Genomic DNA, 56,186 nt, shown 5'->3' with positions numbered 1-56,186 from the left:
ACCGCCGCAGGCGCGACCGTCTCGGCCCTTGCGGTGAGCCTCTTCTTCCTCTCCCACGTGGTGTCCGGCCTACGCCACCGCCGTACGCGCCTCGCCCCTGTTCCCGCACTTGAAGTCAACTGAAAGAAGCTTGAGGCGAACGTCATGACCGTCCGCAGAAACGTCACTCCGTGGGCTTCGGCCGCACTGGTACTCACCGCGTTGCTCGCCACGAGCTGCTCGGGGAAGAAGGACAGCGACGCACGACCCGAGGCGAGTTCCTCGTCCGCCACTCCGCACGGGTACGTCGAGGGAGCAAAGGAGGCCGCCGAGCAGCAGTCCCGCCTGCTCCTCAACGACCCTGGCAGCGGAAGCAGCCGCGTTCTCGACCTCATCACCGGCAAGGTGCACAAGACGGCCCGGGTGAAAGACGCCGTCCGCATCGGCACGGACGGAAGGTTCGGCTACCTCCACGCATCCGGCGGCACGCACGTGCTCGACAGCGGCGCCTGGATGGTGGACCACGGGGACCACGTCCACTACTACAGCGCGGCGATACGTGACGTCGGCGAGCTCCCCGTGGGCCGTCGGGCGCAGGTACGAAGCGACGTCGTCGTGACCGCGGTGACCGACCAGGACGGGAAGACCGTCCTGTACGACCGGGGCGAGCTGGAGAAGGGCAAGATCGCCTCTTCCCGGACAGTACGGACACTGGAGGGCACCCACACCAGTGCCGTCGTGCCGTACGAGGAGCACCTCCTGGCCTTCGCCGACGAAGGCGGTACGACGAAGCTCGTCGTACTCGACCGCAAGGGCAAGCGCGTCGGCTCCCCGGACGTGGAGTGCGAGGAGCCCCGGGGCGACGCCGTCACCCGACGCGGCGTGATCCTGGGCTGTGCCGACGGCGCGCTGCTCGTCCGTGAGGAGGACGGAGCCTTCACCGCCGAGGAGATCCCCTACGGCGAGGACGTACTGGAGAAGGAACGGGCCGCCTCCTTCCGCCAGCGACCCGGCAGCGACACCCTCACCGCACCGGCCGGTAAGGACGCCGTATGGGTCCTTGACGTCGCCGAACGGACCTGGACCCGGGTGGACACCGGGCCCGTCGTCGCGGCCAACACCGCCGGGGAGGGATCCCCGCTGCTCGTCCTGGAGACCGACGGCTCGCTGCACGGCTACGACATCGCCACCGGCAAGCAGACCGCGCGGACCAAGTCGCTCCTCACCGGAGACAAGCGGGCCGACACCGACGGCAGCGCCCCCGTGATCGAGGTCGACCGCAGCCGCGCCTACGTCAACGATCCCCAGGGCAAGAAGGTCTTCGAGATCGACTACAACGACGACCTGCGCGTGGCACGCTCCTTCGATCTGGACATCGAGCCGATCCTCATGGCGGAGACCGGCCGATGAGCCGGGCCGCGGCCAAGCAACGCGTTCGGGTGAGCGCCGCACGGCTGCGCAGCCTGGTCATGGGCCTGCTCGCCCTGGTGACGGCCGTCACCGCCGCCGCCTGCACCACCGGTCAGGATCAGCCGAGGATCGTCGTCACGACCAACATCCTCGGTGACATCACCCGGGAGATCGTCGGCGACGAAGCCGACGTCACCGTGCTGATGAAGCCCAACGCCGACCCGCACTCCTTCGGCCTGTCGGCCGTGCAGGCCGCCGAGCTGGAACGGGCCGACCTGGTCGTCTACAACGGTATGGGACTCGAGGAGAACGTCCTGCGGCACGTGACCGCCGCTCGCGAGTCCGGTGTCGCCACCTTCGCGGCCGGGGAAGCGGTCGACCCGCTCACCTTCCACACGGCCGACGACGGCGGCCCCGCGGACGAGGAAGGGCAGCCCGACCCTCACTTCTGGACCGACCCGGACCGGGTGCGCAAGGCCACCGGCCTGATAGCCGACCAGGTGATCGAGCACGTCGACGGTGTGGACGGCAGCGCGATACGCGCCAACGCGGACCGCTACGGCCAACGACTCACGGACCTGACCGCTTCGATGGAAGAGTCTTTCGACCGCGTTCCTGAGGACAAGCGCGCCCTGGTGACCAACCACCACGTCTTCGGCTACCTCGCCGACCGCTTCGGCTTCCGCGTGATCGGCGCGGTCATCCCCAGCGGCACCACGCTGGCCTCACCCAGCTCATCCGACCTGCGCTCGCTCACCGTGGCGATGGAAAAGGTCGGCGTACGCACCGTGTTCGCCGACTCCTCCCAGCCCACACGGCTCGCCGAGGTCCTGCGCACGGAACTGGGCGGCCGGGTCCAGGTCGTCGAGCTGTACTCCGAGTCGCTGACCGCGAAGGGCGAGGGCGCCGACACCTACCTGCGGATGATGCGCGCCAACACCACCGCCATGACCGAAGGACTGACCGCCGCCACCGGCGACTGAACTCCGAACGGCGACGCACACCGCCCGATCGGGCCGAGAACGTCGCACATCACAGCCGCCACCGCGCGGCGAGGAAAGGAACACCGATGAACAAGTCCATACGCGGCAGAGCCCTCACCGGGACGGCACTCACCCTGGCGGTGGCCACGGTTCTGACCGCCTGCGGAGGGGAGAACTCCTCCTCCGGCACCAAGGCGGGGAACAAGGCGAACGAGACGCCCGCCACGGTCAAGAACCCGCTGGTCGCCAGCTTCGACGGCGGCCTGTACATCCTGGACGGCAAGAGCCTGGAGGTGACCAGGACCATCAAGCTCCCCGGCTTCAACCGGGTCAACCCGGCCGGGGACAAGGACCACGTCGTCGTCTCCACCGACACCGGCTTCCGCGTGCTCGACGCCACCGGCCAGGCACTCACCGACATCGAGTACAAGGGCTCGAAGCCGGGCCACGTCGTACGTCATGCGGGCAAGACGGTGCTCTTCACCGACGGCACCGGAGAGGTCAACGTCTTCGACCCCGCCGACCTGAGCAGTGGCGAGAAGCCGGAAGGCCGCGCCTACGCCTCCGCCGAGGCACATCACGGCGTCGCCATCGAACTGGCCGACGGTGAACTCCTCAGCACCCTGGGCACCGAGGAGAAGCGGACCGGCGCCCTTGTCCTCGACGAGAAGAACAAGGAAATCACGCGCAACGAGAAGTGCCCCGGCGTCCACGGTGAGGCGGCCGCCCGGAACGAGGCCATCGCCGTCGGCTGCGAGGACGGCGTACTGATCTACCAGGACGGCAAGTTCACCAAGGTCGACGCACCCGACGACTACGGCCGCATCGGCAACCAGGCAGGCAGCGACGCCTCCCCGGTCCTTCTGGGCGACTACAAGACCGACGCGGAGGCAGAGCTCGAGCGGCCCACCCGCGTCTCCCTCATCGACACCGAGAAGAAGAAGCTCAGCCTGGTCGACCTTGGCACCAGCTACTCCTTCCGCTCGCTGGCCCGCGGCCCGGAGGGTGAGGCACTCGTCCTCGGCACCGACGGCGCGATCCACGTGATCGACCCGGCGAGCGGCAAGATCGAGAAGAAGATCCCGGCTGTGGGCAAGTGGCAGGAGCCCCTGGACTGGCAGCAGGCCAGGCCCACCCTCTTCGTCCGTGACCACACCGCCTACGTGTCCGACCCCAGCAAGAAGGCCCTGCACGCCATCGACCTGGCGACCGGCAAGAAGGTCACCTCCGTCACCCTGCCCGAGAGCACCAACGAGCTGTCGGGAGTCGTCGCGGGCCACTGACCGCGCGTACTGCCGTGCCCGCTCCCCGAGTGGGCACGGCACCACGGGACCCGAGTGCCGCGTGGTGTTCAGGGGTAGAGCGAGGTAGACCAGCGAACCGGCCGTAGAAAGAGCCACGGGACATGCGCGCACGCTCGTGGTGCGCAAGGAGAAGGGCGACGACTCCATGAACAGATCCGTCTCGAAGGGCTCGGCCCGTGTGAGCCTCGCACTGGGCGCAGCCCTGGTGTCGACCGTGCTCTGCGCCACGTCGAGTGCGGCCGTACCCGCAGACGCGAGCGGCGCGAAGGGAACGGCCACCCTCGCGCGCGCGGGTACCGAACGCGCCTGCCCCATCGTGTACTTCGACCTGGGCGAGACCCTCGTGCACACCGACGACGAGGGAAGCACCGCCTATCAGCCCGGCGCTGCCTCCTACCTGCGGGCCCTGCGTGAACGGCACATCAGAGTCGGTCTGATCACCAATGTTCCGGCCTCCTGGGGCACGACCGACGCCGAGCGTGCCGCCAGGCTGAAGAAGGAGGTCGACGCCACGTGGCAGGGTGCCGTGCCCTTCGCCTGGAAGGACTTCGGCGACCGGATCCGCACTCCGCGGACCGAGGCCGAACGCAAACCGGCTCCCACTCTCTGGCAGCGGGCGAAGGGCGACTCGGGCCGCTGCCGGGTCGTCTACCAGGCGGAGACGGCCGAGGAGATCAACGTGGCCTCCTCGCTGGGCTTCGTGTCGTACCAGGTCGGCCAGGTCCACCGGCCCGCGTTCCTCCCGGTCCAGTTGGTCGAACTTCTCGGCCGTCGTTCCGGCTGACCGAAGTCCGCACGCGCCGGGCCCGCTGCCGTACGAGGAGTTGGAAGGCCCCGAGGAGTACCGCCGTCGCGAGCGCACTGTGCCACAGCAGGGCGTCCAGATTCCCTGCGGAGAGATACGCGCCGGCGGCGACCGCCGCCAGTGCGCACACTCCGCGGTCCACGATGCTCTCGATCGAGAGGAGCGTGGCGCGCGGGGCGTCGGCGGGCACCGCGTCGTTCACCAGCTTGCGCTGGACGGGGTACGCGAAGCCCGTCGCGGCGGCGAACAGGCAGAGAAGCGCGACGACGACCCACGGCCCGCCGACCGTCATGGCCGCCAAGGTGCCCGCGAGCGCCAGGCTGAGGACCGAGACCCAGGCGACGGGTGACAGACGACGGCTCAGCCACTGGGGGCGGGCCGATGCCACCGCCTCCGCCACCGTCATCGCGGCAAGGACCCCGCCGTGCGAGGCCTCCGCGATGCCGTGGTCGATGAGGATCGGCTGGAAGAGGTTGACCTGGCAGATCCGGGACAGCGTGAAGAGCGCCACGCCCTGCACCATCACCAGGGCCAGCCACCGCGAGGAGGCGACAAGGCGCAGTGCCGAGCCCGCGTCCCGCAGGAACGCGCCGCGCCTGCGCCTTCCCTCCACCCGGTCCGCCGCCTTCCCCTTACTGCCGCCCGGCCCCGCGAGCCGGGGCAGCGCGACGGCGCAGGCGAGCGAGCCCGCCGCGCTCGCGGCACTGAGCACGTACGGAGCCGAGTGGGCGACGGCCATCAAGGGCCCGACAAGCGGCCAGCACACGACCTTCGCCGCGAGGCCCAGGGCCCGCGCGGTGCCCTCCGCCTTCAGGTAGTGCTCGTCGCACTTCTCTGCCCGCAGACCGTCGTACAGATAGGCGCTCGCCGCTCCAGACGTGAGGGAACGGCCCGCGGCGATGGCGAGGAAGTGGACGAGGAAACCGGTGTAGGAGGCGCTGACCACCGGAGCCAGGTTCGCCGCCGTCATGACCACGGCTCCGGCCCGCAGGCAGTTGCGGGTGCCGATCCGGTCGGCGATGAGGCCGGTCGGGATCTCGAACAGGCAGAAGGCCACGTAGTAGATGCTCTGGATGCCGAAGATCTGCCCGTCCGAGAGACCGGCAGCCTTCTGGTAGGCGTAGAACACCGGCATCCACCACAGCAGGTTGAACAGCAGCTGGAAGCCGTAGTTGAGGTGGATGACGCGGCGGGCGGTGGCTGTCAGGCCGGTATCCGCCGCCGGTCGCCTTGAGCGCGGCCTCACAGCGCGTACGGGCGGATCTGGACCAGGCGGAAGTCGCCCCGCTCGGTCATCAGCCACTCGATGTCCAGCGGTTTGTCCACATCGGATTCGCTGAAGTGGGACTGGAGGAGCCGCCCGGTCAGGGACAGATCGGCGAGGCGGGCGCGGGTGGCGGCGGGAAGTCCGTCGCTCCAGGAGCCCAGGGCGACGGTGCGCCCGCCGCCCTCCACGGTGTTGTACAGGTACTGCTGCGGCAGGACCGAACCGTCGACCACCTGCTCCGGGGAGCCGGGGGAGCAGTTGAGGTAGACGTTGCGGAAGTCCTCGCGGCGGGTCGGGTTACAGGTCACCAGGACGCCGCCGAGTGAGGCGGGCACGTACTCCTGGATGATCACGCCCATGTAGGTGTCGTCGAGGGAGATGCCGACCTGGTGGCGCAGGCGCACGCTGCGGGGCGACACCAAGGACGCCCACACCTGGCGTACGGCGTCCAGGAGTTGACCGGTGCCGCGGACGGTGGTGACGGAGTCGTAGACACCGGCCGCGGAGAATCCGGGAAGGTCCTCGGCGTTGGACGAGGAGCGCACCACCAGGCGTCCGCGCGAGTCCGCGGCGGCGGGAAAGGCCTGGCTGATCTGCCGGGTGACCGAATCGGGGACGGGCGTGCTCCGGATCAGGTGCTGGAGCTGCAGGCAGAGCGAGTCAAGGACGTCGGTGGCGTCGAGTTCGAGTGCCATCTTGAGCTTGCCGATGCCCTGCTGGAGTGCGGGGGACGAGGCGAGGAAGCGCTGCTGGAGCGCGAAGGGGAGGGCGACACCCTCCGGGGCTCCTACTGCTTCGGCCACGAACTCGGCTGCTCTGGTGCGGAGTTCACCGGCGGTGGGCGCACTCAGGCCGAGGCGGGCCGCCAGGTGCCCGAAGAGGTCGTCGCGCGGCGGCCGTGGCCGCCCGTAGAAGGCGGTCAGGTCGGCCGTACGGCTGTCGAGTACGTGGTGCAGCTCGCCGAGGTTGGCCGCCTTGGTGCCGTACCGGTCGCGGTCGGCGCCGCGCAGCCGGTGCAGGGCCAGTACGGGAGCGTCTTCGAGCAGGGGCGGTTCGAGGCGGATGCGCTGCTGGTGCCAGGCCGGAGCGTGCAGAGACGGCTCGTGGTCGAGGCGTTCCAGGGATATCTCGTCCTCGCGCACCCGGTAGCGGACCCACGCGCCGTCCAGGCCGTCCTTCTCGACGAGCTGTTCCAGGTCGCGCACGATCGCGTTGGGTATGCCCCAGCCGGAGGCGAGGACGTTGGTGTGCGAAAGCGGCGTGATCGGCGCGGTGTTGAGGAATCCGGCCACCCGGGGCACGTCGTCAGGCAGGCACGGCATGGCCACGATGTCCGCCCAGCCGAGCCCGGCCTCGGCCGCCGCGTACTCCTCGTGCGTCGGGAAGAACCGCAGACGCCCGGTGGCCTCGCCCGCGTTGAGCGGTGTCCGGGTCCTTGAGCCGAAGAGTTCATGGCTCAGGATGCGCGGCACGCGCAGTTCGCTGATGGCGGCAAGCGCCTCCTCCTGACCGTGGTTGGCGGGCTTGAGCAGCAGCGGAAGCCTGCCGTCGACCCGGGCGCGTACGAACTCGTAGAAGAAATCGAGGAGTTCACCGTGCATCGTGTCGGCCTCGGTCGTCTCCAGGACGAGGAACGTACGCTCGCGGCCCTCCGCTTCCTGTTCCGTGTGCAGGGACAGGACGCCGAGCAGGAAGCGGCGCCCGGGGTCCATGTAGACGGAGGCGTTGAACGCGTCCAGATCCGCGTCGAGGGCGGCGAGTTCCATGCCGAGGACGCGGGTGGCGATGTAGTTGACGTGGAAGGGGTGCGCGGCGGTGTCGAGCAGGTGCCAGGTGTTCTCGGCACGGTCGACGACGACCTTGAGGTAGGGGTGCCCTGCCAGGACTCCGGAGAGCGTGCGGAAGAGCGGCAGGGAGAGGTTCTCGCCGACGACCGTGCGGTCGGTGGCCGGTTCGGCGGCGCCGGCGAGCAACTGGGCGCTCATGCGGAGACCTTCTCGGGTCGCGCGGCGGGCAGTACCCGGGGCAGGGCGTCCACCAGGGTCTCGAAGTCGCGGAGGACCGTACGCGGATCGGCGGCGGACAGCAGACACAGGGCCGCCATGGTGTTGGCGCCCGCGGCAGGGTCGTAGACCGGCACGGTGCTGCCGTCGGCGAGCGAACTCTCCTCGACCACCGACAGTTCGCTGCCCCGGCTGAGGGGCACACGCGCCGAGACCGCGGGGAAGTCCCAGACCCTGCGGTCCTGCCAGGCCTCGCCCCTGCCGTCGACCGCGAGGACGACGAGGGAGCCTGCCGCGCCGCGTGCCTGCGCCGGGGTCAGAGCCTGTCCGGGCCACTGGACCGGGCGCCCGATGAGGTGGTCGACGAGCATGCCGACGAGGTCGAGTCCGAAGACCTCCTCGATCTGGGGCACCGTCATCGCGCCGCCGAACCGGGCGGCCGTCTCGATCAGCCACATGCTGCCGTCCGCGCCGAGCTTGATCTCGGTGTGGGTCCCGCAGTCGCGCAGGCCGAGGGCGTCGACGGCACGGCGCGCGAGATCCACGATCCGGTCCTGGGCGTCCTGGGGGAGCAGGGCGGGGGTGATGCCCGCGCGCTCGGTGAACGGCTCGATGGTCGGCATCCGGCCGCTGAGGCAGACCGGGTGAAAGGTGCCGTCCACCACGACGCCCTCGACGCTGACGTAGTCGCCCCAGCCGGGCTCGTCGAACCAGGCCGACGCGGTGCCGGTCACGATCTGTTCGACCACGAAGTCCGCTTCGGCCTCGGCCACATGAAGCTCCGCGTACCCCAACTGCGCCGACTCGACCATCACTTCACGGGACCGGTCCCAGGCGGCGGACGCCTCTTGCGGGGAGAGGATGATCTGATGCGCGGTGGACCCGGCACTCCAGGCCGCCTTGAGGAGCAGCGGGCAGGGCAGCGACTGAGCCGCCGCGTGCAGCTCCGCCTCCGTGGCGACGGGACGGAACTCCGGCTGCGGCAGGCCGTGTTCCTGCCAGGTGCGCCGCATCAGCCGCTTGTCGCGGGCGAGCGCGGCGGCGCTGCCCGCCCCGGCGAGGCCGAGTGCCTCGCACGCCTCGGCGACGGCCACGACCGCGTACTCGGAGAAGGTGAGAACCGCGTCCGCGCCCGCAGCCTTGGCCTTCGAGACGATCAGGGACACCAGGTCGGAGCGCTGCGCGTCGGAAGGCGTCACGACCGAGGCGCACAGTCTCCGGGCGGGGCCTTCCACGGCAGGAGGAAGAGCGCTGAGCGCCAGCAGGTGTACTTCCGCCTTCGCGGCCGTCCTGGACAGGACGTGGCCGAGCGGCGGACCACCCTTGGCATGCACTAACAGCACCTTGCTCACTGAAGTTCGTCTCCATTCATCCGGGGGGGGGGCTGGGCTTCTGGGGGTCTGGCTTCTGGGATGTGGCGGGGCGTGTTCACCCGCTCACTCAAGGGGACCAGGTGTCAGGGGGTCCGCAGCGCCACTCCGGGCCCCCGCGACTCAGGCAAATGCCTGAGTCGCACGCCGTTACGCGTCCCCCGGGCCTACCTCCAATTCGGGACATCGGCCGAGAACCGGGCATGCGCGGGGCCGGGCTGGATATCCAATGCGCTGTGACTGCGCGTCAGCCAGTCGCATACGGACGGAGACCGCTGTGGACGATTCCAGCCTCAAGGCACTGCTCGAGCACCTTCCCGTGTTCTGGTGGGAAGTCGACGAGCCGTGGCAGGTCCTTGAGCGGGGAGGCGGCGCCTTCGCCGACACGGGCACCGCGCAGCGTTTCCTGGACCGGATGCGCCAGGAACTCTCGGCACCGGGGCACCCGCCGGATGAGGGCCGCTGGCAGGCGCGGTTCGACGGCCGTACCTTCGACGTCAGTTGGCCCCTGGACGAGGACGGTGTCCACAGCCGTACACGCGGCCTCGCGGTGGAGGTCGACGCCCGAGCGGCGGCCCCGCGCCGGTACGCGGCCTTCGCGGAACTCGTGGACCTCGCCCCGGCCGCTGCCTTCATCCGGGACTGTGACGGACGCTACCTGTGGGCCAACCACGCCTACGCACACCTTTACGGCACCGTTCCGGAGCACGTCGTCGGCAAGCACATCGAGGACTTCGACGCGCCCGCCGACGCCGACCAGTTCCGCGCCCTCGACCAGGAGATCCTCACGCGGGGGACGGCGGTGCGCCACACCCTCGGCTACCGGCGCCAGGACGGCAGCGCGGGCCGGGCGGTGGGCCACCGTTTCCCCGTACGGGAGAACGCGCAGACCTGCGTCGCGGGGATCTACGTGGATGTCACCGACCATCTGCGCGCCACGGTCCAGCGCCAGGAGGCCGAGGAGAACCTGCGGGCCCTGCGCGACCACAGCGGCCTGCCCTGTGCGCTGCTCTCGGCGAACGGACGCGTGGTCGAGGCGAGCGCGGCGGCCGCCGAACTGTTCCGCCTCAGCCTGCCCGACCTGGTCGGCCGCCGCGCACACACCCTGCTCGCCCCCGAGCCCGACCTCGACCGGCTGCACCGCAGGTGGAAGGGCCTGATAGCGCGCCGCGTCAGAAGAGTGGAGACATCCGCGGTGCTCGTCGACGCCCAGGGGCTGCATCGCCGGACGCAGCTCCATCTGACGACGATCGGCCATTCCGCCGCCCGTGCCCGGCACGTCTGGGCCGTCGTCACCCACCAGAGCCTCGCCCACGAGGCCCATCCGTCGCTGACCGCCGCGCAGATCCGCATCCTCTCCCTCCTGGCGGAAGGCAGCAGCAACGGCGAGATCGCCACCTCGCTGCAACTGTCCCGGCAGACGGTCGACTACCACCTCAGCCGCCTGCGGCAACTCCTGGGCGCCGCGACCCGCCCCGCGCTCGTCGCCCGCGCCTATGTCCTCGGCATCCTCGCTCCCCGCGCCTGGCCCCCGCGTTCAGCGACGGCGGCTCATCCGCTCAGCACCGTCTGACGAGCACGGAATCAGCCCCGTCCGAGGCCTCGCCGGATCGCGATCTCCACGGGTGAGTACGCGCCGTCGGCCCGGTCCAGTTCGTACGGCGCGGCCGGCATCAGCGGCGGCTGGGCCATGAAGCGCGGCCGTGTCCCGTGGTGCGGCTGCGCCGCGTGCACCAGGAACGGGTGGCACAGGAAGACGTCGCCCGGGGAGCCGGTGGCGAGGGCGAGCGGCCGGTGGTCGGACGCCGCCACCAGACCGGGAGCAAGAGTCAGCCCGTCGGCCCCGTCCTCCTCGTACTTCTCAAGGACCTTCGGTACGTCGAGGTGCGAGCCGACACGGATCCGGGTCGGGGCGTCCTGTTCACCGACCTCGCTGAACAGGAACAGCATGAGCAGCGCCCGGCCCCGGGAGCGCAGATTGGTGAAGTACCAGCTCTCGCCCTCGGGCAGATAGCTCCCCTCGATGTGCCAGCCCGCGTCGTCCGGCTCCTCCTCGTGCGGGAAACGCAGCGGGAACGTACCGAGCGAGTAGCGCGGCTCCCAGCGTTCCGCGCCCACGAGGATGTCGTACGCGCGGTGCAGGGCAGGGGAGTTGGGTGCGGCGGCGAACGGGCCCTGCGCCAGGCCGGCCACCCAGTGCACGGGCTGCGTCCACGTCGCCGGATCGTCTGGGGACGCGCCCGTCTCGCGCCACAGCAGCCGCGCGCAGTCGGCGGCCACGCGCGGCGCGACGGCGCCCTCCAGCTTGACGAAGCCGTCGCGGAGGAAGCGGGATACCAAGGTCGTGTCGTCCATGCGCCCATCGTGCGGCGACACGGCTCCCCGTCACCCGACACTTTCCGCACCGCCTTTGTCGGGTGTGCCGAGCCCTCCGGATCATCGACCTGACGGTCGCCTCGCGAGAGGGGCGACCCCGAGGAGGGCCGCGGTTCTGGTGTAGACGGCGTGGGCGAGAGCGTCGTTCAGGGCCGGACGCGAAGGGGTGTCCGGCCGGGACTCGCTGAAGAAGCCGCCGCTGGGGCGCGGTGCGGGCGAGGCGCCGGCGAGCCAGACCGGTGTCCGCACGCCTTCGTCCGGGGTGATGGAGAACGGACGGAACAGTGGGGCGGTCAGCCGCATCAGGCCGCCGGCGTTGCTGTTCATCGCGGTGCCCTTGACCATGCCGGGATTGGCGTTGTACAGGCTCATGCCCTCGGGCAGGCGGTGCGCGAGTTCTCGTGCGGCCAGGAGGCTTACGAGCTTGCTCGTCGCGTAGACGTTGATCTGGTGGTAGAAGCGCTTGTTGCTCCACGACGTTCCCGCGACATCCGGATCGGCGGCGTCCAGCTTGCCGCGCTTCTCCACGAACGAGGACATGTTGATGATCCGGGCTTCGGGCGTGAGCGCCCCTTCGGCAAGGAGGGCGTGGGTGAGCAGGAACGGGGCGTGGTGATTGAGTGCGTAGGTGCGTTCCACGCCGTCCGGTGTCTGCTCGTACCGGGGGAACGCAGCCCCCGCGTTGTTGATGAGGACGTCCACCGGGCGGCCGTCGGCGGCCAGTTCCGCTGCCAGCGCCCGTACCTGCGACCACTGTTCGAGGTCTGCGGTGTACGTCATCGGCGGTGCCGCGGCACTGCCCGCGGGGGCCAGGACGCGCAGGCTGTCGGCGGCGGCCCGGGTGCGCTTCGTGTCCCGGCCGATCAGTACGACGCTCCGACCGGCCTCGACCAGGTGACGCGCCGTCACCAGGCCGAGGCCGGAGGATCCTCCCGTGACGACCGCGGTCCCGCTGCCGCTCATCGCTGTTCCCCCTTCACGGTGTCCTTGTCCTCGACGCCGACGGCGGGCGGGGGGCCGTCGATCACTTCGCGGAGAAGCGTGTGCAGGCGCAGCCTGTTCTCGTGGTCGAGGCGGGCGAAGGGGGAGTGCTCGGTGGTGTGCCCGATGACGCGATCGCGCAGCGCGCACCCCTCGGGGGTGAGCTGGATGACTTTCGCGCGGCGGTCGACGGGGTGGGGCACACGGCGGACCAGGCCGCGCTTCTCCAGCCGGTCGATCATCGCCGTGGCGGTCGAGGCGTCGCACTGCAAGAGGTCGGCCAGGCGGCGAGCGGTCATCTCGTGCCCGCGACTCAACCTCCACAGCGCATCGGTCTGCGTGTCGGTAAGGCCCGCTTCCCGGGCCAGCTCCTTGAGCTCGGTGTGCACCTGGGTGCGGATCGCGAACAGGTAGTCGTGCAGCTCTTCGGTCAGTTGCCGATCGTCCATGCCCCCAAACTACATGGAGAATCCAATCATGGGAAAATCCATGCAGTTTGGGGGTGTGGGTCACTTGAGCTGGTTCTTCCGTGCCTCCGTGTTCGAGGAGGCCGTCGCGTGGCAGGTCACGTCCTTCGCCGGGAGCTTGCCGGTGAGGAGGTAGTCGTTGACCGCGCCGTCCGTGCACGCGTTGCCGTTCGGGTAGACGCCGTGGCCCTCGCCGCCGAGGACGGTGACCATTCTCGATCCCGTCAGGTCGGCGTGCAGGGCCTGACCGCTGGGCAACGGGGTCTGCGGGTCCCATTCGTTCTGGACGATCAGGGAGCCGGCCTTGTTGTTCACCTCGGTCGCCGGTTCCACTGACTTGTCCCAGAACGCACAGGGCTTGACGCTGGACACGAAGTCACCGAAGAGCGGGTAACGGGCCTTGTCCTCGATGGCGTCCTTGCGGTAGCTCTCGGGATCGCGCGACCACGCGGCCGAGTTGTCGCCGCACACCACGGCCCAGAGGCTCGCCATCGTGTTGTCGGACGGCACTGCGGCAGCGTCGACGGCGGCGCCTTCCGCCCCGGCCCCGGTTCCGGTCTCCTCGGACCCGTCGAACGCCGTGAGCTTCTTCGCGGAGGCGGGCTTGCCGGCCGCGGCCTTCTTCAGCTCCACGACCCCCTCGGTGGCGGCCTCAGGGGTGTACACCGCCTCGCGCATTCCGCTGCGGATGTCATCACCGGTGGTCGGCTTCCCGTCCACCTCGATGGGTTTCTCGTCGGCCTGCGCGACCAGGTCCCACACGGTCCGTTCGACCTTCTTCGGGGTGTCGCCGAGGCCGTACTTCCGTGAACGCTCGGCGGCCCACTCCGTCCACCGGTCGAACGCGGGCTCGGCGCCCGCCGCCCACCACCGCATCATCCCTCGCCAGGCGTGCGCCGGATCGACCGCGCTGTCCAGTACGAACCGGTCGGCCCGGCGCGGGAAGAGCTGGGTGTAGACGGAGCCCAGGTAGGTGCCGTACGAAGTGCCCACGTACGAGATCTTCTTCTCGCCGAGGATCGCCCGGAGCAGGTCCATGTCGCGCGCGGTGTTGCGCGTGGTGATGTGCCGGAGTGTGCTGCCCGCCTTCTCCTCGCACTTGTTCGCTACGCCGCGCGCCCAGGCGACGTCCTTGTCGAACGTCTCCTTCTTGTACGGCCGCAGCCAGTTCTCCTCCTCCGGCTTCAGATCGCAGGAGACCGGGCTGCTCTCTCCCACCCCGCGAGGGTCGAAGCCGATGAGGTCGTACTTCAGCCGCGCGGACTCGGGAAGCCTGTCGCCCATGCTCATCGGCATGTAGCGCCCTTGCATTCCCGGGCCGCCGGGGTTGGAGAACAGGACACCGTGCCGCTTGTCGGGCGCGGTGCTCCTGATCCGGGATATGGCCAGGTCGATGCGCTTGCCCCCGGGATTCCGGTAGTCCAGCGGGACTTTGACCGTGGCGCACTTGAACTCCGCCGGAGAGTCGGCGTCGCACCGCTTCCACTGCGGCTTCTGCTTCGCATATCGGTCCAGCGCGCCCTTGGCGGCAGTGGACCGGGAGGCGGCCGACGGATCGGCGGCCGGAGCCGCAGTGGCCGTCGAGGTGGCGAGCGCGGGAGCCAGCGTCGCCGTGACGCTGATGGCCAACAGGGGCCCCAGACATCGTCTACGCACGTGATCGTTCCTTTGAGTCGCGTGTTCAAAGTCGCGTGTTCGGACAGGAACGATCATTCAGGTGGCGTGCGTCGGGAACATCCGCCGAGCGGACCCACGTCCCCTCCGTCCTGGGAGGTACGGGGCGGCCGCACATGATCCTCTGGTCGTAGGCGGGGGTTTAACGATCTACGGCCTCGGATTCACGTCAACCTCCGCCATGTATACGGCGTTTGCAGGAATGAAGCCTCCGAGGGTGGATAGCGATGGCCTCAACACCTCGACCCACGTCGCCCGGACACAACCGGGCGAACCAGTCATATCCTGAATGAGAGCGACGCAAGAGCGCCATGTAAGAGAAGAATCCCCACAATTGAAGGGTTCTCCATCATCGTGCAACCGGCCCAAGAGTTCGGCGACAACCCTGTCGAAGTACGAGAAACCGGGCACTACACGGAGGAATACGTACCCAGCTTCGTCGAGAAGTGGGACTCACTCATAGATTGGGAGAAACGGTCGGAGAGCGAGGGGACGTTCTTCGTCGACCTGCTGCGCAAGCGGGGTGTGCGGAGTGTCCTCGACGTCGCGACCGGCACCGGATTCCACTCGGTGCGCCTGCTCGCCTCGGGATTCGAGACCGTCAGCGCCGACGGCAGTGCCGAGATGCTGTCCATGGCCTTCGCGAACGGTATGCAGCGGGGCGGCCACATCATGCGGGTCGTCCAGGCCGACTGGCGCTGGCTCAACCGCGATGTGCACGGTGAATACGACGCCATCGTCTGTCTCGGCAACTCCTTCACGCATCTGTTCTCGGAGCGCGACCGCCGCAAAGCGCTCGCCGAGTTCTACGCGATGCTCAAGCACGACGGCATTCTGGTCCTCGACCAGCGCAATTACGACGCGATGCTGGACGACGGCTACACCAGCAAGCACATGTACTACTACTGCGGCGAGGACGTCGCCGTAGAGCCGGAATACGTCGACGAGGGGCTGTGCCGCATGCGGTACCGGTTCCCGGACGACTCCGTGTACCACCTCAACATGTTCCCCCTGCGCAAGGACTACACCAGGAAGCTCATGACGGACGTGGGTTTCCAGCGGGTGGAGACGTACGGAGACTTCCAGCACACGTACCGGGGCGAGCAGCCGGACTTCTTCATCCATGTCGCGGAGAAGGAGTACCGCACGGAGGACGAGCAGAGCGGCCGCTACACCGGCGCGGTCGGCACCGCCCGCAGCTACTACAACTCGCCCGACGCGGACACCTTCTACGCCAAGGTGTGGGGCGGCGAGGACATCCACATCGGCCTCTACGAAGCCCCGGGCGAACCGATCGCGGACGCCAGCCGCCGTACGGTCCAGCGGATGGCGGGCAAACTGCCGCTGACCGCGGAGTCGGTCGTCCTCGACCTCGGCTCGGGCTTCGGCGGTTCCGCCCGCCAACTGGCCGGGGGACAAGGCTGCCGGGTGATCGCGCTCAACCTGAGCGAGGTCGAGAACCAGCGCCACAAGGAGCTGAACGCGGGCCGCGGTCTGACCGACCGCATCGACGTCGTGGACGGCTCCTTCGAGGACATCCCGTACGGCGACGGCCTGGTCGACGTCGTCTGGTCCCAGGACGCCTTCCTGCACAGCGGGAACCGCGTCAAGGTCCTGGAGGAGATAGCCCGGGTGCTCCGGCCGGGCGGCCATCTGATCTTCACCGACCCGATGGCCGCGGACGACTGCCCGGCGGGTGTGCTCCAGCCGATCCTCGACCGCATCCACCTGGACGACATGGGCTCACCCGGTTTCTACCGGCGGGAGTTGACCAGGCTCGGCTTCACCCCTGCCGACGGCACGGACCGAGGCTTCGAGGAGCACGCCGATCAGTTGACCACGCACTACGCACGCGTGCTCGAGGAGACGGCGCGACAGGAGGCGGACGGTCTGGCCCGGCAGATCAGCCACGACTATCTGACGCAGATGAAGAAGGGCCTCGGCCACTGGATCGACGGGGGCCGCAGCGGACACCTGACGTGGGGCATCTTCCACTTCGTGCGCGAGTGAGCGGCTGAGCGGCGCTTTCGCGCGGCGGCCGACACAGCTCTGCGTCGGGCCGCCGCGCGCGGGCGGGGGCGGCCATTGTTCCTCGGCTCTATGCTCGGATCCTCTGTTCGCTCCGTGCCACCGAAGTCTGAGGCCCATGTCTGAGAACCCATCCCCTGCGGCACCGACCGTGGTGCGGCTGGCTCGCTACACGAAGACGGAGCAGGGCGAGATCCTCGGCGACGGTGACGACCCCTTCGGCGTTGCCGCGGCGGGCTTGGCCTGGCTGCCCAAAGAAGAGCACTTCGGGATCAGACACGGCGACCGGCTCGTGGCACACGTCGGTCTGCTGCGGCTGCCTGTCGCGATCGGCGACGCCGAGACAGAGGTGATCGGCGTCGGCGGTGTGGCCGTCGCCCCCGACATGCAGGGCAAGGGGCTGGCTCGGCTCGTCCTCGCAGGGGCACTTGAGCACGCGCGCACGATGGGGCCGCAGCACGCGCTCCTGTTCTGCCGACCTCACCTCGTGCCGCTGTACCAGCGCCTCGGATGGCACCTGCTCGACCAGGACGTACTCGTCGAACAACCCGAGAGCCGCCTGGTGAGCATGCCGCTGCGGACCATGGTGACGCCCCTGCGCGACAACTCGTACTGGCCTCCGGAGCCGGTCCGACTGTTCTCCCTCCCGATGTGACAGGGAGACTGTCGCGGAGCCCGGTCTCGCGGGCAGGAACTACGGGGGAGCGAACAGCACATGAGCAGGACTGCGACCGTCGTGCGCCGACCGGCGCGCATCATGATCGTCACCGTGGCCTTGAGCGCACTGACGGCGTGCGGCGGCAACGATTCGGACGGCGGCGCCCCGGAACCGAGCACCAGCGCTCCGGCCAGGACATTGACCGCGGGGGAGATCGAGACCGCCGCGGTCGACGGCAGCGACGTACCGGATCACCAGACGGGCGCCAGGGAAGCGGCCGACCGGTACGAGGACTCCGAGGTGAGCGCGAGCCGGCCGGAGTGCGTGGTGCAGGTCAAGGCGGCGCTCGGCATGAGCCCGGGTGACCCCGCGTCCACGGCGCAGCGCACCGCGATGGGCAACCTGAAGGGAGCGAAGCCCGCTGCGGGGGGCCTCGTCAAGACGACGGTGACCTTGGCGTCGTACAAGGGCAAAGGCAAGGGCAAGGGTGAGGAGAAGGTCCTGTACGACGTGGGCCTTGCCAGTACGGCGTGCCGCTCCGGCTTCACCTCCACGGTCCGCGGTGAGCAGACCCCGGTGCAGTCCCGCCCTCAGGGGGATGACCCACAGCATCTCGATTTCGCCGACGAATTCGCGTGGTTCACGCTCACCGGCAAGGAGGGCGCTGACGCCCCCGTCCGCAAGGTGCTGATCGTGCGCTCCGGGCACACGCTCGGCTTCTTCAGCCGAACGTATCCCGTCGCGGACACCTCACCGGCGGCGATGCCCTTCCCTGTCGATGTCGCGCGGGCGCAGTGGAAGAAGCTCGCCGCAGGGTGACTGAACTACGTGTTCACCGTGGCGTGCCGGACCCGGCCGTCGGCAGGTAGCGCGGTGCTCGCCAGGCCTTCAGCCGGTGCTCCACCGCGGCGCCCAAGGAAAGGAGTTCGGGGTCCTGGTGGTCACCGGCCATCAGGAGCAGGCCGACCGGCAGTTCGTCCACGGACCCGGCGGGCACCGAGAGGGACGGATATCCGGCGACGGCCGCCGGGGTGGACGAGGGGATGACGTCGTTGTCGCCGCGCGCGCAGTCGGTCGTCCAGGCGGGCGGGTTCGTGGGCGCGGCGATGGCGTCCAGGTGATGGGTGGCCATGGTCTCGTCGATGGAGCGCCGGGAGAGGTCCTTCAACTCGGCTCGCATGGCGCGGTACTCGGGGTCGGTGGTGGGCGGCGCTGCGAGGGCCTGCTCGAACAGCTCCTGCCCGGCGAAACAGGTCTGTTCCTCGGCGTGGCCGCGGTTGAACTCGATCAGCTCGGCAAGGTTTCGGGGTCCTTTACGTGTGCCGAGGTAGGCGTCGATGTCCCGGTGGAACTCGCTGAGCAGCGCCGGGAATTCGAGTTCGGCGAGCCGCGCCTGGTACGGGGGTGTCACCTCGACGACCTCGGCTCCGGCCTTGCGCAGCTTCTTGGCCGTACGGGTCATCACCGCGTCCACGTCGGACCCGAGCGAGGGCAGGCGCCACAGGCCGATCCGCTTGCCGCGGAGGCCGCCGGGACCGTCACCCCGTGCGCTCTCACCTCGTGTGCCCTTGCCGCGCGCGTCCTTGTCACCGCTCAGCACCGAAAGCGTGAGGGCGGTGTCGATCACGTTGCGCGCCATCGGCCCTGCCGTGTCCTGCTCGGCGGAGATCGGCACCACACCCGACTGGCTGACCAGGCCGAGGCTTGGCTTGTGGCCGACGATGCCGTTCATCCCGGCAGGGCACACGATGGAGCCGTCCGTCTCGGTGCCGATCGCCACCTGCGACAACGACGCGGCGAGCGCGGCGGCCGAACCGGCGGAGGAACCGCACGGATTCCGGTCGAGGACGTACGGGTTGTTGGTCTGGCCGCCCACCGCCGACCACCCCGAAGTCGGCTTTGCGGCACGGAAGTTGGCCCACTCGGACAGGTTGGTCTTGCCGAGGATCACCGCCCCCGCCTTCCGCAGCCGGGTCACCAGCGCCGCATCGGTGTCGGGCGGGCTCCCGGCGAGGGCGAGCGACCCGGCCGTCGTCGGCATGTCACGGGTGTTCACGTTGTCCTTGAGCAGAACGGGGATGCCGTCCAGCGGCCCGAGTGTCTTGCCGCGCCGGTGCCTCGCGTCGCTGGCGGCCGCCTGGCGCAGGGCCGTCGGGCTGGTACGCAGCACCGAGTGAATCTTGGGATCGACGTCCTCGATCCGCCGCAGGTAGGCCCGGGTCAGCTTCGACGAGGTCAGCGAACCGCCGGCCATACGCGCCTGCAACTCCGGAATCGTCACGGTGTCCAGGTCGATCCCGGGGGCGAGAGGCGACCCGGTCGGCGGTGCTGAGCTGTCGGCGCCATGCCCGGTGGCTCGCGCGCCAGTTGCGGCTTGCGCACCGGGACTCGGTACGCCTGTGAGAAGGGACCCCGCGACAAGGGCGGCGGTCATTGCGGCAATGCTCTTCTTCCCCATGCGGATCAGCGGACTACACGGGCAGCGTCCGGCGCAAGGGGATGGAGAGACGTCGTCACCCGGGGTCGGTCGGTTGCCCGGCGCCGGTCACCCGTGCCGCCGGTACTTCAGCTCTGGACCAGACGGCGCAACGCGCGCTGTGCCAGCGGCGCATACGCCACCACGACCAGCGCGGGGCCGTCGATGTGCAGGTCGGTCTCCGTGCCGGACGGAGTGCGGGCTCGGACGGCGTGCCACAGGCGCATGCGTACCGGGCCCGCCTGGACCCGCCACCGCCAGGTATGGGCCTGATGGTCGACGGCCTCGATGACGAAGGCGACGCCGGGTCCCACCACGGGCACCACCCGGCCGCGCATGCCCGCCCGCAGCTCGGCCTCCGCCTCCACGGCCCGGATCTGCGGAGCCCACGTGGGCCAGGCCGCCGTCCGTACATATCGCTGCCAGACCGTATCCACGCTTGCCGCGCCCACAGCGCGCACTGTTCTTCTCACCTTCCCACCATGCTCGCGGAAGGGCGGTTCGTGCCTGCTGAGCAGTTGCTCGCTGAGCAGTCCCGTCCGGTCTGCGCGGTGGCCTCAGGTCGGTAGGACAGGTCGGCAGGACCGGCCCGTGACCAGGTTGTCGGTGGCGGCGGAGACTACGGAATCGAGCCGGTTCCTGGCGTGTGTCAGGTCGGCGATGCGCTGGTCGATGCGGTCGCGCTCGGTGGCAAGTCGCTCGAGCAGCCCCGGAGTGGCGTTGCCGTCGACGACGCACGGCATCAGCTCCACGATCGTCTTGCTGGAGAGCCCGGCGGCGTAGAGCTCCTGGACCAGTTCGACCTGGTCGACCGCGCTCTGCGGATAGTGGCGCTGACCGCTGGGACTGCGCTCGGACGTCAGCAGGTGCTGTTCCTCGTAGTAACGCAGGGCCCTGACGCTGACGCCGGTCCGGGTGGCGAGTTCCCCGATGCGCATTTTCCCTCCTTCGTGACGTACGTGACGTACGTGACGCACATGGCGAGGCCTGTGGCTTGCCTCTGACGTCGACGTCAGGTTTTAGCGTAGCTCGCGTGCGGGGCCGCTCACCCCGTCCCGCCGCTCGCACCATCCGTAGCCCGTACGACGTGAAAGAAGCGCACTCCCATGATCAATTCGGCACATGCGAGGACCGGTGCGACAGGCGCCTCCGTCCCCACCCCCGCCCCGATCGTCGCGGTGAAGCCGATCGTGCTGTCCGCCCCCGAACGAGGCGAGGACCTGCACGTACGCGTATCCGCCCCGGCCACCGGGCACGACCTGCCGATCGTTCTCTTCGCGCACGGGTTCGGCTCGAACCTGGACGGTTACGCACCGCTGGTGGATCACTGGGCTGCTCACGGCTTCGTGGTGATTCAGGCGACCCATCTCGACTCCAAGAGGCTGCACCTCGCCGCGGACGACCCCCGCAAGCCTCAGTCGTGGCGCCACCGCGTCCAGGACATGAAGCGCGTCCTCGACGAGCTCGACACACTGGAGGCCGCTGTACCCGGCCTGGCCGGGCGAGTGGACCGCCGCCGGGTCGTCGCGGCCGGGCATTCCTTCGGCGGGCAGACGGCAGGCCTCCTGGTGGGTCTGCGCGTCGTCGACCCGCGGACCGGGATCGCGGAAGACATGTCCGATCCCCGGGTCCGGGCGAGCATCCTGCTGGCCACGGCAGGCAGCGGCGGAGACGGCCTGACCCCTTCGCCCACGACAACCTGCCCTGGCTGCGGGACCAGGACTTCTCCCACATCGCCGCGCCGACCCTGGTGGTCGCCGGGGACAAGGACGAACTCCCGCTCTCCACCCGGGGAGCGGCCTGGACGACCGACCCGTACACCCTGAGCTCCGGCGACAAGCATCTGCTCACCCTCTTCGGCGGCCAGCACTTCCTCGGCGGCATCTCCGGCTACGAGGCGGCGGAGACCACCGACGAGAGCCCCGAGCGCGTGGCCCTGATCCAGCAGGTCACCCTCGCGTACCTGCGCCACGTCACCGACACCGCCGACGCCGACTGGACGGCAGCCCGAACCGCCCTGGCGGAGGGTGCCCACCCACTGGGGCGGCTGGAGTCGAAGTAGCAGAGCGCACTCGGTTGGCAGGAGTGATCCGTCTTCTAGCCTGGCGACCGAATCCCGTTCACCCGTGACCTGTTGATGCGGCCGTACGCCCCGTCGCCCCGCAACAACTGCGGTGGCTTGGGTTCGGGTTTCCCACAAGTTGGCGAAGGTCTCCGCGCGTGACTTGGCCTCGTCGAAGACTCCGCCCCCGTAGCACTCGACGAGTTCCTTGTAGGGCCAGTGGCAGTTCGCGTTCGCCGGGTTGCTCGCGTGCCGGGGTGCCGCCGAGGCCCCGTGTCAGGCGCGGCCCAGGACGCAGAACTCGTGGTGCTCCGGGTCTGTCAGGCACTTCCACGGGACGTCGCCCTGGCCGAGGTCGAGATCAGTGGCGCCCAGGGCCCGCAGCCGGGTCACCTCCGCCTCTTGGTCGTCGCCGGGGTACGGAAGGAGGTCGATGTGAACGCGGTCCGGCACGGTCTTCTCGCCGGGTGTGCGGAGGAACTCGAGATACGGGCCGACACCCTTGGCAGAGCGCAGCACCGCACGATCGTCGGTCACCTCGTGCAGGGTCCAGTCCATCGCCTCGTCCCAGAACCGCGCCATCGCCCGCGGATCCACGCAGTCGATCACCACCGCGGCGATCGGCCCGGTGTCCCGGTAGATCTCGCGAGGCTCAAGGACGCAGAACTCGTTGCCCTCCGGGTCGGCGAGGACCGTCCACGGCACGTCGCCCTGGCCCACGTCGACGGGCGTCGCACCAAGAGTCTGGAGGCGTGTGACCAACTCCGCCTGATGGGCCGCGGAGGTGGTCGCGAGGTCGAGGTGCGTACGGTTCTTCGTCGCCGTCTTGGGCTCCGGGACGGTGACGACGTCGACGCAGACGGCGACCGCGTCCGGCCAGACGAAGCCGCCTCCGGGTTCCACGTTGGTCACGCCGGGGGCCTCGCTGGAAACACCCCAGCCGAGCGCCTCCGCCCAGAACTGGCCGACCAGCGAGTCGTCAAGAGCCTTCATGTTCACATTTACGGGTCGCAGTGCCATGCGGGCGACCCTATGCACTCTGCGATGGCTTTCGCGGGTGCCGTCGCCAAACAGAGATCAACCCGCTCACCGGCCGCAATGCTCAGGTGCGGGAACCGGGTTCGGTGTGACGCCGCGTGGCGTGGAGGGAGCCGAGGAGGCCGAGGGCCTGGGCGCTGGGGCCGCCGGGTTCGGCGTGATAGATGACGAGTTGCTGGCCGGGGGCTTCGCGGACGTCGAAGGACTGGTAGGTGAGAGCGAGGGGGCCGACGTCCGGGTGGAGGAGGTGCTTGGCGTCCTGCGTCTTGCCGCGCACGGTGTGCGCCTGCCACAGCTGCGTAAAGGCCGTGCTGTGTTTCTTGAGGGTGTCCACGAGCTCCCGTAGCCGGGGGGCGTCGGGATCGAAGCCCGCTGCCTGGCGCAGATTGGCGACAGTGGCCTGGGCCGCCCGCTCCCAGTCCGCGTAGAAGTGCTGGCAGGCCGGGTCCAGGAAGGTCATGCGGGCGAGGTTGTCCGCCGGGGTGAACGGGGCGTACAGCGCGTCGGTCAGGGCGTTGGTGGCGAGGAGGTCCAGGTTCCGGTTCATGACGAACGCCGGAGTGTGGGCGTAGCCGTCCATCAACTGGCGCAGTGAGGAGCTGACTTGCTCGGTGATGTGGGCGGGGGACCGGTCCTGGGGTGGGGCCCCGGCCAGCCGGTACAGGTGGGCCCGTGCCTCGGCGTCGAGGTGCAGTGCGCGGCTGAGGGCGTCGAGCACCTGGGGTGAGGGGTGGCGTTCGCGGCCCTGTTCCAGGCGGGTGTAGTAGTCGGCGTTCATGCCGGCCAGGACGGCTACCTCCTCGCGGCGCAGCCCGGCGACTCTGCGGATGCCGTAGCTCGCCATGCCGACGTCCTCCGGCCGCAGGCCGGCGCGGCGCGCGCGCAGGAACTCTCCCAGGTGATTGTCGTCCATGACTTCAGGCTAGGCGGCGGCCTCGCGCCGTGCCTGGGTGTGCCGCACCCAGGCAGCACACATCCTGGTCGACCGCTTCCGACCTGCGCAGACTCGATGGAGTACGACATCACAGCACCCCGAGGAAGGAAGATCACCATGAGTGGAGACGGAGACACCGAGGCAGTCCGCGGCGGCCGCGCGCCCGAGAACGCCGACGTGGTCGGCATGTGGGTGACCGCGGACGGCCACATCCGCCAGGAACTGCTGCCGGACGGCCGCTACGACGAGGCCCGGGGCACCCGGCGCAGCGCGTACACCGGCCGGTACACGGTGTCCGGCAGCCACCTGGACTACGTGGACGACACCGGGTTCACGGCCACGGGCGACATCCGGGGCGGAGTGCTCCACCACGAGCACCTCGTGCTGTACCGCGAGTCGGAGTCCTCGTGACGGAGCAGGCCGACTAACCCGCCGCGGTCGAACTCCCTGCCCGAGACGCCCGAGAAGTAGGCGCGGCGCACGGGCGCAGGACCATGAGCGAGTCCTCCAACGCCGCCACCATGGCGAAGGGAAACCGGTCGAGCTCAAGACAGAGCGCGACGTCATCAGGATGAACCCCTTGACGCACGCCCTCCGTCAGCTCGGTGGCGGCGCGCGACTCGGCGGCGCGGCGAAGGAACCCGGCAGCGTCCGTCTCATCCCCGGTGGCTCTCCGGGCGACGTACTGAGCGCACGCCAGATCCTCATCGGCCTGTCCGTCTTCGCCGGTGACGACGAACGTGACACCGTCGCTCCTACGTGTCCTCAGGAGCCGAGCCGTCGCCTCTGCCACCACGAAGCTTGCGCACAGCACCAGCGACGCGTCCTTGACCGCGAGGGCGCCGACCGTACCCGCCGTGGTCTTCTGCACAACGGTTCGTCCGCCGAGGTCGGCAGACCGCAGCAGGCCCGGCGAGTTGACCAGGTCGAACCCGGGCGCGGGCGGCCCGTCCTTGAGGGCCACCCGATCCGGGTGGCGAGCCTTGAGCGCCAGAGCGTCTTCCAGCGACTCAGCGAGAACGATCTTCTCCGCCCCCTGGGCAAAAGCCCAGGCGGCCACGGTGAAAGCACGCATGACGTCGACCACGACCGCCACGGACGGGGCCTCGACCAGGTCGGTGATGCCAACGAAACGAGTGTCCATGCCGGTCATGATCGTGCACGCCCGCCCCGAAGCAGCCGGAGAGTCGTCGACGTCACATCGACCTGATCGATGACATCAACCTGATCGATCTATTCGGTGCGCAGAGCCGTGGCGGTTCGGGCCCTGGCGGCCCAGCCCGCGGGCAGGAGCGCCCCCAGGGTGGCGATGAGCAGGCCGCCCAGTGCGAGCGGGAGCAATTGGGGCCCGTGATAGACGGCCATGACCGAGTCGGGGAAGCGGAGCCCCACGCTGTCGCCCATCGCGGGCATGACCAAGCCGTGCAGGGCCACGCCGAGTGGCACGCCCACGGCGCCCGCGACAAGACCGGTCACGAAGACCGAGGTGAGGACCATCGCGACGGTCTGCCGCGGCGTCATGCCGAGCGCCTTGTGCACACCGATCTCCCGGACCCGCTCGCGGGTGTCGAGCAGTACGCCGTTGAGTACGCCGAGTGCGGCGACGGCGACCAGCATCAGTGTGAGGATCGCCGACAGCGCGTTGAGCGTGACGACCATGTCGCCACCGGCGTTGAGCCCGCCGACCCGAGCGGTGACCCCCAGCGGTGACAAGTCCTTGTTCAGCGTCGCGACGTAGGCGGAGGCGTCGGTGCCCGGCGTGACCGCGATGTGATGGCTCGTCTCCGTCAGGTCGGGGCGGGCTGCCGTGAGGGTCGAGGAGTCGGTGAAGACCTGCATGCCGTCGTTGCGCGGATCGAGAACCTCTCCGACGATCCGCACCGTGACCGGCTCGGACATGCCGTCGAGAGTGACGGTGTCACCGATGCGGGTGCCCGTGGCGGTCAGGAAGGGGGATGGGACAACTGCCTCGCCGGGCCTGTCGATCCAGCGGCCCGCGACCATCGTGTAGCCGCCCCAGGAAGCGTCGCCGGTGAAGGCGACCGCGTCGACGGTGCCGGGCAGGCCGGACACCGTCGTGCGTACGGTCGTGGCGCTGTAGTACTTCCCGGTTCCGGCGTCGGCCTTGATGGCCGCGGCGACCGCGGCGGGATCCGGCTTGGGCCGCTGCTTCTTGGGATCGGCATCGGCATCGGGAGCTGGATCGGGATCGGGGGCCTGGGGGCCTTGGGGGCCGAAGTCCGGCATGGGCGCGGGCACCACGACATCGGCCACGTCGTGGGACTTGGCCTTCATCACCTGGCCGAGCGTGGCGCTCATCCCCACGGTGAAGGTGACGGCGACGGCCCCGAACAGGATCGCGGTGCCCATGGCCAGCGCGCGGGCGGGCCGCGCGAACGGCCGGGCAAGGCCCAGGGCGACCGGCCTTGGCAACGGCAGCCGCCCGGCCAGGCGAGCCGCCCACCGTCCCCGCCCCGCCGAAGCGCTGCGCCCGACGGCGAGCGCGTCTACCGTACGGAGCCGACCGGCCCGCCAGGCACTCGCCCACGCGGTCGCCGCCACCAGGCCGAGCACCCCGGCGATCACCGCCAGGTCGACACCGGGCGCGATGGCCAGGGACGAGGTGCCGTAGACCTCCTCCGTCTCGGCCAGTACGGGGACGGCGAGCAGGTGGCCCGCGAGGACACCGAGGGCCGTGCCGACGGCGGCCGGGATCAGCGCCTGGCCCACGTAGGCCCGTACGACCTGGGCCGGGGTGAAGCCGACGGCCTTGAGGATGCCGATGCGGCGCGTTCCCGTACCGACCGCCGACGCGACGACGTTGCCGACGATGAGCACCGACATGACAAGGCCCAGGGCGCCGAACGCGACGAGGAAGGGGACGTAGAGAGCGGTGTCCTGCTCGGCGGTCTTCTTGACGGTGAGCCAGGACTGTTCGCCGACGGCCGCTCCGGGCGGCAGGGGTGCCGTCACTGCTCTGCCGCCCGCGGTGATCTGTGCGGCGGTGCCTGCCGCGGTGAAGCGGTAGAGCATTTGGTAGCCGCCGTCGCCGGGCGAGGTGAGCGCCGGCATCTGGGACGGAACCACCCAGGCGTCGGCGGTCCGTGTGACCGAGCGGGCGACGCCGACCACCGTCAGTGTCGGCCCGTCGGGCAGATGGGAGAAGGCGATCTTCCTGCCCAGGGTCGGGATGAGCGAGGCGTCGGCCGACAGGACGATCTCGCCGGAACGGGTGGGCCACCGTCCGTCGAGGAGCGTCACCTCGTCCACGCCTTGGCCGGGATCACCCCGGCCGGCCACGGTCATCGGCCACCCGAGGCCCGCCTCGTCCGCCCGCGGGGTGACCGTGGCCGTACGGAACGGCCCGGCTGCGCCGCTGACCCCCTCGGCGTCCTTGGACTTCGTCAGCTGTCCGGTACTCACCTCGCCCGCGTCGAACTGGACGGACAGGTGCGCCCCTTGATGCTCGGCGAACGCGTCGTCGAAGGGCGCGCTGGAGATCGCGAGGAGCGATCCGCCGAGTACGGATGCGGCCACTGCCATCATCGTGGCGAGGGCGATCACCAGTGTCTGCACCCGGCGTCGTCCCACGCCCGAGCGCACCACCTTGCCGAGCGCGCTCATCGCACGGCCTTCGGAGCGAGGTCCACGAGGTTCTGCGTCCCGGTGTCCTCGGTGATCCGGCCGTCGCCGATCCGCAGCGTGCGCGTGGTGCAGGAGCGGGCAAGGGCCAGGTCGTGGGTGACGACGACGATGGTCTGGCCCTCGGCGTTGAGCTCGGTGAGCAGTCTGCTGACGTCCTGTCCGGCTGCCGTGTCCAGGGCTCCGGTCGGCTCGTCGGCCAGGAGCAGCGGCGGCCGGTTCATCAACGCCCTTGCCACCGCGACGCGTTGCCGCTCGCCGCCCGAAAGACGGCCCGGATAGGCGCCGGCGTGCCGGTCGATGCCGAGGTTCTCAAGGAGCTCGGCCGCCCGGCGGTCCGCCTCCCCGCGTGCCATGCCCGCGAGCCGCGCGGGCAGTACGACATTGTCGGCGACGGTCAGATCGTCGAGCAGATTGAAGAACTGGAAGACCATGCCGATCTTCGACCGCCGGTAGAGCGCCGATCCGGCTTCGCCCAGCTGATCCACCCGCACCCCGTCCACGGTCACGGTTCCCGTGTCCGGCCGGTCCAGGCCCGCGATCAGGTTGAGCAGGGTGGACTTACCGCTGCCGGAAGGGCCGAGGACGGCGACGGCCTCGCCGCTGCGCACAGTCAGCGACGCCTCGTGCAGAGCGGGCGGACCGCTGTCGTAGCGGCGGCTCACCTCGCGCAGTTCGATCACCGGCACGGTCATGAAGGGCTCCTCGCGTAAGGGCAGTTGGCTGCGTGAACGCTAGGAGCGGACCCGGCTCGCGCGCGTCGCCCGCCCGGACCCCTTGCGGTACCGCGCCGGGATGATCCCCCCGAACGTCATCCCTGCGATGTAGGCGAGTGATGTATCCGGTGCGAGCGGAATGACCACCACGGCGGACTCCGTGAGCCCGCGCGGCGGCGACAATGACCCGGTGATGAACGCACGTACGACGCTGGAGGGGCTGGCGGAAGCCGTCCGCAGGACGGCCGACGACGCCAGGCGCCCGAGCGGGACACCGCTGCGGCTGACCCGGCGCGCCTGGCAGTTCGACGTGCTGGTGGCGCTGGCACTCGCCGTCACCACCGTCTACTACGGCATCGACAACACCGACAACGTGGTGGTGCGGGAGATCGCGCCCGGCGTGGAGTACGTCGTACCGCGCCCGTCGGGGCCCGACGGCATGGCCTACATGGTGGCCCTCGCGGCCATCGCCTCCGGCGCCCTCGCGCTGCGCCGCCGCTACCCGCTCACCGTGCTGTGTCTCGTGACCGCCGCGACACTGGCGACACCGCAGAGCGTCCTGCGCCTGACCTTCTACGCGTTCGTCATCGCCGTCTACAGCGCCGCCGTGTACAGCCCCTACCGGACGGCGACCCTGGCGGCGCTCCCGGTGTCGGTCCTCCTTGTCGGCACCTCGGGGAACTCGGTGACACCGATCGTCCCCAACGAGTACATCGCCCTGCTGATCCTGGTCCCGATGGCCGGAGCCGCCCTCGGGCTCCGCACCTGGAAACTCCGCACCGACGAAGGACGAACCAGGCTCACCACCCTGGAACGCGAACAGGCCGAGGCGCTGCACCGGGCCGTCGAGCACGAACGCGCGAGGATCGCCCGCGAGTTGCACGACGTCGTCACGCACAACGTCAGCGTGATGGTCATTCAGGCGGGCGCCGCCCGGAAGATCATGAAGACTTCTCCCGAGCAGGCAGGCGAGGCGCTGCTCGCCGTCGAGGCCGGTGGCCGGGCCGCCATGACCGAACTGCGGCACGTCATGGGCCTGCTCACCATGGACGGCGAGGGCGAGCCGGTGGGCGCAGCCGACGACCCGGAGGGCACAGCCGATGACTTGGCCCCGCAGCCCGGCCTCGACCAGCTGGACAAACTCGTCGGACGCGTACGGGACGCGGGTCTGCCGGTCGACCTGACCGTGACCGGTCCACCCCGCGAGATCCCGCCCGGCATCGAGCTCGCCGTCTATCGCGTGGTCCAGGAAGCCCTGACCAACACCGTGAAGCACGCGTACGGTGCCACCGCCTCCGTGACTCTCGAACGCCGACCGGAATCGCTGCGGGTGGAGATCGCCGACACCGGTGGACGCCCGGGCGCGGGCGCGGCGACCGGGAACGGCCGGGGTCTTATCGGCCTGCGCGAGCGCCTCGCCGTCTACGACGGAACCCTGGACACCGGCCGACGCCTGACCGGTGGCTACCGCGTGGAGGCCCTCATCCCCTTGGAGACACCGTGACCGAGCCGCTGCGTGTACTCCTCGCCGACGACCAGACCCTGGTCCGCACCGGATTCCGGTTGATCCTCGGTGCCGACGGCATCGACGTCGTCGCCGAGGCGACCAACGGAGCCGAAGCGGTCGAAGCCGCCCGCCGCACACGTCCCGACGTGATCCTGATGGACATCCGGATGCCGGAGATGGACGGCCTCGAGGCAACCCGCCGCATTCTCACCGGCGCCCCCGGCGAACCCCGCGTCATCATCCTGACCACCTTCGACCTCGACCGGTACGTCTACGCGGCCCTGTCCGCCGGGGCCAGCGGCTTCCTCCTCAAGGACGTCACTCCCGAACACCTGGCCTCGGCCGTCCGCACGGTCCGCACCGGCGACGCTCTCCTCGCGCCCGCCATCACCCGCCGTCTCGTCCAGCGGTTCGCCCAGCACGGCAGCGACACCGCCGCCCTCCACCGCGACCTCGCCTCGCTCACCCCGCGCGAACTGGAAGTCCTCGGCCTGCTGGCCCGCGGGCTGAGCAACGCGGAACTCGCCACCCGCCTCCACCTCGCCGAGGCCACCGTCAAAACCCACGTCGCCCGCATCCTCGCCAAACTCGGACTCCGTGACCGTGTCCAGGCCGTCATCGTCGCCTACGAGACCGGGCTGATCAGTGCCGGTACACATGAGGCCGCCCAACTGCCCACCGAGCTGACGTAGGACGTGGACCGCCGACAGTACGACCAGACCGTGAGGGCGCAGGGGAGTCGGACGGGCACGGTCCGCAACTCGCCTCATGGGATCTGCCAGTTGTCTCCACGACATCTTCATGTCGGTGGGTCCTGTTACCCGGCTATGACAAAGCGATCTTGAAATGGCTGTCAAGGCCTAAGTAGGTTCGATATGCACTGATCTTTTCGTTACAAGCCGGCGTCCCCGCGCCGGGAGAAAGGGATGCCTCATGGGTTCCCACGCCCGCCCCAACCGGATCCACCGGACGGGGGCCCGGATCGCGACGGTCGCACTGTTCGGCGCCGCCCTGCCGATCACCGCCGGCGGCCTCGCGCAGGCCGCCACCCCTGCCACGCACTCCGCCGCGGTGAACGACGAACAGAGCGGCGAGGCCGCCGCTCCCGCCGGCCAGAGTCAGGGCGCGCCGGACACGAGAAGTGCGGACGTCCCCAACACCAAGGCTGACCACGCCTTCCTCCTCGACGCCCGCGACGGCAGTCAGGAGCGGGAGATGTGGGCCGGGGCCAAGGCCGACGAGAGCGTGTCGATGGCCAGCACCACCAAGATCATGACCGCCCTGGTCGTGCTCAAGCACCCGGAGTGGCTCGACCGGCAGATCACGGTGAAGCAGGAATACCGGGACTACGTGGCGGAGAACGGTTCCAGTACGGCTGACCTCCAGGTCGGCGACAAGCTGACCGTCAAGCAGTTGCTGCACGCCATGCTGCTCCCCTCGGGGGCGGACGCGGCGATGGCCCTGGCTGACAACTACGGCGTCGGAGACACCGTGGACGCACGGATCGCCGACTTCGAGAACCAGATGAACACCGAAGCGCAGCAGCTGAACCTGACCGGCACGCACTTCGACTCCTTCGACGGCATCTCGCACGGCGACAACCGCAGCACCGCCCGCGATCTGGCCAAGCTCGGCCAGCGCGCGATGCTGAAGCCGGTGTTCGCCGAGGTCGTGAAGCAGAAGCAGTACAAGGCCGATGCTCCGGCGGCCAATGGCAAGACCCGGTACTACACCTGGGAGAACACCAACACTCTGCTGAGCACCTACGACGGCGCTCTGGGCATCAAGACCGGCAGCGGCACGGAAGCCGGCTACGCCGTCGTCTTCGCCGCCGAGCGGGACAACCGCACCCTCGTCGGCGCGATCCTCGGGACCGACAAGACCCGCTTCGAGGACGCCGCCAAGATGCTCGACTGGGGCTTCGCCCACTGACCTGACGGCCCCCGGATAGCTCATGTGCCGAACCGTAGGCCCCCGCTCGCCCTGACCACGGGCGAGCGGGGGCCTACCGCACGAGGTGGTCGGCGACGGATCAGAGGACGGCGTCGAGGAGCATGAACGCCGCCACCGCCAGCAGCACGTACGCGAAGGACCGCTGCAGCAGGGGCCCCGACATCTTGAGGGCCAGGCGTTTGCCGTCCCACGCGCCCAGGATCGCGGCGGCTGCGAACGGGCCGATGACCGGCCAGTCGAGGCCCGTGACGGTAGCCCCTCGGGTGGCCAGGGAAGCCAACGAGTTGGCCGAGATGACCAGCAGACTGGTACCGATCGCGGCCTGCATCTCGAATGCGAGCACGGTGACAAGTGCCGGGACCGCGAGGAAGCCTCCCCCCACTCCCAGCAGACCGGTCAGCGCGCCCAGACCGGCCCCGGTGCCCGCCGCCTTCGCCGGCCGCACCGGGCCGCTCCCGGCGCCGGCCGCCGGTGCGGGACGCAGCATCCTGAGCGCGGCGAGACCGGCGACGGCGCTGAAGGCGATGGTCAGGGTGGCCTCGGGTAGGCGGCCCGCGACAGCTCCGGCGAGCGCGGCGGGCAGGAGGCCGGCGGCGGCGAACACGGCTCCGGCTCTCCACCGTACGTGTCCGCAACGGGCATGGCCGGACAGGGCGGTCAGCGAGGTGGCGGTGACGATGACCAGGCTCGCGGTGGTGGCCGCCGCGGGGGTGAAGCCGAGCAGGTAGATCAACGCGGGCACGGCGAGGACGCTGCCCCCGCCGCCGAGCGCGCCGAGCGCCAGGCCGACCACGGCACCCGCGATCAAGGCCAGGACGAGGGTACTCACGCTGCCCGGCCGCCCTGCCCGGGTTTTCGTTCCGCGCGGGCGAGGGGCAGACCAGCGTCGCGCGCCGCGTCGAAACCGTCGTCGACCGCTACGACTTGCCGCCCGCTCGCGTCCAGGAGGGAGGCGGCGATCGCGGCGCGCATCCCCCCGGCGCAGTGGACCCACACCGTGCCGTCCGGTATCTCGTCGCTCCGCAGGCGCAGTTCATGGACCGGGATGTGCACCGAGCCCGCGATGTGCCCGGCGGCGCGTTCGGAAGCGCGGCGCACGTCGAGCACCAGCGCTCCTTCGCCGCGCCGACGGGCCTCGGCGAGGTCGGCGAAGGTGGCGCGCGGGAACGACGCCGGGTGTACCCCCTCGCGGAGCCAGCTCGCCGGGCCACCGGTGGCGGCGGAGGCCGGACGGTCGATGCCCACCCGGACCAGTTCGCGCTGCGCGTCGGCTATCTGTCCGGCCGTCTCGGCGAGCAGGGTGACGGGCTTGCCCCACGGGATCAGCCAGGCGAGATACGTGGCGAGCTTGCCCTCGCCCTCGAAGTTGAACGACCCGGCCACGTGGCCCTCGGCGAAGGCGACGCGGTGACGCAGGTCCACCACCCACTCGCCGGCGGCCAGCCGCTCGGCGATCTGCGCGGCGTCGGCGGGCGCGGGCGGGGTGAGATCGACAGGGGCGGGCCCCGCTGCGTTGGCCGGGCCCATGTGCGTGTAGTAGGCGGGCACTTCCTCCAGGCTCGCGAGCGTCCGGGCGACGAACGTGTCCACATCGAGGGTGAGCGCGTCGTTGGCCCTGCGCTCGTCGCCGATCGTGGAAGCGTCCCCCTCGGCCTGGGAGGACGAGCAGAAACTGCCGAAGCCGTGGGTGGGAAGCACCGGCACGGAGTCGTCAAGATCGTCGGCGAGGCGGTGCGCGGAGGCGTGCTGGGCCCGGGCGAGTTGCTCGGTCAGCCGCGGCTCCACCAGGTCCGGGCGTCCCACCGTGCCGATCAGCAGGGAGCCACCGGTGAACGCCGCCGCACCGCGGCCGTTCTCCTCCAGGACGTAGGAGGTGTGGTGGGGCGTGTGCCCGGGGGTGGCGATGGCACGCAGCTCCAGTCCCTCGTCCACCACGACCGTGTCACCATCGGCGACCGGGGTGTGGGCGAAGGACACCTGGGCCTCCGACGGCACCAGGTAGACGGCGCCGGTGACGCGAGCCAACTCGAGGCCCCCGGTGACGTAGTCGTTGTGCACGTGGGTCTCCGCCACGTACGCGATACGCACTCCGCGCCTCGTGGCGGCCGCGATCACCTGGTCGATGTCGCGCGGCGGATCGACGACGATCGCGGCACGTGCGGCGCCGGAGAGATAACTGCGGTTTCCCAGGCCCTCGAACACCAGAGTGTCGACGAAGAACATGGCTTTGATTCCCTTCATGAGGGGTGGGGGAAGAACGGTCGGCTCGGCGCCGAGCAGGCGCTGGACGCGGGTGCCGGACGCAGGAACGAGTGGCCTCGGCCAATGCCTGACGTCTGACTACTTCCCCGTAGGACCGGAGAGGACCGGCAGTCCGGCCGCTTCCCAGGCTTCGAGCCCGCCGGTGACGCTGAAGACCGCGGAACGGCCTGCGCTCACCGCCTGCGCCGCGGCGCGCGTGCTGCGGCGACCGGTACGGCAGATGAACGCCACTGGTCCGTCGGGCAGTTCGGAAAGGGAGGCCGGTGCCGTGTCGAGCGCGGCATGCACGGCCCCTGCGGGGCGGACGGCCGCCCACTCCTCGTCCTGCCGGACATCGACCAGGGCGAGTTCGCCGTCGGCCAGACGGCGCCGCGTCTCCGTCGGCGACAGTTCGGCGACCTCATCGCCGTGGCCACCACCCTGCCCGGGGCCCGCGGCCGGGAGGACGGTCCTGATCGCCTCGTACCCCGAGGCGTGTACGACGGCCAGCTGTTGGCCCAGCATCGGGCACACGTTCATCGCCTCTTCCCAGTGGGTGAACGACTCCCACTCGGCGACGTTCACGAGACGGAACCTGCTCCCGGGTATGATCGAGCGGAACACGTCGTCGTTGTCCTCGTCGATCTCGATCGGGATGATCACGAAATAGTGGTTCTCCATCAGAGCTCTCCCTGTGCGGCGTTCGCGTCGCTGCACAGGTCGCAGTGCTCTGAAGGGCGCTCAGCTCCTGTCGCGGGCGGGTGACCGGTGCAGCCGGTACGCACACTGTGGGCGAAGTCCACGAGAGCGGCAAAGGTACTTGCTGATACCGCAACTAGGTGCGTCCGGGCACCGATAGAGCTACTCCACTACTACTCCGCTACTCCACGTTCCGCGCCAGAATTCCGAGTGTCGCGCGCAGGCCTGCCTCAGGGATGACCGGGAAGATGCCCGCGTCCCGGTACCGTTCCTCGATCTCGCTCCAGTCGTAGTACGAGGTGACCAGGGTGCCGCCCTCGCCCGTGCCCTCGTCCTCGCCCGGCTTGAGCCGGTAGCCGTAGAGGTGCCGGATGGGAGGCTGTACCTGGCCGGAGATCGTCCATTCGATCAGGGCGTCCTGCTCGAACTTCGTGATGATCACGGTGACGTCGTACTTGCCCATCGGGTAGTCGTTCAACGACTCACGGTCCATATGGACGACGAATTCATGGCCGGCCTCACGCGCGGGTTCTCCCTCGGCGGACTGCAGCATTCCTGAACTGTCGATCGCCACATGTCCGGCGGGGTCGCACAACAACGCGAAGATCTTCTCCGGGGACGCCGCAATCTGACGCTGCACTTCGAATCGCTCTGTCGTCATACGGGCCACCCTCGCACGATCAAGGAATCCGGGACATCGAAGACGCCGGAAGTGCTGGAGACGCCGGAGGCGTGAACGAAACACCGAGCGCACCCCGCCCGCTGCCCACGAGGGACCTCACCGTGCCGGAGTTGCGCGTGATCATCGACGGTCCGTGGCTGCGCGTCCACCGACCGGCGTCAGCTTCGCTCCGCCGACACTCCGCTAACGGGCGAATAGGGCCATGTCTGGTGCATAGACGGATGTACTGGCCTTTCTGGTAAATGACGTTCAGCTCTGGAGTGACATGCGTACCCGTAATCTCCCCCTCGCCCTGAGTCTTGCCGCCGTAGCACTGGCCGGCAGTGCCGGGAGCGCGGCTGCCACCGGCGACGACAACGGCACCACCTCGCTGAGCGGCAACGGTGCCGAGACGGCGTTCGGCAACAGCAGCACCGACGGGAACATGAGCCCGCAGGGGAGCCTGGTCCAGGGCTCCTTGAACAAGCTCTGCCTCGGTGTGCCCGTCAAGGCGAACGTGGGATCCCTCGTCGGCGTCGTGCCGATCGCCGTCCAGGACATCCCGGTCCTCTCGGCGCCGCAGAACCAGCAGTGCGCGGAGAACTCCACGCAGGACAAGGGCGACGAGCCGCTGTCGCACATCCTCAGCGACATCCCGGCGCTCTCGGGCAACGGCTCGAACAACAGCTGAGCCCACGCTGCTTCCGCGGGCCGGTATCAGTCGGCCCGCAGAAGCAGCGGCCCACGCGGGGAACGGTCGTCGCGGTCCCGTCAGTCGACCACCAGCACGAGCTTCCCGCGTACATGGCCCTTCTCGCCGACACGGTGTGCCTGCGCGACCTCGGCGAGCGGGAAGGTCCGAGCGACCGGAAGCGAGAAGCGCCCGGCCTCGACAAGACCGCCGATCTCGGCGAGCGCGTGGACCGCGCGGCCTGAGTCCCCGCGGCTGAACGTCACCCCGTGCTCCTGCGCGCCGCTGAAGTCGGCGACCGTCACGACGTGCTCCGGCCCGCCCGCGAGGCCGATGAGTTCCGGCAGTACGCCGCTGCCGGCGACGTCGAGTGCCAGGTCGACGCCATCGGGCGCAAGCGCCCGAACCCGCCCGACGAGACCCTCTCCGTAGGCGACGGGGTCGGCCCCCAGCGAGCGCAGATACGCGTGGTTGGCGGGACTGGCCGTGCCGATGACGTACGCGCCGCGTGCCACGGCGAGTTGGACGGCGGCGCTGCCGACGCTTCCGGAGGCGCCGTTGACGAGCAGCTTGCTGCCGCTCACGACGCCGAGTTGGTCGAGCGCGCGCGTGGCCGTCTCGATGGCGGCAGGCAGCGCGGCAGCGCCGGGGAAGTCCAGCGACGGCGGGATCGGCGCGTAGTAGGAAAGGACCGCAAGCTCGGCCTGGGCCGCCCCCTCGACGGAGAAGCCGAACACCCGATCGCCGATGGCCACGTCCGCGACGCCCTCGCCGACCTGGTCGACGACGCCCGCCGCTTCGTATCCCATGGTCTGCGGAAGCTCCTCGTCCATCAGGCCCTGGCGCTTCTTCCAGTCGCTGGGGTTGACGCCGGCCGCGCGCACCGCGATCCGCACCTGGCCGGGCCCCGGACGCGGATCGGGGAGATCCACGATCTCGAGGACTTCCGGGCCCCCGAACTGATGGAAACGGACTGCCTTCATGATTTGCTCCGGTATCGGTTCAGGGCGGGGCAGGGCAGTACCAGTGTGCACACCGTCCCGGGACTCACGTGCCGTGACTCACCAGGTCTTGCCCGCCTGCTCGCGGAGCGTGTGGTTGATCCGGTTGAAGAAGTTGGTCAGCGCGATCTCCAGGGTGATCGCGCCCAGTTGCTCCTCGCTGAAGTGGTCGGCGGCGGCGTCCCAGATCCCGTCGGTCACGCCCGGTGCGCCGTCCTGGATCCGGGTGGCGGCCTCGGCCAGAGCGAGGGCCGCCCGCTCCTCATCGGTGTAGAACGGCGTCTCGCGCCACGCGACCACGTGGTGCAGCCGCTCGTCGGTCTCACCGGCCTTCTTCGCCGACTGGACGGAGGCGAAGATGCAGGGGCTGCAGCCGTTGATCTGGCTGGTGCGCAGATGCACAAGGGCCAGCAGGCTGCCGTCGACACCCCCGGCGTGAATCACCTTGTAGAGGTGCTGGATCGCCGTGATCATGTCGGGGTTCGCCGGGCTTGTGATGCGTGCTTCCATCGGTGCTGCTCCTTCATCGGTGGGTGATCGGTTACCTGCGCCCTTTCGGGCCCGTCATCACCCATGACGGAGCAGAGTCGAGGAAGGTAACAACATGGCCGGCACCAGCCCGATGGACCCGACAGACCCGATCGCCGAGGTGTTCGAAGCTCAGCGCGACCGGCTGCGCGCGGTCGCCCACCGCATGCTCGGGTCACACGCGGACGCCGAGGACGTGGTGCAGGAGGCGTGGCTGCGCCTCTCACGCCAGGACACGGCGAGCATCGACAACCTCGCGGGCTGGCTGACCACGGTGGTCGGCCGGATCAGCCTCGATGTCCTGCGATCGCGCAAGGCCCGCCCCGAGGCGTCCTACGACGACGGCCTGTCCGAGCTCGTGGTGACGCTCGACGACGGTCCCGCTCCCGAGGACGACGCGGTGCTCGCCGACTCGGTCGGGCTCGCGCTCCTCGTCGTGCTTGAGTCGCTCGGGCCGAGCGAGCGGCTGGCGTTCGTGCTGCACGACCTGTTCGCGGTGCCGTTCGACGAGATCGCCCAGATCCTCGGCAAGTCCACCGCCGCAGCCAAGATGCTCGCCAGCCGCGCCCGCAGGAAGGTGCAGGCGGTCGAGCGGCCGACGGGCGTCGGACGGGAGCAGCGAGAGGTCGTCCAGGCCTTCCTGGCAGCGGCTCGCGGCGGTGACTTCGAGGGGTTGCTGCGGGTACTCGACCCCGAAGTGAAACTGACCGTCGACACCCCGTCCGGCGTGGTCGTCACCCTCGGCGCCACCAAGATCGCAGCCGGCGCGCAACTGTCCGCTCAGGCAGCCACGCAGGGGCGTTCGGTGCTCGTCAACGGCCTTCCGGGGGTCATTTCCTGGCGCGAGGACGGCACCCCGCTCTCGGTTCTCGCCTTCACCGTCGTCGACGGCCGGATCACCGACATCGCCGTCGTGATCGATCCGGCCAAGCTCGCACTGATGGACCTGCCGGATCCGGAGTGAGCCAGTGAGCTTTCGACGTCACCGTGCGCACAAGCGGTCCAACGCCGACTGGCTCGCGTCGTCCGCGGCGCGGTAGACCACCAACCGCTGATCCGGATCTTGAAGTGGCATCAGCACTTCGAAATCCACGGCGAACACACCGACGTCAGGGTGTCGCAACACCTTGCTCCCACGGCCGTTGACCGTGATGTCCCGCTCGGCCCACAGGCGCGCGAACTCCTCGTCACCAGCGGTGAACTCGGCGATGAGGTCGGTCAACGCCCGATCGTCCGGATGCGCGGCCCACGCGGCGCGCAGATGGGCGATCCCCTCCCTTACGACGCGGTCGCGGTCGACGTAGAGCTCGCGTATCCCCGGATGCATCAGGCAGAGCCACATCGCATTGCGCTGCCGCGGCGGCAGGGTGGCGAAATCGAGCAGCAGACTCGCCATTTCGCCGTTCCAGGCCAGGATGTCGTAGCGGTGGTTCATCAGCATGGTCGGCAGCGGCGAGAGGTCGGCCACCAGGCGGGCCAGGGGTGGCGTCGCCGTGGTGGCGGGCTCGTCGGCGTTACGGGGGCGCTGCTTGGCCAGGTTGAAGAGGTAGGCGCGTTCGTCGGGGGCCAGGCGCAGCGCCCCGGCCAGCGCCTCCACCACGTCAGCCGATGGCCGCAGCCCGCGGGCCTGTTCAAGACGTACGACGTAGTCGGTGCTGACCCCGGCAAGCTCGGCGACCTCTTCGCGGCGCAGCCCCGGCGTCCGCCGGGCCTGCCTACGTGACGGCAGGGCGAAATCGTGCGGGTCCAGGCGCTCGCGCCGAGCCCGCAGGAACGCGGCCAGCTCCTGTGTCGTGTCCACCGTGCGGGTCGTCATGCTCGATCCAACAGCCAGGGTAGGACTGCTGTTCCCAGGAACTTCCTTCCCTTAACCCCTGCTCGCGGCGGTCACATGCTTGTTCTCGACGGCGGATCACCAGCGCAAGAGGCGCAACCGCAACAAGCGCAACAAGCGCAACAAGCACAGGAGGACACGATGTCGCTCACCCTCGACACCTACCGGCTCCTCGGCCGCTCCGGGCTGCGGGTCTCACCGCTGGCCCTGGGCGCGGCGACCTTCGGCACCGAATGGGGCTGGGGCGCCGAGCAGGACGAGGCCCGCAAGCTGTTCGACCTCTACGTCGAGCGCGGCGGCAACTTCATCGACACCGCCAGTACGTACACCAATGGCAGCTCCGAGCGCCTCCTCGGCGAATTCACCCGCGACAACCGCGAGAGCCTGGTCCTCGCGACGAAATACACGACGCTGCGCCGACCCGGCGATCCGAATTCCGGGGGCCCGCACCGAAAGAGCCTGTTCGCTTCGGTGGAAGCCAGTCTGCGACAGCTGAACACGGACTACATCGACCTGCTCTACCTGCACCTGTGGGACTTCACGACGCCGGTCGACGAGATCCTGCGCGGCATGGACGATCTGGTCCGGCAGGGCAAGGTCCTGTACGTGGCGATCTCCAACACTCCCGCCTGGCAGGTGTCACGCATGCAGGCGATCGCCGACCTGCGGGGCTGGTCGCCGCTGGTCGCGCTGCAGATCGAGTACAACCTGATCGAGCGCACCGGGGAACGCGACCTGATCCCCATGGCGCGCGAGATGGGATTGGGCGTGATCCCGTGGTCACCGCTGGCCGGCGGGGTGCTGACCGGCAAGTACAGCCGCGACGAACTGACCGCGAAGGACGCCGCGGTCGACGACGGCACCCGAAAGAGCGTCACCATCGCGGGCGGCACGCTCACCGAACACAACCTCGCCATCGTGGACGTCGTGAAGGAGGTCGCCACGGAGCTGGGACGCACACCCGCCCAGATCGGTCTCGCCTGGACCCTGCGGAACCCGGACGTGACCGTGCCGATCATCGGCGCCCGTACCCCCGCGCAGCTGGAGGACAACCTGGGCGCCCTCGATGTCGACTTCACCGCCGCCCAGCTGGCCCGCCTCGACGAGGTGAGCGCGATCGGACTCGGCTTCCCGCACGACACGCTCGCCCGCGGCACGACCCTCGCGATGACCCGGGGCGACATGCGGATCGAAGCCCGCCGCTGACACGGAACGAAGAGGATCAGGCCGCTTCGGCGGAACCGGCGCGCACCACGTTGGCGAGCGGCCGGCCCTGCTCCAAGCGGTTGATGTTCTCGGCGATCTCCGCCGCGCGAGCGGCGAAGGTGTCGGTGGTGTGGCCCGAGTGATGCGGCGTCATCAGGACGTTGGGCAGGCGGTGGAAGGGGAGGCGGCTCGGTGCCTGCGGCGGACCTGACCACCACACGTCGAGCGCGGCGCCCCTGATGACGCCGGAGCTGAGTGCCTCGTACAGCGCTTCCTCCTGTACGACGGGGCCGCGGGCCACGTTGACCAGGAGGCCGCCCGTGCCCATGGCGGCCAGTTCGGCGGGGCCGATCAGGCCGTGCGTTGCTGGGCCGAGGGGGACCGTGACCACCACGATGTCGGACTCGGAAAGGAGGTCGGGCAGCCGGTCGTTGCCGCCGATCCAGTCGGTGTGCAGGTCGGCGGGGACCGGCGCGGAGGGGTCGCGCCGCACGGCGCGTACCCGTAGGCCGACCGCCTGGCACAGCCGGGCGACCTCGGTGCCGGTCTCACCGAACCCGATGATCCCCACCCGGCGTCCCCGCAGCGTCGTCCCGAACGGCAGCTCCGGGTCGACGGCCACGTTGCGCCAGTGCCCCGAACGCAGCGCGCGGTCGGCGCCCAGGACGTCGCGGGAGAGCACCATGACGGACATGAGCACGTGTTCGGCGATGGAGCGGCCGTGGTGGTGGGTGGTGGTGACCGTCACACCCGGGGCGAGCGCGTCCAGCGGGATGCCGTCGTAACCGGCGCCGACCACGTGGACGAGCCGTAGCCGTTCGGCGCGCCGGGCGTCCTCGGCACGCAGCTTCGAGCCGACGTAGACCTCGATGTCGGGGATGCGTTCGGAGACCTGAGCCGCGGTCCAGTCGCAGGACTCCAGCCAGGTGTGCCGGCCTTCGGTGCCCGCCTTGAGCGGCTCGTGGAACCGGCTCAGGATGCGGTGGTTGAGCATGATGTGCATGGGCGGTTCACCACCGGGGGGTCTTGGTCTCGAACGAGGGGTCGAAGCGCTGCATGTATCCGGTGTCGTCGCGGTCGCGCAGTCCGCAGTCGAGATACTGCTTGTGGAGCCGGGCGAGGGCGTCCCTGTCCAGTTCCACGCCAAGACCGGGAGCCGTCGGTACGGCCACGCGGCCCTCGCTGAACCGCAGGACCCCGGTGTCGACCACGTCCTCGTCCGGCCGCTTCCACGGCCAGTGCGTGTCGCAGGCGTAGGTGAGGCGGGGGGTGGCCGCCGCGAGGTGGGTCATCGCGGCCAGGCTGATGCCCAGGTGCGAGTTGGAGTGCATCGACATGCCGAGGCCGAACGTGTCGCAGATCGCGGAGAGTTGGACGCCGCGCCGCAGGCCGCCCCAGAAGTGGTGGTCGGACAGGACGATGCCCACGGCCTTCTTCGCCACGGCCGGGGCGAGGTCGTCGAAGGAGACGACGCACATGTTCGTCGCCAGCGGCGTCGGTGTCCGCCCCGCCACGGACGCCATGCCGTCGATGCCCTCGGTCGGGTCCTCCAGATACTGCAGGACGCCTTCCAGCTCACGGGCCACATGCAGGGAAGTCTCGGTGCTCCAAGCGGCGTTGGGGTCCAGGCGCAGGGGGAGGTCGGGGAAGGCCTTGTGCAGGGCCCTGACGGCCGCGATCTCCTCGTCAGGCGGGAAGACGCCGCCCTTGAGCTTGATAGAGGAGAAGCCGTACGTGTCGATCATGCGGCGGGCCTGGTCGACCAGGCCGTCCGGGTCGAGGGCGGCGCCCCAGTCGTCGTCCTCCTGGCCGGGGTGTCCGGCCCACTTGTAGAACAGGTAGGCGCTGTAGGGGACAGAGGGGCGTACGGCCCCGCCGAGGAGGTCGCTGACCGGCCTGCCGAGCAGCTTGCCCTGGACGTCCAGGCACGCGACGTCGAACGGTGACATGACCCGGTCCACGGCGCTGCTGCCGGTCACCATGCCGGACATGCCGTCGCCGCCCGACGTGTCCTCGCCGAGGGCGCGTGTGGTGCGCGCCGTCAGGTCGTTGAGGCTCCACACGTCCAGGCCGGTCAGTTCACCCGCGGCACGGTGCAGCCGCTCCAGGTGGACCGAGCCGCCGTAGGTCTCGCCGACGCCGGTGACACCGGTCTCCGTGGTGATCTCCACGATGGTGCGCAGCGCGTAGGGCTCGTGCACCCCGACCGTGTTGAGCAGCGGATAGTCCCGGAAGGCCACGGGAGTCACGGTGACGTCGGCAATGCGTGCGGCGTTCCCTGCCATGAAGCCATCCTCATATGTAGTAGGCGTTCTCATTTGTAGACAGCGCTGTGCGGGGCTGTCAATGGCCTGACTACGGCACGGGGGTGAGCAGCGAGCCCTCCGTCATGAACCGTTGGAGGTTGTCCAGGACCAGATCGCCCATCGCCCGGCGCGTCTCGTGCGTGGCGCTCGCGATGTGGGGGAGGAGCACCACCCGGTCCGAATCCACCAGCTCTCGCGGCACGTTCGGTTCGTCGGCGAAGACGTCGAGCGCCGCACCGGCGATGCGTTCCTCCTGTACCGCCGCGACCAGGGCCTGCTCGTCCACGACGCTGCCGCGTGCGACGTTCACCAGGAAGCCGCGGGGGCCCAGCGCGTCGAGGACCTCCGCGGAGACCAGGCCCCGGGTGGCCGTTCCGCCCGCGACCGTGACCACGAGCGCGTCGCACTCGGCGGCGAGTTGCCGCGCGGTGGGCACATGGCGGTAGGGGGCGTCGGCGACCGGGGTGCGTGAGCAGTACGCGATGCTCGTGCCGAAGCCCTCGAGCCGCCGCGCGACGGCCCTGCCGATGCGGCCGAGGCCGAGGACGCCGATCCGCTTGCCGCTCACGCGGGAGGCCAGCGGGAAGGGTGCGGATCCCCAACTCCCACCGCGTACGTACCTGTCACCGGCCGAGAGGCCGCGCATGACGTCGATCAGGGCGCCGACGGCGAGGTCGGCCACGCAGTCGGTGAGCACGTCGGGGGTGTTGCTGACGTCGACGCCCCGCGACCGGGCGTGCGCCACGTCGGTGGTCTCGTAGCCGACGCCGAAGTGGACGATCGCGCCCAGCCGCGGCAGCGCGTCCATCAGGGAGTTGCCGACGCCGAACCGCGCGCTGGTCACCGCGGCCACCACGTCGTCGGCGTACTCGCTCAAGTTTTTCGCGGGATCGGGCAGTTCGTGCAGACGCACGGTGTGGTAGTGCTCGGCCAGTGTCTTCTCCAGGTCGGGGAGCAGGGGAGAGACCTGGAGCACGGTGTCGGGGCCGGTCGGGGCGCCGGGTGCGGCAGTGGAGTGGGACATGGTGGTACTCCCGTCGTCGAGGGGTTCGTGACGGCGTGCGGTGCGGCGCGGACACAAGATCCGACCCTCCGCACGCCTTGACGCTGCTCCGGCGTCGGCTTAGCTTCAGCGTTCACGGATGCGGACTGGGTACGCAAGTGTAAACAGCATCAGGAGGTTGGCCCGCACTCGGATCGCCACACGACAGCACTCCCCCCGGAGATACGCCGACGATGAAGTCTTCCGTTTCTTCCCTCCCGCCCGGACGAAGGCGGCCCCGCACGATGAGCGCGCTGCTCCTCGCGGGCACGGTCCTTGTGTCCAGCGGCTGTGCCGTGGCCAACAGCGCGGGCGGCGACGCCGGCCGCGCCGACGGCCGCACCCTGCGGGTGGTGCTCACCCAGGAACCGCCGACGCTGGAACCCTGCGAAGCCTCCCTGACCAGTACCGGCGTCGTCGTCCGGTCCAACATCACCGAACCCCTCGTCGAGCGCGATCCCGTCTCCGGCGACCTGGACCCCCTGCTCGCGACCGGCTGGAAGCAGACCACGCCCCGCACCTGGACCTTCGACACCCGAAGCGGGGTGACCTTCCAGAACGGCGCGCCGTTCACCGCCGAGGACGCCGTCTTCTCCATCGAACGGGCCGTCAACTCCGACCTCGCCTGCAACGTCGAGGGCTACGTCTTCGGCAATGACGACCTCAAGGTGAAGACGTCCGGGGACAACAAGCTGACCGTCACCACCGCGCAGCCCGACCCCATCCTTCCGCTGCGCCTGAGCTTCGTGGAGATCGTGCCGCGCACGACCGACACCAAGGCGAAGGTGCGCATACCGATCGGCACAGGACCGTACGCCGTCCGCGACTGGCAGCCCGGAGCCGCGATCTCCCTCAGCCGCTACGACGACTACTGGGGCAAGGCCCCCGACTTCCCCCGGGCCCGTTACGTCTGGCGCAGCGACGCCAGTGTCCGGGCCGCCATGATCGACAAGGGTGAGGCGGAGATCGCCGTGGCACTCGACCCCACGGAGGCGGAGAAGGACACGACCGTCGCCTATCCCAACAACGAGACGACCGCGCTGCGGCTCGACGGCCGCGAGGCGCCACTCGACGACCTGCGGGTGCGCCGGGCGATCGACATGGCCGTCGACCGCGAGGGCATCATCGACGCCCTCCTCGGCGGACTCGCCGAACCGGCCGCCCAGTTGGTGCCACCAGGAGTGGTGGGACACAACGACAGGATCAAACCGACCCGGCAGGACGTGGCCGGGGCCCAGGCCCTGGTGAAAGAGGCGAAGGCCGACGGCGTACCCACCGGCCGGACGATCACCCTTGTCGCCCGCAACGGCATGTTCTCCGGAGTGTCGGAGACCGCGGAGGCGCTGCAGTACCAGATGGAGCGGATCGGGCTGAACGTGAAGGTCCGGATGGCCGACACCGCCACCCATCTCCAGTACCAGCTGCGGCCGTTGCCCAAGAACGTCGGACCCATCGCCCTGCTGATGATGCACGGCAACCAGGCCGGTGACACGGCCTTCACCACCAGCCAGTACCTGCTCAGCGACGGGCCGCAGTCCACCTTCGGCACCAAAGACCTCGACAAGCGCGTCACCGAAGCGGGCGCGCTGTCCGGCGAGAAGCGCCAGAAGGCCTTCGCCGACCTGCTCGTCCGCCAGAACAGATCCGTCGCGCAGTACGCCCATATCGCCCACATGAACGGACTGCTCGGCCTTTCACGGTCGATCCGGTACAAGCCGAACTCCGCCACCGGGGACGAACTCCGGCTCGCCGAGGTCGGCCAGGCGAAGGCGGCGAGGCGCTGACATGTTCCCCTTCCTGCGCAAACGCATAGTCTCCAGCGCCATCCCCCTGGTGTTCGTGGTGCTGGGCGTGTTCTTCCTGGCCCGGATGACCGGCAACCCGGTCGACCTCTATCTCCCCCTGAGCGCCACCCCCGAGCAGCGCGCGGAGTTCTCCGCCGCCCAGGGCTTCGACCTGTCGATCCCGGCCCAGCTGTGGAACTACCTCGTCGACGCCGTGCACCTGGACTTCGGCACCTCGCTGCGGACCGGGGAGTCGGCGGGCGGGATGGTGCTCGACGCCTTCCCCGTAACCCTGCAACTCGCCGGCGTGACCATGCTGCTCGCCATCACCGGAGCGATCCTCGTCGGCAGCCTTGCCGCCTACCGCCCCAACTCCCTGGTCGACCGGATCGCCAGCCTGCTGTCGATGACGGCCGCCAGCATCCCCGACTTCTGGTTCGCCATCATGGGCGTCCTCGTCTTCGGCGTGAGCCTCGGACTCCTGCCCACCTCCGGCACGTTGGGCGGACCCGAGATCTGGGTACTGCCCATCGCCACCCTGCTGATCCGCCCGTTCGGAGTCCTCGTCCAGGTGGTGCGCGGCAGCATGGTCGCCGCGCTGTCCGCGCCGTACGTCAAGATCGCCCGGAGCAAGGGCGCCGCGCCCCGCCGGGTGGTCTTCGGCCACGCCCTGCGCAACGCGGTGACACCCGTCCTCACCGTGGCGGGCGACCTGACGGTGGGCCTCGTCAACGGCGCGGTGATCGTCGAGACGATCTTCGGCTGGCCCGGCATCGGCAAACTCATGATCGACTCCATCCTCCAGCGCGACTTCGCGGTACTGCAGGCGGCGGTGCTTCTGACCGCGGTGACGATCTTCGCGCTCAACATCCTCGTCGACGTCTGTCACGCGCTGACCGACCCCCGCGTGCGTCAGGCGGTGCCCGCGTGAGCGAAGGAAGCACCATGCCGAGAGAAGAGCCCTCCGTAACCTCTGTCTCCGAGGCCGCCCCCGTCCGCGCCCCCGGCCCCGTCCCCGGCCCCGTCCGCGCCCGCGCGTCGCGCTGGTGGCTGATGCTGGGCCGGGACCGTGCCGCGGCCGTCGGGGCCGTCATCCTCACCCTGGTCGCCCTCGTGGCGCTCTTCGGCCCGCTGGTCATCGGAGACCGCGCACAGCGCCAGGACCTGGACGCCTCCCTGCGGCCACCGTCCCTGAGCGACGGGGTGTACGGACTACTCGGTACAGACGTCCTGGGCCGCAGCGTCCTTGCCCGGCTCGTCGAGGCCGCCGCGACGACCCTGTCCGTGGCGGTTCCCGCCGTGCTGTGTTCGCTGGCCGTCGGCTCGGCCATCGGTCTTTGGGCTGGTTACCACGGGGGCCGCCGCGAGAGTCTCGCCATGCGCGTCGCCGACGTGATCCTCAGCTTCCCCTCGCTGCTTATCGCGGTGGTCGTCCTCTACGTCTTCTCGCCCAGCGCGCTGAACATCGTGCTGATCCTCGCCGTCACCCGCATCCCCGTATATCTGCGCACCGCGCGGGCGGAGGCCGCCGAACTGCGCAGCCGTCTGTTCGTGGACGCGGCCCGCACCTTCGGCACGCCGAGCAGGAAGATCATCTACTGGCACATCCTGCCGATCGCCCTGCCGACGCTCCTGACGGTCGCCACCCTCGACTTCTGTTTCGTCATGCTCACCGAGTCCTCGCTGAGCTTCCTCGGCATCGGCATCCAACCGCCGGACGTCAGCTGGGGCCTGATGGTCGCTCAGGGGCGGCAGTACCTCCAGACCGCCTGGTGGATCACCGTCCTTCCGGGGCTCGCCATCGTGCTCACCACGGTGTCCGCCACGGTTCTCGCCGCCTGGGCCCGCATCGCCACCGACCCCGCACAGCGCTGGCGCCTGACGCTGCCCACGAAGCGCCGTGGCGCCTCCGCCGCCGTTCCTCCGGAGTTGATCCCGTGACGACGACAGCCGTCCCCGCACCGCCCGGCACCGATGCCCACGCCCTCGCCCTCGACGTCGAAGGGCTCTGCGTCGACCTGAGTACGCCCACCGGCACCGTGCGTGCCGTGGACGGCGTCAGCTTCAGCGTCCGCCGCGGTCGCACCCTTGCTCTCCTGGGCGAGTCGGGCTGCGGCAAGTCCATGACCGCCCTGTCGGTCGTGGGGCTGCTTGACCCCGCGGCCGATGTCACCGGTGGCGCGGTCCGGGTCAGGGGCAGCGACACGCTGCGGCTGAGCCCGGCGGAGCGCCGCAAACTTGCCGGGCCCGTCCTGTCGATCGTCTTCCAGGACGCACTGACCGCCCTCAACCCGGTGCAGCCGGTGGGCCGGCAGATCGGTGAGCCGTTCCGCATCCACCGCGGGCTCTCCCGGCGCCAGGCCAAGGAGAAGGCGATCGAGCTGATGACGCGCGTGGGCATCCCAGAGCCGAGGCAACGGGCCCGCTCCTACCCGCACCAGTTCTCCGGCGGCATGCGGCAGCGGCTGCTCATCGCGATGGCCGTCGCCCTGGAGCCCGACGTGCTCATCGCCGACGAACCCACCACCGCGCTCGACGTGACCGTGCAGGCGCAGATCATGCGGCTGCTGCGGGACATCCAGAACGAACGCGACATGGCTCTCGTCCTGATCACCCACGACCTGGCCGTGGTCGCCCAGCGCGCGGACGACGTGGTCGTGATGTACGCGGGCACGGTCGTGGAGAACGGCCCTGTGCGGGACGTCTTCTCCGCTCCCCGCCACCCTTACACCCGTGGACTGCTCGACTCGGTCCCCGAACACGCCGTACGGGGGCGCCCGTTGCCCGCCGTGCCCGGCAGCCCGCCCGAGCTGAGCGCGGTGCCGCCCGGGTGCGTCTTCCAGGACCGCTGCCCGCTGGTACGCGAACGCTGTGTCCGGGAACGGCCGGTGCTGCGTCCGTCGGGCGAGGGCCGTGCGACCGCCTGCCACTTCTCAGAGGAGCTGGCCGATGTCTGAGCCCCGAGCCACCGCCGCAGTTCCCGCAGCTACCGCCGCCGCATCGGAGGCAGCCCAAGCCCGGCCGCTGCTCGAGGTCAGCGGCGTCACCAAGAGTTTCGGCAGCGGCCGTCGCCGACTGACGGCGCTCGACGGCGTCGACGTACAGCTCGGCAGGGGAGAGACCCTCGGGCTCGTCGGCGAGTCGGGCTGCGGCAAGTCCACCCTGGCCCGGGTCCTGCTCGGGCTCGAACGGCCCGACGCGGGCACGGTGCGGTTCGACGGCACCGACCCGTTCGCCCTGCGCGGCAAGGAACTCCTCGCCTGGCGCCGCCGCGTCCAGATGGTCTTCCAGGACCCCTTCGCCTCCCTCAACGCGCGCATGTCGGCGGCCGACCTGATCGGCGAACCCTGGCGCACCCACCGGGACGTCGTGCCGGGCCCGAAGGCCCGGGAGAAGCGCGTCCGCGAACTCCTCGCCCTGGTCGGCCTGCGCGAGAGCGACGCCCATCGCTACCCGAACGAGTTCTCCGGAGGGCAGCGCCAGCGCATAGGCATCGCCCGCGCACTGGCCCTGGACCCCGACCTCATCGTCTGTGACGAGCCCGTCTCCGCGCTCGACCTGTCCGTACAGGCGCAGGTCCTGAACGTCCTGTCGGAACTCCGCTCACGCCTCGGTGTCGCGTACGTGTTCATCTCCCACGACCTGTCCGTGGTGCGCTACATCGCCGACCGGGTGACGGTGATGTACCTGGGCAAGGTCATCGAGCACGGGAACACCGAGGAGGTCTTCGACCGGCCCCAGCACCCCTACACCTCGGCGCTGATGTCGGCCGCACCGGTCCTGGACGCCTCCCGCGCCACCGGCGACCGGGAGATCCAGCTCCAGGGGGAGATCCCCTCGCCCTTCGACATCCCCTCCGGCTGCCGCTTCCGTACCCGGTGCTGGCGCGCCGAGGACCTGTGCGCCAACGAGGCTCCGCCGCTCGTCGTCCGGGAGACTGCGGGCGCGTCCGACTCCCACACCGCCCTGTGCCACTTCCCCTTGGAGCCGGTGACGGAGTCCGTGGGGGAATGACCACCCCCTTATTGCACATATATTGCAACTAGAGAATATGTGCAGAAGGAGGGTCGCAGTGAGCGAACCGGTGGTGTTGGGGATCGAGTCGTCGTGCGACGAGACCGGCGCGGGCATCGTGCGGGGCGGAAGACTCCTTGCCCACGTGGTGGCGTCGAGCATGGACGAACACGCCCGCTTCGGAGGCGTGGTGCCCGAGATCGCCGCCCGCGCCCATCTGCACGCCTTCACTCCGGTCGTACGACAGGCCCTGGCGGACGCCGGTCTGCGCCTTGGGCAGATCGACGCCGTCGCCGTCACCACGGGACCCGGCCTCTCCGGCGCCCTCCAGGTCGGCCTCGCCGGTGCGAAGTCCCTGGCCTATGCGGCGGACGTACCGCTGTACGGAGTGCACCACCTGGCCGGACACGTCGCCGCCGACACCCTCGAGCACGGCCCGCTGCCCGAGCCGTGTGTGGTCCTGATCGTCTCCGGCGGCCACACGTCCCTGCTCCTGGTCCCGGACCTGGTGCGTGAGCCGATCCAGCACCTGGGCGACACGCTCGACGACGCGGCCGGTGAGTGCTTCGACAAAGTCGCCCGCATCCTGGGTCTGCCGTATCCGGGCGGACCCGCCATCGACCGCGCCGCGCGTGACGGCGACCCCGGCGCGGTCACCTTCCCGCGCCCGCTGACCCGGGCCGGGGACGACCCGTACGCGTTCTCGTTCTCCGGGCTGAAGACGGCCGCCGCACGCTGGGTGGAGCAGCACCGGCGGCGCGGCGCGGAGCCGTCGGTCGCCGACGGGGCAGCCGCGCTGCAGGAAGCCGTCGCCGACGTCCTCACCCGCAAGGCCGTGCGGGCGTGCCGCGACCACGACGTGAAGACGCTGATCGTGGTCGGCGGAGTGGCCGCGAACTCCCGTGTGCGGGCCCTGGCCGAACAGCGCTGCCGGGCCGCGGGCATCGAGCTGCGGGTGCCGCCGATGACGCTCTGCACCGACAACGGCGCCATGATCGCCGCCGTCGGTGACCTGCTGGTCCGCTCCGGTGCCGAACCCGCTCCCCTCGATGTGTCGATCGACCCGTCCGCACCGCTGGAGTACGCCTCCCTCACGCCGCCGCCTCGTACGCGACAACTCGTAGGCCACAATGAGCACACGAGGCGACGGGAACCAGGAAGCCGGTGTGAATCCGGCGCGGTCCCGCCACTGTGACCGGGGAGCGATCCTCCCGCACGCCACTGTTCGCGCACGCGGACGGGAAGGCGGAGGCGAGCGACGATCCGGAAGTCAGGAGACTGATCCGTCGCCGATCTGACAGCAGGGGCGAGGACACCCCGGAGAGGATCGACTGTGATCACGTATGCCCGGACGGAGCCGAAGCAGCGCCCTGAACCCGGCAGGAGAGGGGTGCTTGCCGCCGGAGGGGCCCTGGCCCTTACCGCGTCCGGCCTGCTCACCGGCTGTGGCGGGGACGGGAAGGACGGGGGAGCAAGCGACCGGTTCCGTGCCGCGTTCACGTCGGGCGGCTCCCAGGAGACCCTCGACCCCCACGTAGCCCCCAACTTCGTCGACCAGGCCCGCGCCAAGGCCCTCTACGACACGCTCGGTACGTACGCGGACGACATGTCCGTCCGGCCACGGCTCGCGGAGTCATGGGAGAGCGACGCCTCCGGCACGCGATGGCGCATACGCCTGCGCGCGGCGGAATTCCACGACGGGAAGCCCGTCATCGCGAAAGACGTCCTCTACAGCTACCGCCGCGCCGCCGACCCCGACACCGGCTCGCCTTCGCAAGTGCTGCTCTCCTCGATCGACTTCGCCGCGAGCAAGGCCGACGGCGAACGGTCCGTGGTCTTCAAACTGAAGGCGCCGAACTTCGAGTTCCCCACCGTTCTCGCCGGGCCCGGCACCGAGATCATCCCCGACGGCACGAAGGACTTCCGCAAGCCCGTCGGCTCAGGACCCTTCACCTACGTGTCGTTCACACCCGGAGGCACCGCCCGCTACCGGCGCTGGGCCGACCACTGGGACGGCGCTCCGCACATCGCCGAGCTCGAGATCGTCCCGGCGAACGACGAGTCGGCGCGGCTCAACGCACTGCTGTCCGGACAGGTGCACTACGCCGCCGACATGGCCGGATCCTCCGTGGAACGGCTCAAGAAGGAGGGCTCGACCCGGTTGCTGACGGCCGAGCGTGCGACCGCGCAGCAACTCCTCCTGCGCACCGGCCGCGAGCCGTTCAACGATCCACGCCTCGTGCGGGCCGTACAGCTCGGCATCGACCGGGCGGCGCTGGTGCGTATCGCGCTCGCCGGCCACGGTGAGACCGGCGACGACCTGTTCGGCATGGGCCTGCGCGGCTACCCGGACGACATCAAGCAGCGTGCACGGGATGTCGACGAGGCACGCGGACTGGTGAAGGAGGCCGGGGCCGAAGGTCTGCACATCACCGTGGAGACGAGTTCCGTCGACGCCGCGTGGGAGCCCGCCGCGGATCTGATGGCGCGGCAGCTGCGCGAGGTCGGACTGAAGCTGACGGCCAACACCCGTGCTTCCAGTGCCTACTTCTCCGAGATCAGGACGAAGGGCGTCGCCGCCTTCAACACCACCTCCACCCTGCCCGTCTCCGACTTCCTGCAGCAGCGGGTGCGCGGCGGAGCGGCCCGCAACCAGACGCAGTACGCCTCGAAGAAGTTCGACGCGCTCCTCGAGCGAGCCAGGACCACCCGTGACGAGCAGGACCGGCTGAGCCTGCTGGCCCGCGCCCAGAAGATCGCCCGCGACGAGTCCGGACTCCTTGTATGGGCCTTCTCGGATGCCACCGACGCCATCGACCGGTCCGTCCGCGGCCTGCGTGCGGCACCGCCGAACTCACACGACTGGGCCCGCTTCGACCGGGTCCGCGTCGGCTGAGGTGCGCGCCTACATTCTGCGGCGTTCGCTCCTGGCACTGGTCCAGTGCCTGTGCGTACTGGTGGCTGTGTTCGCCGTCGGATCGCTCCTTCCCGGCGACACCGCCGACGTGCTCCGCGGCGAACTCGGCACGCCGGAACAAGTGGCGGCGCTGAGAGGGAAGTTGGGTCTCGATGAGCCTGCCTGGGCCCGCTTCTTGCACTGGCTCGGGCGGCTGCTCACCGGCGACCTGGGAAACTCCCTGACCACCGGCCTTCCGGTGGGCGACGACATCGCTCGCCGCACCGGGGTGACGCTGCTCCTGGGTGTACCGGCGCTGCTCCTCGTCACCCTGGTGGCGCCGCTGCTCGGCACCCTGTCCGGGCTGCGTGAGGGCAGCCGCACCGACCGCACGCTGAACGCCGCCGCCGTGCTGCTGCACGCCGTCCCGGAGTTCGTGCTCGGGCTGCTGCTCGTCGCATCGGTGTCCCTGGCGGCCGGACTCCTCCCCGCCACCGCCGTCGGCATGGACACGGCCGCGCTGCTGGCGGAGCCGACCGTCCTGGTGCTCCCCGTCACCGTACTGACGGCCCGGCACCTGTGTGATCTGGCACGCCAGATCCGCGTCGGGGTGGCGGCCGAGCGGCACGGTCCTGTCGCCGAGCATCTACGGCTGCTCGGCATGCGGGAACGCACGGTGGTGTTGCGCCACGTGCTGCCCAACGCCCTGGGCCCTGCCGCGCAGCAGTACGCCCGGTGCGTGGAGGGGCTCCTTGGCGGCGCCGTGCTCGTGGAGGCGGTGTTCGGATTCCGCGGCCTCGGCAGCGGCTTCGTCGAGGCGGTGCAGAACCGGGACCTGCCCCAAGTGCAGACGTACGCGCTCCTGTTCGCGGGCACCGCCGTCGCCGTGAACCTCGTCGCCGATCTGGCCGCGCACCGGCTCGCACCGCGACGGGAGGTGACAGCGTGATGCTGCCGGAGAAGGCCGAATCGGTGGGTGAGGTACGACGGCGCATGTCGTCGCGCATGCCGTGGATCGCCCTGGTCCTGCTGGGGGTGCCGGTGCTCGCGGCCCTGCTGGGGCCGTGGGTGGCGGGGGAGGCCCTGTCGTACGAGGATGCTCTGCCGTCGCAGCCGCCCGGCGCGGGGCACCTGCTCGGCACGGACGTCCTTGGACGCGATGTGCTCGAACTCGTACTGCAAGGCGGGGCCTCGGTGGTGGGCAGCGCCCTGGCGGCGCTCTTGGTCGGTACGGCCGTCGGGGTTCCGCTCGGTCTGCTGGCCGCTGGGCCGCGACGTGGCCTCGACGAGACGGTGATGCGTGCCTTGGACCTGCTGCTGGCCTTCCCCGGCCTGCTGGTCCTCATGACCCTGGCCGCGACGGGACACCGTGAGTGGTTCTGGCTGGTGGCGGTCGCCGGGATGCTTCAAGTCCCCGCCGTCGCACGCCTGGTACGCGGCGCCGCGCTCGCGCCCGGTTCCCGCACGGTCGTCGAGGCACTGCGGATGCAGGGGCACGGCTGGGCGTACATCCACCTCCGGCATCTGGCGCGGGAGTTGGCCGCTCCACTGGCCACTGATGCGGGCGGCAGATTCTCCGTCGTGCTGTACCTGTTGGCGTCCGCCAACTTCCTCGGCCTTGGACTGCCCGCTTCCTCGCCGGACTGGGCAGTGCTCATCGAGCGCAACAGCGACGCACTGTTCACCCAGCCCGCCGCCGTCCTCGTACCCGCCGGACTGCTGACGGCGCTGTGCGTCGGCGGAAACCTGCTCGTGGACGACGCCCTCGCCCACCGGAGAGGAAGACCGTGACCGGTTCCACCGACCTGCCGCTCCTGAAGATCCCGGAGATCTCCGCCTATGCCGACGGGAGCGCGCGCCCGCTCCTGGACCGGGTCGAAGTGACCGTCCCGGCAGGCGCCGTGGTCGCCGTCGTCGGCCCGTCTGGCAGCGGCAAGACCACACTCGGTCTTGCCGCGCTCGGCGCCTCACGCGGCGGCGTGCGGCTGGCCGGACGTGTCCTGCTTGCCGGGACAGATCTCATGGACATCGCGTCCGCCGGACGTCCCGCGGCGCGGGCGGGCCGTGCGGCGCATCTGCCGCAGCATCCGGAATCGGTACTGGACCCGGTACGCCGGGTCGGCGGCGCGCTGACGGAGCTTGCGGCCCTCGGGCAACGGGGAAGGACTGCGCGGAAGGACACCGCGCGCCGGGCACTGGTCTCGGCCGGACTGGAGTGGGATGCGGTCCGCCGCCGCTTCCCGCACCAGCTCTCCGGGGGCCAGCAGCAGCGCCTGGCGCTCGCCTCCGCTCTGGTGACGGGGGCACGGCTGCTCGTACTCGACGAACCGACGAGCGGCCTGGATCCGGCGCTCGCACTCGCCCTGGGCCGAACGGTACGCCGTCTCGCGGACGACGGAGTCGGCGTACTGCTGCTCAGTCACGACCTGCCGACGGTGCGCAGGACGGCAGATCGGGTCATCGTCCTCGAGCGTGGCCGGGCCGTGGACAACGGACCGACGACGGACGTCCTCGGCACTCACAGCCCCGTCCCCGTCCCCGGGCCATCTGTCCCCGAGCCGACCGCCGTCCGCCATCCGGCCACCCGGGAACTGCTCGCCGCGGAACATCGCACCGGGTCGGGCGACAAGGCCGCTCCGAGCGCGACCGCCGGGGCCCGGCCGAGCGCGGCCGGAGTCGTGGCCAAGGGGATGGTCGTGCGCCGCAGATCGGCCGATCCTCTCGCCGGTCCGGTGTCGATGGCCTTTCCGCCCGGCAGCAGGACCGCGCTGCTCGGCCCCTCAGGCTCGGGCAAGACGACGTTCGCCCGCGTCCTCGCCGGACTGACGACGCCGACACGGGGCGAGACGAGCATCGACGGCCGACCGCTCCCCGGCCGCGTCGACCGCCGCACGACCGCACAGCGCCGCGTCGTCCAGTACGTGCACCAGGACAGCGCCGGTTCCTTCGAGGAACGCCGTCCGCTCATCGAGCAACTGGCCGACACCGCAAGGCTTCTGCGTGGTCTGCCGGGCGAGGAGGCGACGACTGAGGCGTGGGAGACCGCCGAAAGACTGGGTCTTGACGCGTCGCTCCTGCGGCGCACCCCGTCTCGGCTGTCCGGCGGCCAGCTTCAACGCTGTGCGCTTGTACGGGCACTGACGGCGCGTCCGGCACTTCTGATCTGCGACGAGGTGACGTCGGCACTGGACGCCGTTTCCCGGGAGCGTGTCCTCGACGCGCTGCCGGAGCTCCTCGCCCCGGCCGCGACTGCTCTGCTGTTCATCAGCCACGATGTGCCCGCGGTGCGGGCGCTCACTGAGGATGCCGCGCTCTTCGAGGGCGGCCGGTGCGTGCGGCGCGGGCCTCTCGACGAGGTGCTGCCCGCCGGGTGGCGGTCCTGAGGGCGGTGCTGGTCTTGCGCCGCCTTGTTTACACTCGGCTCGACCACAGCGCGGCGTGGAGCCGCTTTGTATGGGGGTGCGCTTGTTCACGAAGGCGTCGTCGCGGCGGGTTCCTGCCTTTGACGTCGGGCTCTTCATAGCCTTGGTGCTACTCAGCGTTCTCTTGGCTGCGTGGGATGGGTCGCGGGTGGAGGGTGTTCCTGGGTGGGGTCCGTGGGTTGGTTTTGTGGTGCAGGTGGTGGTGTTGCTGGGTTTGTTGGTGCGGCG

Annotated in this window: 51 protein-coding genes, 2 pseudogenes and 1 riboswitch (1 of these 54 running past the window's edge); of the genes and pseudogenes, 28 read left to right on the top strand and 25 right to left on the bottom strand. The window is 70.0% G+C overall.

Features of this window, described 5'->3' with window-relative positions; translation table 11 throughout:
• The 5 genes from aztB to ACWFRJ_RS30265 all read left to right on the top strand — a co-directional run.
• Positions 1-123: the 3' portion of a zinc ABC transporter permease AztB gene (aztB, locus tag ACWFRJ_RS30285; RefSeq protein ID WP_453537830.1), read on the top strand. It extends 732 nt beyond the left edge of the window; 123 of the gene's 855 nt are visible here — the last part of the coding sequence; the start codon falls outside the window, past its left edge; its stop codon occupies positions 121-123.
• A gap of 21 nt (positions 124-144) precedes the next feature.
• Positions 145-1,389, top strand: a complete 1,245-nt coding sequence (locus ACWFRJ_RS30280) for a hypothetical protein (RefSeq protein ID WP_453537827.1) — start codon at positions 145-147, stop codon at positions 1,387-1,389.
• On the top strand, positions 1,386-2,372 hold the full coding sequence (gene aztC, locus ACWFRJ_RS30275; protein WP_453537824.1) for a zinc ABC transporter substrate-binding protein AztC: 987 nt from the start codon (positions 1,386-1,388) through the stop codon (positions 2,370-2,372). Before ACWFRJ_RS30280 ends, aztC begins: the two co-directional genes overlap by 4 nt.
• Positions 2,373-2,458: 86 nt before the next feature.
• Positions 2,459-3,655, top strand: coding sequence for a zinc metallochaperone AztD (gene aztD, locus ACWFRJ_RS30270; protein WP_453537821.1), 1,197 nt, complete (start codon positions 2,459-2,461; stop codon positions 3,653-3,655).
• A 166-nt stretch (positions 3,656-3,821) separates the two neighbouring features.
• Entirely contained in the window at positions 3,822-4,460 is a 639-nt protein-coding gene (locus ACWFRJ_RS30265) for a hypothetical protein (protein WP_453537818.1), read from the top strand.
• On the opposite strand, the gene ACWFRJ_RS30260 is transcribed toward ACWFRJ_RS30265, so the two are convergent.
• The 3 genes from ACWFRJ_RS30260 to ACWFRJ_RS30250 are packed head-to-tail and all read right to left on the bottom strand — an operon-like array spanning position 4,351 to position 9,085.
• Entirely contained in the window at positions 4,351-5,727 is a 1,377-nt protein-coding gene (locus ACWFRJ_RS30260; protein WP_453537815.1) for an MFS transporter, read from the bottom strand. The genes ACWFRJ_RS30265 and ACWFRJ_RS30260 overlap by 110 nt on opposite strands.
• Positions 5,724-7,733: a PEP/pyruvate-binding domain-containing protein gene (locus ACWFRJ_RS30255; protein WP_453537812.1), complete on the bottom strand. Its 2,010-nt coding sequence runs from the start codon at positions 7,731-7,733 to the stop codon at positions 5,724-5,726. The genes ACWFRJ_RS30260 and ACWFRJ_RS30255 overlap by 4 nt, the downstream gene beginning before the upstream one ends.
• Positions 7,730-9,085, bottom strand: a complete 1,356-nt coding sequence (locus tag ACWFRJ_RS30250; protein WP_453537809.1) for an ATP-grasp domain-containing protein — start codon at positions 9,083-9,085, stop codon at positions 7,730-7,732. The genes ACWFRJ_RS30255 and ACWFRJ_RS30250 overlap by 4 nt, the downstream gene beginning before the upstream one ends.
• Before the next feature lie 313 nt (positions 9,086-9,398).
• On the opposite strand from ACWFRJ_RS30250, the gene ACWFRJ_RS30245 reads away from it, so the two are divergent.
• Positions 9,399-10,694, top strand: coding sequence for a PAS domain S-box protein (locus ACWFRJ_RS30245; protein ID WP_453537807.1), 1,296 nt, complete (start codon positions 9,399-9,401; stop codon positions 10,692-10,694).
• Between the two features lie 11 nt (positions 10,695-10,705).
• On the opposite strand, the gene ACWFRJ_RS30240 is transcribed toward ACWFRJ_RS30245, so the two are convergent.
• From ACWFRJ_RS30240 to ACWFRJ_RS30225, 4 genes are all read right to left on the bottom strand, one after another.
• Positions 10,706-11,476 (bottom strand): phytanoyl-CoA dioxygenase family protein, encoded by a 771-nt coding sequence (locus ACWFRJ_RS30240; RefSeq protein WP_453537804.1) that lies wholly within the window; start codon positions 11,474-11,476, stop codon positions 10,706-10,708.
• A gap of 81 nt (positions 11,477-11,557) precedes the next feature.
• Positions 11,558-12,460, bottom strand: coding sequence for an SDR family NAD(P)-dependent oxidoreductase (locus ACWFRJ_RS30235; protein WP_453537801.1), 903 nt, complete (start codon positions 12,458-12,460; stop codon positions 11,558-11,560).
• Positions 12,457-12,927 (bottom strand): MarR family winged helix-turn-helix transcriptional regulator, encoded by a 471-nt coding sequence (locus ACWFRJ_RS30230; RefSeq protein ID WP_453537798.1) that lies wholly within the window; start codon positions 12,925-12,927, stop codon positions 12,457-12,459. The genes ACWFRJ_RS30235 and ACWFRJ_RS30230 overlap by 4 nt, the downstream gene beginning before the upstream one ends.
• Positions 12,928-12,987: 60 nt before the next feature.
• Positions 12,988-14,601, bottom strand: a complete 1,614-nt coding sequence (locus tag ACWFRJ_RS30225) for an alpha/beta hydrolase (protein ID WP_453537795.1) — start codon at positions 14,599-14,601, stop codon at positions 12,988-12,990.
• A 372-nt stretch (positions 14,602-14,973) separates the two neighbouring features.
• On the opposite strand from ACWFRJ_RS30225, the gene ACWFRJ_RS30220 reads away from it, so the two are divergent.
• The 3 genes from ACWFRJ_RS30220 to ACWFRJ_RS30210 all read left to right on the top strand — a co-directional run bounded on the left by ACWFRJ_RS30220 (position 14,974) and on the right by ACWFRJ_RS30210 (position 18,124).
• Positions 14,974-16,629 (top strand): glycine/sarcosine N-methyltransferase, encoded by a 1,656-nt coding sequence (locus ACWFRJ_RS30220; protein ID WP_453537792.1) that lies wholly within the window; start codon positions 14,974-14,976, stop codon positions 16,627-16,629.
• Positions 16,630-16,765: 136 nt separating this feature from the next.
• Positions 16,766-17,302 carry a GNAT family N-acetyltransferase gene (locus ACWFRJ_RS30215; RefSeq protein WP_453537789.1) on the top strand — a complete coding sequence of 179 codons (537 nt, stop codon included), beginning with the start codon at positions 16,766-16,768 and terminating at the stop codon, positions 17,300-17,302.
• Between the two features lie 60 nt (positions 17,303-17,362).
• A complete protein-coding gene (locus ACWFRJ_RS30210) occupies positions 17,363-18,124 on the top strand; it encodes a hypothetical protein (RefSeq protein ID WP_453537786.1) in 762 nt (253 codons plus the stop codon).
• 13 nt (positions 18,125-18,137) lie between these two features.
• Here ACWFRJ_RS30210 and ACWFRJ_RS30205 read toward each other — a convergent pair whose 3' ends face one another.
• From ACWFRJ_RS30205 to ACWFRJ_RS30195, 3 genes are all read right to left on the bottom strand, one after another.
• Positions 18,138-19,763, bottom strand: coding sequence for an amidase (locus ACWFRJ_RS30205; protein ID WP_453537783.1), 1,626 nt, complete (start codon positions 19,761-19,763; stop codon positions 18,138-18,140).
• A gap of 107 nt (positions 19,764-19,870) precedes the next feature.
• Positions 19,871-20,242 carry an SRPBCC family protein gene (locus ACWFRJ_RS30200; RefSeq protein WP_453537780.1) on the bottom strand — a complete coding sequence of 124 codons (372 nt, stop codon included), beginning with the start codon at positions 20,240-20,242 and terminating at the stop codon, positions 19,871-19,873.
• A gap of 96 nt (positions 20,243-20,338) precedes the next feature.
• Positions 20,339-20,719, bottom strand: coding sequence for a MerR family transcriptional regulator (locus ACWFRJ_RS30195; protein ID WP_453537777.1), 381 nt, complete (start codon positions 20,717-20,719; stop codon positions 20,339-20,341).
• A 168-nt stretch (positions 20,720-20,887) separates the two neighbouring features.
• On the opposite strand from ACWFRJ_RS30195, the pseudogene ACWFRJ_RS30190 reads away from it, so the two are divergent.
• Positions 20,888-21,843, top strand: a pseudogene (locus tag ACWFRJ_RS30190) (alpha/beta hydrolase family protein).
• Between the two features lie 276 nt (positions 21,844-22,119).
• Here the strand turns inward: ACWFRJ_RS30190 and ACWFRJ_RS30185 are convergent.
• Positions 22,120-22,863: a VOC family protein gene (locus ACWFRJ_RS30185; RefSeq protein WP_453537774.1), complete on the bottom strand. Its 744-nt coding sequence runs from the start codon at positions 22,861-22,863 to the stop codon at positions 22,120-22,122.
• Between the two features lie 82 nt (positions 22,864-22,945).
• The gene (locus tag ACWFRJ_RS30180) at positions 22,946-23,794 is read right to left on the bottom strand and encodes a helix-turn-helix transcriptional regulator (protein ID WP_453537771.1); all 849 of its coding nucleotides are present in this window, start codon (positions 23,792-23,794) and stop codon (positions 22,946-22,948) included.
• Positions 23,795-23,932: 138 nt separating this feature from the next.
• Between ACWFRJ_RS30180 and ACWFRJ_RS30175 the strand changes: the two genes are divergently transcribed.
• Positions 23,933-24,226, top strand: coding sequence for an Atu4866 domain-containing protein (locus ACWFRJ_RS30175; protein ID WP_453537768.1), 294 nt, complete (start codon positions 23,933-23,935; stop codon positions 24,224-24,226).
• A 13-nt stretch (positions 24,227-24,239) separates the two neighbouring features.
• Here the strand turns inward: ACWFRJ_RS30175 and ACWFRJ_RS30170 are convergent, their stop codons facing one another.
• The 3 genes from ACWFRJ_RS30170 to ACWFRJ_RS30160 all read right to left on the bottom strand — a co-directional run bounded on the left by ACWFRJ_RS30170 (position 24,240) and on the right by ACWFRJ_RS30160 (position 28,152).
• Positions 24,240-24,959, bottom strand: coding sequence for a 2-phosphosulfolactate phosphatase (locus ACWFRJ_RS30170; protein WP_453537765.1), 720 nt, complete (start codon positions 24,957-24,959; stop codon positions 24,240-24,242).
• Positions 24,960-25,048: 89 nt separating this feature from the next.
• Positions 25,049-27,439 (bottom strand): ABC transporter permease, encoded by a 2,391-nt coding sequence (locus tag ACWFRJ_RS30165; protein ID WP_453537762.1) that lies wholly within the window; start codon positions 27,437-27,439, stop codon positions 25,049-25,051.
• Entirely contained in the window at positions 27,436-28,152 is a 717-nt protein-coding gene (locus tag ACWFRJ_RS30160; protein ID WP_453537759.1) for an ABC transporter ATP-binding protein, read from the bottom strand. Before ACWFRJ_RS30160 ends, ACWFRJ_RS30165 begins: the two co-directional genes overlap by 4 nt.
• A 214-nt stretch (positions 28,153-28,366) precedes the next feature.
• Here ACWFRJ_RS30160 and ACWFRJ_RS30155 point away from each other — a divergent pair, with 214 nt between their 5' ends.
• From ACWFRJ_RS30155 to ACWFRJ_RS30145, 3 genes are all read left to right on the top strand, one after another.
• On the top strand, positions 28,367-29,677 hold the full coding sequence (locus ACWFRJ_RS30155) for a sensor histidine kinase (protein ID WP_453538584.1): 1,311 nt from the start codon (positions 28,367-28,369) through the stop codon (positions 29,675-29,677).
• Positions 29,674-30,372, top strand: a complete 699-nt coding sequence (locus ACWFRJ_RS30150) for a response regulator (RefSeq protein WP_453537756.1) — start codon at positions 29,674-29,676, stop codon at positions 30,370-30,372. The genes ACWFRJ_RS30155 and ACWFRJ_RS30150 overlap by 4 nt, the downstream gene beginning before the upstream one ends.
• Positions 30,373-30,613: 241 nt before the next feature.
• Complete coding sequence (locus ACWFRJ_RS30145; RefSeq protein WP_453537753.1) at positions 30,614-31,612, top strand: D-alanyl-D-alanine carboxypeptidase family protein; 999 nt, start codon at positions 30,614-30,616, stop codon at positions 31,610-31,612.
• 100 nt (positions 31,613-31,712) lie between these two features.
• Here the strand turns inward: ACWFRJ_RS30145 and ACWFRJ_RS30140 are convergent, their stop codons facing one another.
• From ACWFRJ_RS30140 to ACWFRJ_RS30125, 4 genes are all read right to left on the bottom strand, one after another.
• Positions 31,713-32,462 (bottom strand): sulfite exporter TauE/SafE family protein, encoded by a 750-nt coding sequence (locus ACWFRJ_RS30140; protein ID WP_453537750.1) that lies wholly within the window; start codon positions 32,460-32,462, stop codon positions 31,713-31,715.
• Positions 32,459-33,856, bottom strand: a complete 1,398-nt coding sequence (locus tag ACWFRJ_RS30135; RefSeq protein WP_453538581.1) for an MBL fold metallo-hydrolase — start codon at positions 33,854-33,856, stop codon at positions 32,459-32,461. Before ACWFRJ_RS30135 ends, ACWFRJ_RS30140 begins: the two co-directional genes overlap by 4 nt.
• Positions 33,857-33,973: 117 nt before the next feature.
• Positions 33,974-34,555 carry a rhodanese-like domain-containing protein gene (locus tag ACWFRJ_RS30130; protein WP_453537747.1) on the bottom strand — a complete coding sequence of 194 codons (582 nt, stop codon included), beginning with the start codon at positions 34,553-34,555 and terminating at the stop codon, positions 33,974-33,976.
• Between the two features lie 199 nt (positions 34,556-34,754).
• Positions 34,755-35,234: an SRPBCC family protein gene (locus tag ACWFRJ_RS30125; protein WP_453537744.1), complete on the bottom strand. Its 480-nt coding sequence runs from the start codon at positions 35,232-35,234 to the stop codon at positions 34,755-34,757.
• Between the two features lie 286 nt (positions 35,235-35,520).
• On the opposite strand from ACWFRJ_RS30125, the gene ACWFRJ_RS30120 reads away from it, so the two are divergent.
• Positions 35,521-35,925 carry a rodlin gene (locus ACWFRJ_RS30120; RefSeq protein ID WP_453537741.1) on the top strand — a complete coding sequence of 135 codons (405 nt, stop codon included), beginning with the start codon at positions 35,521-35,523 and terminating at the stop codon, positions 35,923-35,925.
• Between the two features lie 80 nt (positions 35,926-36,005).
• On the opposite strand, the gene ACWFRJ_RS30115 is transcribed toward ACWFRJ_RS30120, so the two are convergent.
• A complete protein-coding gene (locus ACWFRJ_RS30115; protein WP_453537738.1) occupies positions 36,006-36,908 on the bottom strand; it encodes an NADP-dependent oxidoreductase in 903 nt (300 codons plus the stop codon).
• A 78-nt stretch (positions 36,909-36,986) separates the two neighbouring features.
• Complete coding sequence (locus tag ACWFRJ_RS30110; RefSeq protein ID WP_453537735.1) at positions 36,987-37,436, bottom strand: carboxymuconolactone decarboxylase family protein; 450 nt, start codon at positions 37,434-37,436, stop codon at positions 36,987-36,989.
• Between the two features lie 94 nt (positions 37,437-37,530).
• Here ACWFRJ_RS30110 and ACWFRJ_RS30105 point away from each other — a divergent pair, with 94 nt between their 5' ends.
• Positions 37,531-38,418, top strand: a complete 888-nt coding sequence (locus ACWFRJ_RS30105) for a sigma-70 family RNA polymerase sigma factor (protein ID WP_453537732.1) — start codon at positions 37,531-37,533, stop codon at positions 38,416-38,418.
• Between the two features lie 18 nt (positions 38,419-38,436).
• Here the strand turns inward: ACWFRJ_RS30105 and ACWFRJ_RS30100 are convergent, their stop codons facing one another.
• Positions 38,437-39,270: a helix-turn-helix transcriptional regulator gene (locus tag ACWFRJ_RS30100; protein WP_453537729.1), complete on the bottom strand. Its 834-nt coding sequence runs from the start codon at positions 39,268-39,270 to the stop codon at positions 38,437-38,439.
• A gap of 159 nt (positions 39,271-39,429) precedes the next feature.
• Between ACWFRJ_RS30100 and ACWFRJ_RS30095 the strand changes: the two genes are divergently transcribed.
• Complete coding sequence (locus ACWFRJ_RS30095) at positions 39,430-40,494, top strand: aldo/keto reductase (protein WP_453537726.1); 1,065 nt, start codon at positions 39,430-39,432, stop codon at positions 40,492-40,494.
• A 16-nt stretch (positions 40,495-40,510) separates the two neighbouring features.
• On the opposite strand, the gene ACWFRJ_RS30090 is transcribed toward ACWFRJ_RS30095, so the two are convergent.
• The 3 genes from ACWFRJ_RS30090 to ACWFRJ_RS30080 all read right to left on the bottom strand — a co-directional run bounded on the left by ACWFRJ_RS30090 (position 40,511) and on the right by ACWFRJ_RS30080 (position 43,824).
• Positions 40,511-41,497, bottom strand: a complete 987-nt coding sequence (locus tag ACWFRJ_RS30090; RefSeq protein ID WP_453537723.1) for a 2-hydroxyacid dehydrogenase — start codon at positions 41,495-41,497, stop codon at positions 40,511-40,513.
• 7 nt (positions 41,498-41,504) lie between these two features.
• On the bottom strand, positions 41,505-42,779 hold the full coding sequence (locus ACWFRJ_RS30085; RefSeq protein ID WP_453537720.1) for a glucarate dehydratase family protein: 1,275 nt from the start codon (positions 42,777-42,779) through the stop codon (positions 41,505-41,507).
• Positions 42,780-42,849: 70 nt separating this feature from the next.
• On the bottom strand, positions 42,850-43,824 hold the full coding sequence (locus ACWFRJ_RS30080) for a 2-hydroxyacid dehydrogenase (RefSeq protein ID WP_453537717.1): 975 nt from the start codon (positions 43,822-43,824) through the stop codon (positions 42,850-42,852).
• 263 nt (positions 43,825-44,087) lie between these two features.
• On the opposite strand from ACWFRJ_RS30080, the gene ACWFRJ_RS30075 reads away from it, so the two are divergent.
• The 11 genes and pseudogenes from ACWFRJ_RS30075 to ACWFRJ_RS30025 all read left to right on the top strand — a co-directional run.
• Positions 44,088-45,626 (top strand): ABC transporter substrate-binding protein, encoded by a 1,539-nt coding sequence (locus ACWFRJ_RS30075; protein WP_453537714.1) that lies wholly within the window; start codon positions 44,088-44,090, stop codon positions 45,624-45,626.
• 1 nt (position 45,627) lies between these two features.
• Entirely contained in the window at positions 45,628-46,557 is a 930-nt protein-coding gene (locus ACWFRJ_RS30070) for an ABC transporter permease (protein ID WP_453537712.1), read from the top strand.
• A gap of 14 nt (positions 46,558-46,571) precedes the next feature.
• The gene (locus ACWFRJ_RS30065; RefSeq protein WP_453537709.1) at positions 46,572-47,567 is read left to right on the top strand and encodes an ABC transporter permease; all 996 of its coding nucleotides are present in this window, start codon (positions 46,572-46,574) and stop codon (positions 47,565-47,567) included.
• On the top strand, positions 47,564-48,583 hold the full coding sequence (locus ACWFRJ_RS30060) for an ABC transporter ATP-binding protein (RefSeq protein WP_453537706.1): 1,020 nt from the start codon (positions 47,564-47,566) through the stop codon (positions 48,581-48,583). Before ACWFRJ_RS30065 ends, ACWFRJ_RS30060 begins: the two co-directional genes overlap by 4 nt.
• Positions 48,576-49,640 carry an ABC transporter ATP-binding protein gene (locus tag ACWFRJ_RS30055; protein ID WP_453537703.1) on the top strand — a complete coding sequence of 355 codons (1,065 nt, stop codon included), beginning with the start codon at positions 48,576-48,578 and terminating at the stop codon, positions 49,638-49,640. Before ACWFRJ_RS30060 ends, ACWFRJ_RS30055 begins: the two co-directional genes overlap by 8 nt.
• Positions 49,641-49,710: 70 nt before the next feature.
• Positions 49,711-50,739 (top strand): annotated as a pseudogene (gene tsaD / locus ACWFRJ_RS30050) (tRNA (adenosine(37)-N6)-threonylcarbamoyltransferase complex transferase subunit TsaD); the annotation flags it as partial.
• Between the two features lie 15 nt (positions 50,740-50,754).
• A riboswitch (cobalamin riboswitch) is annotated at positions 50,755-50,939 on the top strand.
• Positions 50,940-51,030: 91 nt separating this feature from the next.
• A complete protein-coding gene (locus ACWFRJ_RS30045) occupies positions 51,031-52,536 on the top strand; it encodes an ABC transporter substrate-binding protein (RefSeq protein ID WP_453537700.1) in 1,506 nt (501 codons plus the stop codon).
• A gap of 1 nt (position 52,537) precedes the next feature.
• Positions 52,538-53,485: an ABC transporter permease gene (locus ACWFRJ_RS30040; RefSeq protein ID WP_453537697.1), complete on the top strand. Its 948-nt coding sequence runs from the start codon at positions 52,538-52,540 to the stop codon at positions 53,483-53,485.
• Positions 53,485-54,327 carry an ABC transporter permease gene (locus tag ACWFRJ_RS30035; RefSeq protein WP_453537694.1) on the top strand — a complete coding sequence of 281 codons (843 nt, stop codon included), beginning with the start codon at positions 53,485-53,487 and terminating at the stop codon, positions 54,325-54,327. Before ACWFRJ_RS30040 ends, ACWFRJ_RS30035 begins: the two co-directional genes overlap by 1 nt.
• The gene (locus ACWFRJ_RS30030; RefSeq protein WP_453537691.1) at positions 54,324-55,919 is read left to right on the top strand and encodes an ABC transporter ATP-binding protein; all 1,596 of its coding nucleotides are present in this window, start codon (positions 54,324-54,326) and stop codon (positions 55,917-55,919) included. Before ACWFRJ_RS30035 ends, ACWFRJ_RS30030 begins: the two co-directional genes overlap by 4 nt.
• An 82-nt stretch (positions 55,920-56,001) precedes the next feature.
• Positions 56,002-56,186, top strand: a 185-nt coding sequence (locus ACWFRJ_RS30025; protein WP_453537688.1) for a hypothetical protein, incomplete at its 3' end; no start/stop codon positions are given.

The sequence above is a fragment of the Streptomyces sp. NPDC055239 genome (genome assembly GCF_053606205.1).
The sequence above is the reverse complement of the archived record's forward strand: the minus strand, read 5'-3'. Positions and strand labels throughout refer to the sequence as shown.

Coding starts and splice junctions, on each gene's coding strand:
- ACWFRJ_RS30035 (WP_453537694.1), top strand. CDS start 53,485: ATGCTGCCGGAGAAGGCCGAATCGGTGGGTGAGGTACGACGGCGCATG.
- ACWFRJ_RS30175 (WP_453537768.1), top strand. CDS start 23,933: ATGAGTGGAGACGGAGACACCGAGGCAGTCCGCGGCGGCCGCGCGCCC.
- ACWFRJ_RS30230 (WP_453537798.1), bottom strand. CDS start 12,927: ATGGACGATCGGCAACTGACCGAAGAGCTGCACGACTACCTGTTCGCG.
- ACWFRJ_RS30165 (WP_453537762.1), bottom strand. CDS start 27,439: ATGAGCGCGCTCGGCAAGGTGGTGCGCTCGGGCGTGGGACGACGCCGG.
- ACWFRJ_RS30080 (WP_453537717.1), bottom strand. CDS start 43,824: ATGTCCCACTCCACTGCCGCACCCGGCGCCCCGACCGGCCCCGACACC.
- ACWFRJ_RS30095 (WP_453537726.1), top strand. CDS start 39,430: ATGTCGCTCACCCTCGACACCTACCGGCTCCTCGGCCGCTCCGGGCTG.
- ACWFRJ_RS30085 (WP_453537720.1), bottom strand. CDS start 42,779: ATGGCAGGGAACGCCGCACGCATTGCCGACGTCACCGTGACTCCCGTG.
- aztC (WP_453537824.1), top strand. CDS start 1,386: ATGAGCCGGGCCGCGGCCAAGCAACGCGTTCGGGTGAGCGCCGCACGG.
- ACWFRJ_RS30255 (WP_453537812.1), bottom strand. CDS start 7,733: ATGAGCGCCCAGTTGCTCGCCGGCGCCGCCGAACCGGCCACCGACCGC.
- ACWFRJ_RS30125 (WP_453537744.1), bottom strand. CDS start 35,234: ATGACGACAGAGCGATTCGAAGTGCAGCGTCAGATTGCGGCGTCCCCG.
- ACWFRJ_RS30215 (WP_453537789.1), top strand. CDS start 16,766: ATGTCTGAGAACCCATCCCCTGCGGCACCGACCGTGGTGCGGCTGGCT.
- ACWFRJ_RS30105 (WP_453537732.1), top strand. CDS start 37,531: ATGGCCGGCACCAGCCCGATGGACCCGACAGACCCGATCGCCGAGGTG.
- ACWFRJ_RS30185 (WP_453537774.1), bottom strand. CDS start 22,863: ATGGCACTGCGACCCGTAAATGTGAACATGAAGGCTCTTGACGACTCG.
- ACWFRJ_RS30170 (WP_453537765.1), bottom strand. CDS start 24,959: ATGGACACTCGTTTCGTTGGCATCACCGACCTGGTCGAGGCCCCGTCC.
- ACWFRJ_RS30135 (WP_453538581.1), bottom strand. CDS start 33,856: ATGTTCTTCGTCGACACTCTGGTGTTCGAGGGCCTGGGAAACCGCAGT.
- ACWFRJ_RS30115 (WP_453537738.1), bottom strand. CDS start 36,908: ATGAAGGCAGTCCGTTTCCATCAGTTCGGGGGCCCGGAAGTCCTCGAG.
- ACWFRJ_RS30205 (WP_453537783.1), bottom strand. CDS start 19,763: ATGGGGAAGAAGAGCATTGCCGCAATGACCGCCGCCCTTGTCGCGGGG.
- ACWFRJ_RS30210 (WP_453537786.1), top strand. CDS start 17,363: ATGAGCAGGACTGCGACCGTCGTGCGCCGACCGGCGCGCATCATGATC.
- ACWFRJ_RS30100 (WP_453537729.1), bottom strand. CDS start 39,270: ATGACGACCCGCACGGTGGACACGACACAGGAGCTGGCCGCGTTCCTG.
- ACWFRJ_RS30055 (WP_453537703.1), top strand. CDS start 48,576: ATGTCTGAGCCCCGAGCCACCGCCGCAGTTCCCGCAGCTACCGCCGCC.
- ACWFRJ_RS30070 (WP_453537712.1), top strand. CDS start 45,628: ATGTTCCCCTTCCTGCGCAAACGCATAGTCTCCAGCGCCATCCCCCTG.
- ACWFRJ_RS30075 (WP_453537714.1), top strand. CDS start 44,088: ATGAGCGCGCTGCTCCTCGCGGGCACGGTCCTTGTGTCCAGCGGCTGT.
- ACWFRJ_RS30240 (WP_453537804.1), bottom strand. CDS start 11,476: ATGGACGACACGACCTTGGTATCCCGCTTCCTCCGCGACGGCTTCGTC.
- ACWFRJ_RS30280 (WP_453537827.1), top strand. CDS start 145: ATGACCGTCCGCAGAAACGTCACTCCGTGGGCTTCGGCCGCACTGGTA.
- ACWFRJ_RS30145 (WP_453537753.1), top strand. CDS start 30,614: ATGGGTTCCCACGCCCGCCCCAACCGGATCCACCGGACGGGGGCCCGG.
- ACWFRJ_RS30130 (WP_453537747.1), bottom strand. CDS start 34,555: ATGGAGAACCACTATTTCGTGATCATCCCGATCGAGATCGACGAGGAC.
- ACWFRJ_RS30195 (WP_453537777.1), bottom strand. CDS start 20,719: ATGCGCATCGGGGAACTCGCCACCCGGACCGGCGTCAGCGTCAGGGCC.
- ACWFRJ_RS30090 (WP_453537723.1), bottom strand. CDS start 41,497: ATGCACATCATGCTCAACCACCGCATCCTGAGCCGGTTCCACGAGCCG.
- ACWFRJ_RS30155 (WP_453538584.1), top strand. CDS start 28,367: ATGAACGCACGTACGACGCTGGAGGGGCTGGCGGAAGCCGTCCGCAGG.
- aztD (WP_453537821.1), top strand. CDS start 2,459: ATGAACAAGTCCATACGCGGCAGAGCCCTCACCGGGACGGCACTCACC.
- ACWFRJ_RS30180 (WP_453537771.1), bottom strand. CDS start 23,794: ATGGACGACAATCACCTGGGAGAGTTCCTGCGCGCGCGCCGCGCCGGC.
- ACWFRJ_RS30065 (WP_453537709.1), top strand. CDS start 46,572: ATGCCGAGAGAAGAGCCCTCCGTAACCTCTGTCTCCGAGGCCGCCCCC.
- ACWFRJ_RS30160 (WP_453537759.1), bottom strand. CDS start 28,152: ATGACCGTGCCGGTGATCGAACTGCGCGAGGTGAGCCGCCGCTACGAC.
- ACWFRJ_RS30120 (WP_453537741.1), top strand. CDS start 35,521: ATGCGTACCCGTAATCTCCCCCTCGCCCTGAGTCTTGCCGCCGTAGCA.
- ACWFRJ_RS30235 (WP_453537801.1), bottom strand. CDS start 12,460: ATGAGCGGCAGCGGGACCGCGGTCGTCACGGGAGGATCCTCCGGCCTC.
- ACWFRJ_RS30265 (WP_453537818.1), top strand. CDS start 3,822: ATGAACAGATCCGTCTCGAAGGGCTCGGCCCGTGTGAGCCTCGCACTG.
- ACWFRJ_RS30110 (WP_453537735.1), bottom strand. CDS start 37,436: ATGGAAGCACGCATCACAAGCCCGGCGAACCCCGACATGATCACGGCG.